This is a genomic window from Verrucosispora sp. CNZ293 (assembly GCF_002754655.1).
In genome coordinates this window covers 1,262,007-1,317,428 of record NZ_PEFR01000001.1, presented here as the reverse complement: position 1 = coordinate 1,317,428, position 55,422 = coordinate 1,262,007, and the positions used below count along the sequence as shown (strand labels likewise).

55 protein-coding genes, 1 pseudogene and 1 riboswitch (1 of these 57 cut by a window edge) are annotated in these 55,422 nt (G+C 71.2%); of the genes and pseudogenes, 22 read left to right on the top strand and 34 right to left on the bottom strand.

Features of this window, described 5'->3' with window-relative positions:
- Both CLT74_RS06040 and CLT74_RS06035 read right to left on the bottom strand, forming a co-directional pair.
- Window positions 1-502, bottom strand: partial view of a citryl-CoA lyase gene (locus CLT74_RS06040; RefSeq protein ID WP_099845664.1) — the 5' portion only. It extends 287 nt beyond the left edge of the window; 502 of the gene's 789 nt are visible here — the first part of the coding sequence; the start codon lies at window positions 500-502; its stop codon lies off the left edge, out of view.
- Complete coding sequence (locus tag CLT74_RS06035) at window positions 499-1,689, bottom strand: CoA transferase (protein ID WP_099851388.1); 1,191 nt, start codon at window positions 1,687-1,689, stop codon at window positions 499-501. Before CLT74_RS06035 ends, CLT74_RS06040 begins: the two co-directional genes overlap by 4 nt.
- A 191-nt stretch (window positions 1,690-1,880) precedes the next feature.
- Here CLT74_RS06035 and CLT74_RS06030 point away from each other — a divergent pair, with 191 nt between their 5' ends.
- Entirely contained in the window at window positions 1,881-3,338 is a 1,458-nt protein-coding gene (locus CLT74_RS06030) for an amidohydrolase family protein (RefSeq protein WP_099845663.1), read from the top strand.
- A gap of 31 nt (window positions 3,339-3,369) precedes the next feature.
- Complete coding sequence (locus CLT74_RS06025; RefSeq protein WP_099845662.1) at window positions 3,370-4,185, top strand: IclR family transcriptional regulator domain-containing protein; 816 nt, start codon at window positions 3,370-3,372, stop codon at window positions 4,183-4,185.
- 77 nt (window positions 4,186-4,262) lie between these two features.
- Here the strand turns inward: CLT74_RS06025 and CLT74_RS06020 are convergent, their stop codons facing one another.
- From CLT74_RS06020 to CLT74_RS06010, 3 genes are all read right to left on the bottom strand, one after another.
- Window positions 4,263-5,267: a MerR family transcriptional regulator gene (locus CLT74_RS06020; RefSeq protein ID WP_099845661.1), complete on the bottom strand. Its 1,005-nt coding sequence runs from the start codon at window positions 5,265-5,267 to the stop codon at window positions 4,263-4,265.
- Window positions 5,268-5,273: 6 nt separating this feature from the next.
- The gene (locus tag CLT74_RS06015; RefSeq protein ID WP_099845660.1) at window positions 5,274-5,942 is read right to left on the bottom strand and encodes a HEAT repeat domain-containing protein; all 669 of its coding nucleotides are present in this window, start codon (window positions 5,940-5,942) and stop codon (window positions 5,274-5,276) included.
- Between the two features lie 104 nt (window positions 5,943-6,046).
- Window positions 6,047-8,494 (bottom strand): M14 family metallopeptidase, encoded by a 2,448-nt coding sequence (locus tag CLT74_RS06010; RefSeq protein ID WP_099845659.1) that lies wholly within the window; start codon window positions 8,492-8,494, stop codon window positions 6,047-6,049.
- 328 nt (window positions 8,495-8,822) lie between these two features.
- Between CLT74_RS06010 and CLT74_RS30700 the strand changes: the two genes are divergently transcribed.
- The 3 genes from CLT74_RS30700 to CLT74_RS05995 all read left to right on the top strand — a co-directional run bounded on the left by CLT74_RS30700 (window position 8,823) and on the right by CLT74_RS05995 (window position 11,026).
- On the top strand, window positions 8,823-9,149 hold the full coding sequence (locus CLT74_RS30700; RefSeq protein ID WP_199172121.1) for a hypothetical protein: 327 nt from the start codon (window positions 8,823-8,825) through the stop codon (window positions 9,147-9,149).
- Between the two features lie 41 nt (window positions 9,150-9,190).
- Window positions 9,191-9,670, top strand: coding sequence for a hypothetical protein (locus tag CLT74_RS06000; RefSeq protein ID WP_099845658.1), 480 nt, complete (start codon window positions 9,191-9,193; stop codon window positions 9,668-9,670).
- 78 nt (window positions 9,671-9,748) lie between these two features.
- Entirely contained in the window at window positions 9,749-11,026 is a 1,278-nt protein-coding gene (locus CLT74_RS05995) for an MFS transporter (protein ID WP_099845657.1), read from the top strand.
- On the opposite strand, the pseudogene CLT74_RS31150 reads toward CLT74_RS05995, so the two are convergent.
- Window positions 10,963-11,766, bottom strand: a pseudogene (locus CLT74_RS31150) (NAD(P)-dependent oxidoreductase); the annotation flags it as partial. The gene CLT74_RS05995 and the pseudogene CLT74_RS31150 overlap by 64 nt on opposite strands.
- 76 nt (window positions 11,767-11,842) lie before the next feature.
- Here CLT74_RS31150 and CLT74_RS05985 point away from each other — a divergent pair.
- A complete protein-coding gene (locus CLT74_RS05985) occupies window positions 11,843-12,604 on the top strand; it encodes an arginase family protein (RefSeq protein WP_099845655.1) in 762 nt (253 codons plus the stop codon).
- Between the two features lie 44 nt (window positions 12,605-12,648).
- Here CLT74_RS05985 and CLT74_RS05980 read toward each other — a convergent pair whose 3' ends face one another.
- From CLT74_RS05980 to CLT74_RS05950, 7 genes are all read right to left on the bottom strand, one after another.
- Entirely contained in the window at window positions 12,649-13,392 is a 744-nt protein-coding gene (locus CLT74_RS05980; RefSeq protein ID WP_099845654.1) for a 3-oxoacyl-ACP reductase family protein, read from the bottom strand.
- Between the two features lie 244 nt (window positions 13,393-13,636).
- Window positions 13,637-14,599, bottom strand: coding sequence for a diacylglycerol kinase family protein (locus CLT74_RS05975; protein WP_099845653.1), 963 nt, complete (start codon window positions 14,597-14,599; stop codon window positions 13,637-13,639).
- Window positions 14,600-14,719: 120 nt separating this feature from the next.
- Window positions 14,720-16,636 carry a molecular chaperone HtpG gene (gene htpG, locus CLT74_RS05970; RefSeq protein ID WP_099845652.1) on the bottom strand — a complete coding sequence of 639 codons (1,917 nt, stop codon included), beginning with the start codon at window positions 16,634-16,636 and terminating at the stop codon, window positions 14,720-14,722.
- 201 nt (window positions 16,637-16,837) lie between these two features.
- Window positions 16,838-17,104, bottom strand: a complete 267-nt coding sequence (locus CLT74_RS05965; protein ID WP_099845651.1) for a GlsB/YeaQ/YmgE family stress response membrane protein — start codon at window positions 17,102-17,104, stop codon at window positions 16,838-16,840.
- Window positions 17,105-17,240: 136 nt separating this feature from the next.
- Window positions 17,241-17,786 (bottom strand): GerMN domain-containing protein, encoded by a 546-nt coding sequence (locus tag CLT74_RS05960; RefSeq protein WP_486582699.1) that lies wholly within the window; start codon window positions 17,784-17,786, stop codon window positions 17,241-17,243.
- 77 nt (window positions 17,787-17,863) lie between these two features.
- Window positions 17,864-19,219: a sensor histidine kinase gene (locus tag CLT74_RS05955; RefSeq protein WP_099845649.1), complete on the bottom strand. Its 1,356-nt coding sequence runs from the start codon at window positions 19,217-19,219 to the stop codon at window positions 17,864-17,866.
- Entirely contained in the window at window positions 19,216-19,905 is a 690-nt protein-coding gene (locus CLT74_RS05950; protein ID WP_099845648.1) for a response regulator transcription factor, read from the bottom strand. Before CLT74_RS05950 ends, CLT74_RS05955 begins: the two co-directional genes overlap by 4 nt.
- A 153-nt stretch (window positions 19,906-20,058) precedes the next feature.
- On the opposite strand from CLT74_RS05950, the gene CLT74_RS05945 reads away from it, so the two are divergent.
- From CLT74_RS05945 to CLT74_RS05920, 6 genes are all read left to right on the top strand, one after another.
- Window positions 20,059-20,520, top strand: coding sequence for an STAS domain-containing protein (locus CLT74_RS05945; protein ID WP_099845647.1), 462 nt, complete (start codon window positions 20,059-20,061; stop codon window positions 20,518-20,520).
- 43 nt (window positions 20,521-20,563) lie between these two features.
- Complete coding sequence (locus CLT74_RS05940) at window positions 20,564-20,833, top strand: GlsB/YeaQ/YmgE family stress response membrane protein (protein ID WP_099845646.1); 270 nt, start codon at window positions 20,564-20,566, stop codon at window positions 20,831-20,833.
- 88 nt (window positions 20,834-20,921) lie between these two features.
- The gene (locus CLT74_RS05935) at window positions 20,922-21,608 is read left to right on the top strand and encodes an STAS domain-containing protein (protein WP_099845645.1); all 687 of its coding nucleotides are present in this window, start codon (window positions 20,922-20,924) and stop codon (window positions 21,606-21,608) included.
- Window positions 21,609-21,693: 85 nt separating this feature from the next.
- Window positions 21,694-22,494 carry a hypothetical protein gene (locus tag CLT74_RS05930; RefSeq protein WP_099845644.1) on the top strand — a complete coding sequence of 267 codons (801 nt, stop codon included), beginning with the start codon at window positions 21,694-21,696 and terminating at the stop codon, window positions 22,492-22,494.
- A 68-nt stretch (window positions 22,495-22,562) separates the two neighbouring features.
- The gene (locus CLT74_RS05925) at window positions 22,563-23,126 is read left to right on the top strand and encodes a DUF6529 family protein (RefSeq protein ID WP_486582698.1); all 564 of its coding nucleotides are present in this window, start codon (window positions 22,563-22,565) and stop codon (window positions 23,124-23,126) included.
- A 26-nt stretch (window positions 23,127-23,152) separates the two neighbouring features.
- Window positions 23,153-23,665, top strand: a complete 513-nt coding sequence (locus tag CLT74_RS05920; RefSeq protein WP_099845642.1) for a Rieske (2Fe-2S) protein — start codon at window positions 23,153-23,155, stop codon at window positions 23,663-23,665.
- Window positions 23,666-23,801: 136 nt separating this feature from the next.
- Here CLT74_RS05920 and CLT74_RS05915 read toward each other — a convergent pair whose 3' ends face one another.
- From CLT74_RS05915 to CLT74_RS05885, 7 genes are all read right to left on the bottom strand, one after another.
- Window positions 23,802-25,778, bottom strand: coding sequence for a cellulase family glycosylhydrolase (locus tag CLT74_RS05915; protein WP_099845641.1), 1,977 nt, complete (start codon window positions 25,776-25,778; stop codon window positions 23,802-23,804).
- Between the two features lie 219 nt (window positions 25,779-25,997).
- Window positions 25,998-26,681, bottom strand: a complete 684-nt coding sequence (gene urtE, locus CLT74_RS05910) for an urea ABC transporter ATP-binding subunit UrtE (protein ID WP_486582028.1) — start codon at window positions 26,679-26,681, stop codon at window positions 25,998-26,000.
- Window positions 26,682-26,689: 8 nt separating this feature from the next.
- Window positions 26,690-27,463 (bottom strand): urea ABC transporter ATP-binding protein UrtD, encoded by a 774-nt coding sequence (gene urtD, locus CLT74_RS05905; protein ID WP_099845639.1) that lies wholly within the window; start codon window positions 27,461-27,463, stop codon window positions 26,690-26,692.
- Window positions 27,460-28,635 carry an urea ABC transporter permease subunit UrtC gene (urtC, locus tag CLT74_RS05900; protein WP_099845638.1) on the bottom strand — a complete coding sequence of 392 codons (1,176 nt, stop codon included), beginning with the start codon at window positions 28,633-28,635 and terminating at the stop codon, window positions 27,460-27,462. Before urtC ends, urtD begins: the two co-directional genes overlap by 4 nt.
- The gene (urtB, locus tag CLT74_RS05895; RefSeq protein WP_099851386.1) at window positions 28,632-29,519 is read right to left on the bottom strand and encodes an urea ABC transporter permease subunit UrtB; all 888 of its coding nucleotides are present in this window, start codon (window positions 29,517-29,519) and stop codon (window positions 28,632-28,634) included. The genes urtC and urtB overlap by 4 nt, the downstream gene beginning before the upstream one ends.
- Window positions 29,520-29,590: 71 nt before the next feature.
- Window positions 29,591-30,835, bottom strand: coding sequence for an urea ABC transporter substrate-binding protein (gene urtA, locus CLT74_RS05890; RefSeq protein WP_099845637.1), 1,245 nt, complete (start codon window positions 30,833-30,835; stop codon window positions 29,591-29,593).
- A gap of 455 nt (window positions 30,836-31,290) precedes the next feature.
- Window positions 31,291-32,418 carry a substrate-binding domain-containing protein gene (locus CLT74_RS05885; protein ID WP_486582027.1) on the bottom strand — a complete coding sequence of 376 codons (1,128 nt, stop codon included), beginning with the start codon at window positions 32,416-32,418 and terminating at the stop codon, window positions 31,291-31,293.
- 97 nt (window positions 32,419-32,515) lie between these two features.
- On the opposite strand from CLT74_RS05885, the gene CLT74_RS05880 reads away from it, so the two are divergent.
- A complete protein-coding gene (locus tag CLT74_RS05880) occupies window positions 32,516-32,959 on the top strand; it encodes a MarR family winged helix-turn-helix transcriptional regulator (protein ID WP_099845636.1) in 444 nt (147 codons plus the stop codon).
- Between the two features lie 73 nt (window positions 32,960-33,032).
- Here the strand turns inward: CLT74_RS05880 and CLT74_RS05875 are convergent, their stop codons facing one another.
- The 9 genes from CLT74_RS05875 to CLT74_RS05835 form a co-directional block, all read right to left on the bottom strand.
- Complete coding sequence (locus CLT74_RS05875; protein ID WP_099845635.1) at window positions 33,033-34,538, bottom strand: hypothetical protein; 1,506 nt, start codon at window positions 34,536-34,538, stop codon at window positions 33,033-33,035.
- An 88-nt stretch (window positions 34,539-34,626) separates the two neighbouring features.
- Window positions 34,627-35,649 (bottom strand): serine hydrolase, encoded by a 1,023-nt coding sequence (locus CLT74_RS05870; protein WP_099845634.1) that lies wholly within the window; start codon window positions 35,647-35,649, stop codon window positions 34,627-34,629.
- A 97-nt stretch (window positions 35,650-35,746) separates the two neighbouring features.
- Window positions 35,747-36,712, bottom strand: coding sequence for a DUF6968 family protein (locus CLT74_RS05865; protein WP_486582026.1), 966 nt, complete (start codon window positions 36,710-36,712; stop codon window positions 35,747-35,749).
- The gene (locus CLT74_RS05860; RefSeq protein ID WP_099845633.1) at window positions 36,690-37,472 is read right to left on the bottom strand and encodes an urease accessory protein UreD; all 783 of its coding nucleotides are present in this window, start codon (window positions 37,470-37,472) and stop codon (window positions 36,690-36,692) included. The genes CLT74_RS05865 and CLT74_RS05860 overlap by 23 nt, the downstream gene beginning before the upstream one ends.
- Entirely contained in the window at window positions 37,472-38,224 is a 753-nt protein-coding gene (gene ureG / locus CLT74_RS05855; RefSeq protein ID WP_099845632.1) for an urease accessory protein UreG, read from the bottom strand. The genes CLT74_RS05860 and ureG overlap by 1 nt, the downstream gene beginning before the upstream one ends.
- A complete protein-coding gene (locus tag CLT74_RS05850; RefSeq protein ID WP_099845631.1) occupies window positions 38,214-38,897 on the bottom strand; it encodes an urease accessory UreF family protein in 684 nt (227 codons plus the stop codon). The genes ureG and CLT74_RS05850 overlap by 11 nt, the downstream gene beginning before the upstream one ends.
- Window positions 38,897-40,600 (bottom strand): urease subunit alpha, encoded by a 1,704-nt coding sequence (locus CLT74_RS05845; protein ID WP_099845630.1) that lies wholly within the window; start codon window positions 40,598-40,600, stop codon window positions 38,897-38,899. The genes CLT74_RS05850 and CLT74_RS05845 overlap by 1 nt, the downstream gene beginning before the upstream one ends.
- A complete protein-coding gene (locus CLT74_RS05840) occupies window positions 40,597-40,920 on the bottom strand; it encodes an urease subunit beta (protein WP_099845629.1) in 324 nt (107 codons plus the stop codon). Before CLT74_RS05840 ends, CLT74_RS05845 begins: the two co-directional genes overlap by 4 nt.
- A complete protein-coding gene (locus CLT74_RS05835) occupies window positions 40,917-41,219 on the bottom strand; it encodes an urease subunit gamma (protein ID WP_099845628.1) in 303 nt (100 codons plus the stop codon). The genes CLT74_RS05840 and CLT74_RS05835 overlap by 4 nt, the downstream gene beginning before the upstream one ends.
- 306 nt (window positions 41,220-41,525) lie before the next feature.
- Window positions 41,526-41,638: riboswitch (SAM riboswitch) on the top strand.
- Between the two features lie 276 nt (window positions 41,639-41,914).
- On the opposite strand from CLT74_RS05835, the gene CLT74_RS05830 reads away from it, so the two are divergent.
- The 4 genes from CLT74_RS05830 (at window position 41,915) to CLT74_RS05815 (ending at window position 45,107) form a co-directional block, all read left to right on the top strand.
- Window positions 41,915-42,763, top strand: a complete 849-nt coding sequence (locus CLT74_RS05830; RefSeq protein ID WP_099845627.1) for an ABC transporter substrate-binding protein — start codon at window positions 41,915-41,917, stop codon at window positions 42,761-42,763.
- 37 nt (window positions 42,764-42,800) lie between these two features.
- Window positions 42,801-43,580: an amino acid ABC transporter permease gene (locus tag CLT74_RS05825; RefSeq protein WP_099845626.1), complete on the top strand. Its 780-nt coding sequence runs from the start codon at window positions 42,801-42,803 to the stop codon at window positions 43,578-43,580.
- Entirely contained in the window at window positions 43,577-44,308 is a 732-nt protein-coding gene (locus tag CLT74_RS05820) for an amino acid ABC transporter ATP-binding protein (protein ID WP_099845625.1), read from the top strand. The genes CLT74_RS05825 and CLT74_RS05820 overlap by 4 nt, the downstream gene beginning before the upstream one ends.
- A gap of 127 nt (window positions 44,309-44,435) precedes the next feature.
- The gene (locus tag CLT74_RS05815; protein ID WP_099845624.1) at window positions 44,436-45,107 is read left to right on the top strand and encodes a hypothetical protein; all 672 of its coding nucleotides are present in this window, start codon (window positions 44,436-44,438) and stop codon (window positions 45,105-45,107) included.
- Between the two features lie 70 nt (window positions 45,108-45,177).
- Here the strand turns inward: CLT74_RS05815 and CLT74_RS05810 are convergent, their stop codons facing one another.
- Both CLT74_RS05810 and CLT74_RS05805 read right to left on the bottom strand, forming a co-directional pair.
- The gene (locus CLT74_RS05810) at window positions 45,178-46,803 is read right to left on the bottom strand and encodes an anibiotic ABC transporter (RefSeq protein ID WP_099845623.1); all 1,626 of its coding nucleotides are present in this window, start codon (window positions 46,801-46,803) and stop codon (window positions 45,178-45,180) included.
- Entirely contained in the window at window positions 46,800-47,720 is a 921-nt protein-coding gene (locus CLT74_RS05805; RefSeq protein WP_099845622.1) for an ABC transporter ATP-binding protein, read from the bottom strand. The genes CLT74_RS05810 and CLT74_RS05805 overlap by 4 nt, the downstream gene beginning before the upstream one ends.
- Before the next feature lie 109 nt (window positions 47,721-47,829).
- On the opposite strand from CLT74_RS05805, the gene CLT74_RS05800 reads away from it, so the two are divergent.
- Together CLT74_RS05800 and CLT74_RS05795 are read left to right on the top strand one after the other, a co-directional pair.
- Window positions 47,830-48,495: a TetR/AcrR family transcriptional regulator gene (locus CLT74_RS05800; RefSeq protein WP_158240215.1), complete on the top strand. Its 666-nt coding sequence runs from the start codon at window positions 47,830-47,832 to the stop codon at window positions 48,493-48,495.
- A complete protein-coding gene (locus tag CLT74_RS05795) occupies window positions 48,492-48,641 on the top strand; it encodes a helix-turn-helix domain-containing protein (RefSeq protein WP_099845620.1) in 150 nt (49 codons plus the stop codon). Before CLT74_RS05800 ends, CLT74_RS05795 begins: the two co-directional genes overlap by 4 nt.
- A 22-nt stretch (window positions 48,642-48,663) precedes the next feature.
- Here the strand turns inward: CLT74_RS05795 and CLT74_RS05790 are convergent, their stop codons facing one another.
- Window positions 48,664-49,989 carry a metallophosphoesterase gene (locus CLT74_RS05790; RefSeq protein WP_099845619.1) on the bottom strand — a complete coding sequence of 442 codons (1,326 nt, stop codon included), beginning with the start codon at window positions 49,987-49,989 and terminating at the stop codon, window positions 48,664-48,666.
- A gap of 141 nt (window positions 49,990-50,130) precedes the next feature.
- Window positions 50,131-51,648, bottom strand: a complete 1,518-nt coding sequence (gene glpK, locus CLT74_RS05785) for a glycerol kinase GlpK (protein WP_099845618.1) — start codon at window positions 51,646-51,648, stop codon at window positions 50,131-50,133.
- Window positions 51,649-51,852: 204 nt separating this feature from the next.
- Between glpK and CLT74_RS05780 the strand changes: the two genes are divergently transcribed.
- Together CLT74_RS05780 and CLT74_RS05775 are read left to right on the top strand one after the other, a co-directional pair.
- Window positions 51,853-52,725 (top strand): SDR family oxidoreductase, encoded by an 873-nt coding sequence (locus CLT74_RS05780; RefSeq protein WP_099845617.1) that lies wholly within the window; start codon window positions 51,853-51,855, stop codon window positions 52,723-52,725.
- A gap of 63 nt (window positions 52,726-52,788) precedes the next feature.
- On the top strand, window positions 52,789-53,283 hold the full coding sequence (locus tag CLT74_RS05775; RefSeq protein ID WP_099845616.1) for an ATP-binding protein: 495 nt from the start codon (window positions 52,789-52,791) through the stop codon (window positions 53,281-53,283).
- 28 nt (window positions 53,284-53,311) lie between these two features.
- Here the strand turns inward: CLT74_RS05775 and CLT74_RS05770 are convergent, their stop codons facing one another.
- The gene (locus CLT74_RS05770) at window positions 53,312-53,632 is read right to left on the bottom strand and encodes a TraR/DksA family transcriptional regulator (protein WP_099845615.1); all 321 of its coding nucleotides are present in this window, start codon (window positions 53,630-53,632) and stop codon (window positions 53,312-53,314) included.
- Window positions 53,633-53,973: 341 nt separating this feature from the next.
- Between CLT74_RS05770 and CLT74_RS05765 the strand changes: the two genes are divergently transcribed.
- Window positions 53,974-55,314 (top strand): FAD-dependent oxidoreductase, encoded by a 1,341-nt coding sequence (locus CLT74_RS05765; RefSeq protein ID WP_099845614.1) that lies wholly within the window; start codon window positions 53,974-53,976, stop codon window positions 55,312-55,314.
- The last annotated feature ends 108 nt before the right edge of the window (window positions 55,315-55,422 follow it).

Here is a 55,422-nt window from a genome sequence, read left to right as displayed (position 1 = left end):
CGAGGCGGATCAGCACCGGCGTACGCGGGTCCTCGGTCTTGTGCACGGGGTGGCCCAGTCCCGGGACCAGCCGCCGGGCGGCCCGGGCGGCGGTGACGGCGTCGCGGGCCAGGTCGTCGAAGCCTGCGTCGTCGGTGGGCAGCGGGCCGTCGACGGCGGCGAGCGTGTCGGCGAGGAACCGGCCGCAGTCCTCGGTGACGCCGAGGAAGCGGGAGCCGCCGCCGAGCAGTCCGGCGGCGAGCGCCCCCTGAAGTGACTCGGGGGCGCTGAGGTAGGTCAGCCGGGCGGCGATGGCCGTCGGCGTGAACCCGTGGTCGGCGAGCGCGACAAGCACCGCCTCGAAGACGCGTACCTCGGACGGGGTGGGGCGGCGCTGCGCGACAAGCCAGAAGGCGAGTTCGCCGAAGCCGACGTGGCCCATCAGGTCGGCGGCGAGATCCTGGCCGAGCAGCCGGATGCTGCTCGCGTCGGAGGTGCCGATGGAGGTCGGGAAGCTGGTCACGGCTGGTCCTGCCTCTCGGTTAGCCAGGTACGGATCTCGGTGCCGTGCTCGTCGAGACCGGGCGGTGGCAGGTCGTAGCGGGCCGGGGTGGCGGAGAAGGTGATCGGGTGCCGGACGCTTGGCACCGCGCGGTCGCCGGCGCCGACCTCGACGACGGGATTGAGGTTGAGTTCGTCGGCGAGCGCCACCCCGCCGTCGATGGTGTTGATCGGGGCGCACGGCACGCCCGCGGCGATCAGGTCACGGAACCAGTCGTCCTTGCCCCGGGTACGCAGCCGCTCCAGCAGGAGTGGACGCAGTTCCTCGCGGTTGGCGGTGCGGTCCTGGTTGCGCCCGAAGCGTGGGTCGTCCACCAGCTCCGGTACGCCGAGCACCTCGCAGAGCTTGGCGAACTGACCGTCGTTGCCGGCGATGACGACAAGCTCGCCGTCGGCGGTGGGCAGCGGCTCGTACGGGAACAGGCTCGGATGCGCGTTGCCCATCCGGTAGGGCACGGTGTCCCCGGCGACGTAGGCGCTGGAGTGGTTGACAAGTCCGGACAGCGCCGAGGAGAGCAGGTTGACCTCGACGTGCTGGCCGTGTCCGTCCGCGCCCCGGTGGTGCAGGGCGGCGAGGATGCCGATGGTGGCGTGCATGCCGGTCATCACGTCGAAGACGGAAATGCCGGCCCGGTACGGCGAGCCGTCCGGGTCGCCGGTGAGGCTCATCAGGCCGGAGATGGCCTGCACCATCAGGTCGTAGCCGGGCAGGGCGGCGCCGGGGCCGGTGCCGAAGCCGCTGATCGAGGCGTAGACGACCCGGGGGTTGGCGGTGGCCACCGTGTCGTAGTCGAGGCCGAAGCGGCGCAGCCCGCCCGGCTTGAAGTTCTCGATCAGCACGTCGGCCCGGCCGGCGAGGGCGCGGGCCACCGCCAGGTCGTCGGGGTCGCGCAGGTCCAGGGCGATGGACCGCTTGTTGCGGTTGATCCCCAGGTAGTAGGTGGAGACGCCGTCGCGTACCGGCGGCATCCAGGTGCGGGTGTCGTCGCCCCCAGGGCTCTCCACCTTGACCACCTCGGCGCCCATGTCGGCCAACAGCATGGTGGCGTACGGCCCGGCCAGGATCCGGGAGAAATCGGCGACCAGCAGGCCTCGTAGCGGCCCACCACCCGCCGTCGGTTCCGGTTCGCGTCCGTGCTCGGTTGCCATCGACATCCCACTCCCGACCGCCAGGCGGACATCTGTCCGTGACTGCCGAGTATTCGAGCGGAAGTGCGCCATGTCAACCGTTGACACCTGCCGGAACCGACGCTCACACTAGCGCCCATCGCAGGTCCGCCCACAGTACGGACAGGTGTCCGCTAAGTGGCCGGACCGACCACCGCTGGGAGTTGACCGCCATGAGCGCATCCGTATCAGGCCCGAGTCCCGACCGTCCCCTGCTGTTCCGCAACGGCCTCGTCCTGACCATGGACGACACGCGCCGCGTCCTGCCCGACACCGACGTCCTTGTCGTCGGCGAGCGGATCGCCGACATCGGCGTCGGGCTGGCCGCCCCCGACGGCGCCATCGAGATCGACGCGTCCGGTGGCATCCTCATGCCCGGAATGATCGACACCCACCGGCACATGTGGCAGACCGCGATGCGCGGCTACGGTGCCGACTGGACACTGACCCAGTACTTCGTCTGGTACTACCTGGAGTCCGGCAAGCTGTTCCGCCCCGAGGACATCTACGCCGGCAACCTGCTCGCCGCCATCGAGGCGATCGACGCCGGTGTCACCACCACCGTCGACTGGTCACACGGCCTGCAGAGCACCGACCACGCCGACGCCGCAGTGGACGCCCTGCGGGAGGTGCCCGGCCGCTTCGTGCTCGCGTACGGCAACATCCAGCAGGGACCGTGGGAGTGGTCGACCAGCCCGCAGTTCCGCGACTTCGTCGAGCGGCGTTTCCACAGCCGGGACGACATGCTCGGCCTGCAACTCGCCTTCGACGTGACAGGCGACCCGGCCTTCCCCGAGCGGGCCGCGTTCGAGGTGGCCCGGGAGCTGGACCTGCCGGTCACCACGCACGCCGGGGTGTGGGGTGCGACAAACGACGACGGCATCCGGCTGATGCACGAGAACGGCTTCATGACCCCGTCCACGGTGTACGTACACGCCGCGACGCTCACAAACGATTCGTACCATCGCATCGCCGCGACCGGCGGCTCGGTGTCGGTGTCGACGGAGAGCGAGCAGAGCGCGGGGCAGGGCTACCCGCCCACCTGGGCGCTGTGCCACCACGACATCCCGGTGTCGTTGTCGATGGACACAAGCGTCTGGTGGAGCGGCGACCTGTTCTCCGCGATGCGGACCACGCTCGGCGCCGACCGTTCCCGCGAGCACCTGGAGGCGCACGCCAGGGCCGACACCGTCACCCACTGCCGGCTGCGCGCCGAGCAGGTCGTGGACTGGGCCACCCGGGGCGGCAGCCGCGCGCTCGGCCTGGACGACGTGGTGGGCAGCGTGGCGACGGGCAGGAAGGCCGACCTCGTACTGATCAAGAACGACCGTTCACCGGTGATGTTCCCGATCCTCAACCCGTACGGCCACGTCGCGTTCCAGGCCCAGCGCGGCGACGTGCACACAGTCGTGGTCAACGGTCGGTTGGTCAAGCAGGACCACAAGCTCCTCGGGGTGGACCTGGCCAAGGCCCGCCGGCACGTCGAGCAGACCATCGACCACCTGGTCGGCGAGATGGGCGCCGAGGCGTGGGCCAAGGGCATGAACCCCGACATCCCGGAGACGAAGATCCAGGAGAACCCGTACACCTACACCGAGTGGGACGCCGGCTCGGCGCAGTGGAAGCATTGACCGGCAGGTGACCCTCGGAAGGCAGGCAGTGATGGCACGCGACGCCCGACCCGACTTCATCGAAGCCCTTGCTCGTGGCCTCGACGTCCTGCGCTGCTTCCAGCCCGGTCGACAGGTGATGACGCTCAGCGAGATCGCCGGTGCGAGCGGGCTGGCCCGGCCGACCGTCCGCCGGATCCTGCTCACCCTCGAGGACCTCGGCTACGTACGCTCCGCCGAACGTGGTTACGCCCTCACCCCCCGGGTGCTCGAACTCGGCATGACGTACATCAACGCGTTGGGCGTGTGGGAGGTCGCTCGGCCACACATGCAGCGCCTCGTCACCCAGACCAACGAGTCGACGTCAATGGCCCAGCTCGACGGCAGCGACATCGTCTACGTGACCCGGGTCGCCGTACCGAAGATCATCACGCTGGCGGTGACCATCGGCACCCGCTTCCCCGCCACCGCCACCTCGATGGGCAAGGTGCTGCTCGCCGCCCTGACCGACGACGAACTCGACAGACTGCTCGCGGTACCCGGCCGCTCCGGCATCACCCCCCGCTGGCAGCCCGACCGGGCGGCTCTCGACGCGTCGCTGCGCGAGGTGCGGGCCCGGGGCTGGGCCCTCGCCGACGAGGATCTCGCCCCGGGCATCAGGTCGGTCGCCACAGGAGTCCGCGACGGCCAGGGCCGGGTGGTGGCCGCCATCAACGTCACAGTCCACGCGGCCGAAACGTCGGTACGCACCCTCACCGAGGAGCACCTGCCGCGCCTGCTCTGCACCGCCGCCGACATCAGCCAGGACTGGGCCCTGCTCGACGCCGTACCCAACGCGCTCCAGGACGCGGCTCTTCAGCCGCGCTGATGCTCCGCGAGCCGGTCGACGGGTCGGTGGTGTCGACGCTGTCGAGCTGACCGCACAGACGGATCGGCCGGGCCCCGCTACCGCCCGTCGCGCAGCGTGAGGACGTACGTCGCGGTGAGCGCGACCGCACGGTCCTCGTCGTGGGACAGTTCGGCGAGCGCGGTCGCGGCCGTGCGGCCCGGAATGTCGGCGAGCGCCTGCGTCAGCCGGCGACGTTCGGGCGGCCCGACGCTCGGGTCGGTGAGGCGCTCGACGAGTCGGGTGGCGATCTGATCCGCCACCGCGGGCTCACCGGCCAGCGCGGTCAGTGCGTCGGCCGCGTCGGCCTCGTTCGTCTCCGCGACGACCATCTCGACGAGCGTCGGGATCGCCTCGGCCACCCCGCGTGCCCCGAGCGCGATCGCGGCGTACCTGCGGACGACGAGGTCGGGGTGGGAGAGGGCGTCTAGCAGCAGCGCGGTCGCGGCACCGTCGGGGATCTCGGCGAGGGACTGGACGGCGCGTTTGCGTACCTCGGCGTCGGGTGCGTCGAGGCCCGGGGCAAGCAGCGCCGGTGCACCGTCGGCCGCCTGCGCCAGCGCCCAGCGCAGGGCACCGGCGACGTTCGGATCCGCCTCGCTCAGTACCGCCTCGACAAGTGCCTCCACCGGCACCGTCGCCTCGCCGGCCGAGGACAGGGCGGCGCGTTGGCGTCGTCCGGCGTGCTCCGAGCCGAGGGCGTGGAGCAGGGCGACGGTCTGGAGCACGTCCGCCCAGTCGGCGGGTTGCGCGGCCCCGATCCGACGCAGGCGGGTGAGCAGTTCCGTCTGCACCGCGATCCGCTCCCGGGTCTGTTGGATCAGGTCCGCCACGAGCTGTGCGGGGGTGAAGCCGGGATCGTCGAGCGCCCACCGGACCTCCCGCAGCGACAGCCCCAACGACCGCAGGCTCTCGATGTGGAAGATCCGCCGGATGTCGTCGCCGGAGTACTCCCGGTATCCGGCTCCGCTGCGTCCCGTCGGCTCCACCAGGCCGAGGGACTCGTAGTGCCGGAGCATGCGGGCGCTGACGCCGGAGCGTCGGGCCACCTCACCGATCAGCACCGCCGGTCACCGGGTCCGATCGTTGCCGCCGAGGGCCACCACGCGCTTCGCCTCCTCGATCGCGAACTCGAAGCCGGCGTCCGGGTCGTCGAGCAGACGTTCCGTGGCGATCGCGTGCTGTCGTACCCCCGGGTCGGCATCCCGTGCCGCGGCGTGCAGGATCGGCGTGCTCACCTCATCGAGCGCGATCAGTGCCCGGCTGAGGCTCAACTGTGTCTCCCGCCCGCCGCGCCCGAGCTGAGTCGCCAATACGGCGGCCAGTTCGGCCTGCTCGCCGTCGGGTACGAGGACGACCGCCGCCCGCCAGGCGCTGCGGGCCACCTCGTCGTCGGCGTCGGTGAGCAGCGCCCGGGTGATCGCCGGCCACGCCCGCCGGTCCCCGATCTTGGACAGCGTGTGCAGCGCCTGGCTTCGGGCCTGGGCGGTTCCGGAGCGCAGTTCCTCGACGAGTCTGGGGACGGTCAGTGCGGCCGGGTGGCGGGCGAGAGCCCAGGTGAGCATCTCGCGCACCGAGAACTCGGGCTCGACGGCGCATCGTGCGACGAGCGTGTCGACCGCCCCCGGGTCGGGGGTCGTGCCGACGGCCAGCGCCGCCCGCAGCCGCACCGACGGGTTGTCGCTCTCCAGCCCACGGAGAATCCGCACCGTGTCCGTGGCCGCCTTCGGCGTGTTCATCCGGACCACCTCCTCGGCACAGTGAAGACCTTGTCACTCTGTCAAGGTCAAGCCGTGGGCGCCGGCAGATTGCCCAGGCACCCACGGCTCGCCGAGGCGTCCGGTCAGCGCTTCGGTGCCTTGACCTTCTGCTTGTTGTGGTTGTTGCCCCGACCGTCGGGCTTGTAGTTCTTCTCCACGTTGCCGGCCGCGTCCACCGAGAACCAGTGCACTGTCGTGCCCACGGGGATGGTCAGCGTCTCGCCGCCCTCCCGGATGCCGGCCGAGCCGTAGAGCGTGGAGTCGTAGGTGGGTCGGCTCCGGTCGAGGGTGTAGAAGACCGCAGCCGGTTCGCTCGTGGAGAAGGTCACGTCCACCATGCCGGGGGTAGCGCTGGCCCGCACCGACAGTGAACTTGTCGGCTTCTTCTTGTCAGTGTCGAAGTCCCTGGCCACCCGCAGCATCTCCACCAGGCCGTTGGAGAACTCCATCGTCTCGGCGTGCGCCTCCTGCCAGACCGGCTGGAACGAGGTGCCGACCTCGAAGTTCCAGGCGTAGATGCCGTACTTGTACCAGAGCATGTCACCGGAGTTGCCGGCCGCCGAGTACAGCACGTCGGCGATCGGTCCGGTGCGGGCCGGGGTGACGGCGAGGTTGCGGTGCCGCTTGATGGCGGTGAGGATCCGTGACGACGCGCCCCAGAACAGCGACTCCTCGGCCAGCGTCGGTCGGGGTGCGGAGATCCGGCCGGGGGTGGCGTACGAGCCGGGCGACCACATGAAGTAGTTGCCGGACGAGTGCAGGTTCATCGAGAACTTGACGTTCGGCCGGGCGGCCAGCCAGTCGACGTTGCGGTTCTCCGGCTCCGACAGCTCGCTCGGGCCGGCGTAGGTGCCGCTTGTGCAACTGGTGGAGGCACCCGAGTAGCCGTCGAAGAGGCTGTACTCGGTGTAGTTGCGGTTGTTGTCCACGCCCCACGAGTTGCGGCCGAGGAAGTCCGCCGACCCGTCCTGCGGGCAGTGGTTGGTCATGTTCTTGCGCTGGGAGTTGAAGTCGTAGAACGAGTAGTGCCCGCCGTCCGGGTTGATCGACGGGGCGATCCAGATGTCGAGGTTGTCGACAAGCTCACGGGTCTTCCGGTCGTGCGCGTAGTTGCGCAGCAGCCGCTCGGCGGTCTCGATGGTGACAAGTGGCGGCACCCACTCCCGGGCGTGTTCCTGCGCGTACGCCAGCACTCCGAGCCGGGAGCCGTCGCGGTGCTTGCCGATGCGGATGGCGTACACCGGGTGCGGGTCGCGGGAGACCGCCGCCGGTGCGGCGAGGCCGTCGGAGAGCGCGGTCCGCGCGGCCGGCGCGACCACGCCGGTGCCCGGGCTGCCCCGATAGGTGTACGCGGTCAGCAGCGTCCCCGCCTGCGCGTTGAGCGCGGCGACGACCTGCTCGGCGGTGCTGGTGACGGTGCCGCTGCTGTCGGTGGCGAGGTCGACGCGGACCTGGGTGCCGGTGACCGTGACCGCCAGGGGTGCGTCGGCGACGCCGGGGTCGGCGAGTTCGACGGTGACGTCGTTGCCGCCCTGGTGGCCCCAGGCCAGCGAGTCGACAGCTACCCGGCTGGCGGTGGCGGTGCCGAGTACGGCCTGCGCCTTGCGCCGGTAGCCGTTGGTCCGGTACGGCAGCTCGACGATCTCCGAGATCTTCGGGTACTGCGCGGCCAGGGCTTTGATCCGGTCGTACAGCTCGGTGGGGGTCAGGTAGCTGGCCACGAAGTCCTTCATGTAGCCCGGCCCCTCGGGGTCCTTCGGCGGGATGGGCAGCCACTCGTTGACCTTGGCCACCGCCACGTCACCGCTCGGGCTGGTGATCCGCACGTACGCGGGACGGCTGGTCACCTGCGCCGCGCCCCGGTGGTACAGGTAGGCGCCGGCGTCGACGAAACGGGAGATCGTCTGGCTGCCGCCGGAGCCGATCTCGGTGCCCGGCCCGCTGTCCCGCTCGACTGTCAACGGGCTCGCGTCGGACTGCCCCTGCGCCCACTTCGCCTCGACCGAGAGCACCTGCGTGTCTCCGGAGGTGTAGTAGTCCGCCCTGATGATTCTTACGTCGGAGACAGTGGACCGGGCGGAGAACTCGGCGGCGGCGGCGTACTCCTGGTTCTCGGCCAGGTGGGCGGCGATGGTGGCCTCCCGCTCGGCCACCCGCTGCGCCGCGTCCTCCGCCGTGTGCAGGACCTTGCCGAAGGTGAAACCGGCCCGGCTCAGCGTGTCGACCTCGTTGCCGGTCACCACGGCGTGCACGACGATGCCGTCCCCGGTGTGGGTGACGTGGTGATCGAGGTCGACACCAGTGGCCACGAGCGCGTCCAGCTCGGCGCTGTCGGCGAGGATCACCTCGACCACGCTGGCCCGCTCGTCGGCGAGCCGGCCGAGGTCGGCGGGCGCGGTCACCGGCGCGGCGGCCTGCGGCACGATCGCCGCAGCCGGATTGACGAGCAGCAACACGGCCGCCGAGGCGGCCAGGACGGTGGCGGCGGGCAGCTGGGGTCGCCAGCGCAAGCCCGAACGGACCTTGGACATGAGGCGGTCGCCCCTCTTCTCGGCGCGCGGCGCGGGTGCAGCGTTTTCAGCGCGGGTACGCCGGGCTGCCAGCCTGCGGGGACAACCACGGCGACGCGCTCGGCGGTCGACGCTGCCCGCATCGCCGATCACGCAGCGTCACGCATCCGGATCGTTGGGGTGATCGAGTTGCCGACATCCTTCGCCCGCAGATAGGGGTCTGTCAATCACTGGCGGCCCCGGCCCCGGTGACCGCGCCCACCTCTGCCGGCGGTCCCGGATCTGGCGTTTGGCCTGCGTGCAGACTGGAGATCAAGAGCGTGAGGCTCGACTACGAGGGGGATCACGCATGTCCGAGAACGCCATCGATCGGCACAGTCATACGGCCGACCGTCCCGCTGACGTCACCGACCCGCTGCTGTGGCGGCTCGCCTTGGACGTCGCCGACGCGCACGCACCGGGCGAGGACGGTGGCTGCACCCATCTGCTGTGCGCCGGGCAGAACTGGCCATGTGAACCGTGGCAGCAGGCCCAGCGGGCGTTGAACCTCGCCCAGGGTGGCAACGCCGACGAGACAACGGCCCCGGCCGCCGACCCGCACGAGACGTGGGCCGCGCCGAGCGCCCAGCCGACCTGGTCGACGGACGGCTCTCGCCGCCAGTCCGCAGCAGCCTGAGCGAGCCGGCCCGGCCAGGGCTGTCAATGTAACGTTGACGCGTGCTCGACCCGCTCGATCGACTCGCCGGCATTCCGGCCACCCGGGACCAGCTCGACGACACCGAACTCGATCTCATCGACCGGGCCCGGCAGGCCGGCGCGACCTGGACCCAGGTCGGCGAGGCCCTCGGCCTGGGGAGCCGGCAGGCCGCCGAGCAGCGCCGCCAGCGCCTGGCCGCCGCCCGTACCGCCCGCCGCGCGAGATCCGACCGGCACTGGCCGGCCGAGGTCGCGGTGCTGCGGGGGCTCCTCACCGACCTGCGCCGCTGGATCGACGCCGACCGTCGCTGGGATACCCGTTTCCCCCGGGCCGCGCTGACCCGACGCACCACTGTGCTCGCCCTGGAGGCCGATCCGGGCGGCCTGTACGACCTGGCCGCCCGGATCCGCGCCGACCTGCCGGTCGCTGATCCGGGACTGCCCGCCCCGGTACGCGCCGTCGCTCGCGACCTCGCCGAGGCACTGTCAACACAACGTTGACATAGGTCTCCGGCTATTGCCCGGATGCGACTCAAGACCCGACGCTGTGAGCCACTCTGACTCAATTCCGGAGGGCTCGTGCGGCGCAACGCGATCCTGTTCGTGGCGGTGTCCCTGTTGTCCGGCCTCGGCGGCAGCGCCATGGCCCTGGTCGCCGGCATCTGGATCCTCGACCTCACCGGCTCCCCCGGCCTGGCCGCGCTCGCCGGTCTCTGCGGCTACGCACCCACCCTCGCCGGACCGTGGCTCGGCGTTGTGGTCGACCGGCTGCCCCGACGCCCGGTCGTCATCGTGGCCAACCTGACCGTCGCCGCCACCCTGCCCAGCCTGCTCGCGGTCCGTGGCCCCGACCAGGTGTGGCTGCTGTTCTGCGTGGCCACCGTCTACGGCATCGCGTACGTCCTGGTCGACGCGGGCGAGAGCGCCCTGCTGCCGGCCGCGCTGTCACCGGTGCACCTGGCCCGGGTCAACGGGTGGCGCTCCAGCGCCCAGGAAGGCATGAAGCTTGTCGCTCCGCTGGCCGGCGCCGGACTCTACGCCTGGCAGGGGGGACACCTCGTCGCACTGCTCGCCGCCCTGTTACCGGCCCTCGCCGCGGCCGGCTACGCGGCGCTGCGCCTGACCCGTCCGCCAGCCACTGTGGCGTCCCACGATCGGGGGGTTCGCGCCGGGCTCACCGTCCTGGTCGGCTCGGCGTCCATCCGACGTCCGGTGATGCTCGCCGGGGTCGCCATCGGCATGTCCGGCTTCACCACCGCCGCCGGGTACGCGGTTGTCACCGACACGCTCGGCCGGCCAGCGACGTTCCTGGGCGTCCTGCTCAGCGCCCAGGGCGCCGGCTCGGTCGCCGGTGGACTGGTGGTCGGCCGGATGATCGCCCGGTTCGGCCCGACGGCCGTGGGACTGACCGGCGCCGGACTCTTCGCGGTCAGTTGCCTGATCCGGTGCCTGCCCTGGTGGCCGGGGGTGGTCACCGCGTCGGTGCTGGCCGGACTCGGGCTGCCGTGGGCGCTCGTCGCGGCCGTCACCGCCGTGCAGACACACAGCCCCGACGCGCTGCTCGGCCGGGTCGCCGCCACCGCCAACACGCTCATGTTCGGGCCGATCGCGGCGACGACTCCGCTCGGCGCCGCCGCCGTGCTGCTCGGCCCCCGGCCACCGCTCGTCCTGGCCGCCGCCGTCTGCCTCACCGCCTGCGCGCTGACCTGGCGACGTCCGGCCGACGATCGCTACTCGACCGTCGCGGTCAAGCCCTCGCCGCCACGGCCGTCCGCGATGAGCGCCTCGACTCGCGCCGCCACCTCTGCTAATCCGCCGTCGCCGAGACGTCGGTCGGCCCGCAGCGCGATGAGATGACGGACGACTGTCAAATGTTCGGTGAGGTCTGCGGGACCTGGCGGGTAGGTGCCCCGCTGCATCTCCGAGACGGTGGCGGGAACCGTCGCCAGGACATGGTTGAGCTGGGTACTCGCTGTGCGGGAGAACTCCACCACGTCGACACCAGCCGCGCGTGCCGTTTCCAGGGCTCGAAGCAGGCCAAGTTGGGCGTCGTACCAGACGCCGAACAGGGCGAGGTCCCACACCGCAGCAGCTTCCGGCGCTTCACCGACAAAGCGTGGCGTGCTCAGCAGACCGAGGATCGCCCGGTGCTGTTCGAAGGCGTACGGAGATCCGCTGTACAGGATGGTCGCGGTACCGGTGCCGATCATCTCGGGCGAGGCTTGGATCCCCGCGTCGAGGTAATGTGCGCCTCCGCTGGTCACCCGCCGGGCCACCACCCGCGCCTCACTGGCGGTCCCCGTGTACATCCCGACAACCGTACGCCCGGACAGGTCCATGTCGATCTGGGCCAGGCACTGCTCTACCGCTGCGAAGTCCTTGAGCGTCAGGAGCACGAGGGAGCTTGCTGACACTGCCTCCCGAACGGACCGCGCTGGTAGCGCCCCGGCGGCCACCAGGTCGGTTGTGCGACCTTCGGTACGGTTCCACACCGTGACATCGTGCCCGCTTCCCAGGAGCCGAGTTGCCACCGCAGTACCGATGGCTCCGGTGCCGATGACCGCGACCGTGGCTGCCGATTTCTCGATTCCACCCATGGCACGATCATCAGACCTCAACCTCGCTTGAGGTCAAGCGGACGGCGTCATCGTTGGAACGTGGATAGGGTGAGGCGTGACCACGATCCTGGTGCCCTACCACCAAGATGAGCGACTGCTGGACGATGAGATCCCGGTGTCGGCGGACCTCACTGTTCGGTCGCAGGTGCTCGACGGTGATGCCTGGCGGCACGTGGCGGGGGTGTGTTCCGCTACTGCGGCGGCAGTGTCGCCGCTGGTGGCGGCCGGCCGCGTACCGGTGGTGCTCTCCGGCGACTGTCTGGTCGCCGGCGGCACCGTCGCCGGGGTGCAAGGAGCGGGAGTGGACCCGGCGGTTGTCTGGTTTGACGCCCATGGCGACGTGCACACCTTGCAGACGAGCACATCGGGCTATCTGGGCGGTCTTTCGCTGCGCCTGCTGAACGGTGCGCATCCCGACAGGTACGCCGAGGTGATCGGTTTGCGGCCGGTGCCGGCGGAGCGCACGGTGTTGGTCGACGCGCGGGACCTGGATCCTGCCGAGGTCGAGTATCTGGCGGTAAGCCCGACCCGCCGGATCCCGGTCTCCGAGGTTTCCGCGGACACCGTGCCATCCGGGCCGCTCGTCCTGCACATCGACGTGGATGTCATCGACTCGGGCGAAGTGCCCGGTCTCCGTTACCCGGTGCCGAACGGACCGCCGGCGGACGCTGTTCTGGCCGCCTGCGCGCGGCTGTTCGCGACCGGCCGCGTGGTGGCGTTCGATGTGGCATGCCCGTGGTTGCGGACTGATGACGAGGGCCAGCGGGACATTCGCAGGCGGCTGCTGTCCCGGCTGACGGCTCTCGCCACCCGCTGAGCCGCAGCCCAGCCAGGGTGGACACGACGGCGGTGAGCCGGGGATCAGATGGTGAAGCCGCCGTCGACGTTTATCGTCGCCCCGGTGATGTAGCGCCCGTCCCTGCTGGCCAGGAACGCCACCGTGGCAGCCACGTCGGCGGGGTCCGCGTAGTGGCCGAGGGCGGTGAATCCGGTGATCGTCTCGGCGTTGGGGCCGTCGACCGGGTTCAGCGCGGTGTCCGTGGGCCCTGGGTTCACCAGGTTGACGGTGATCGCCCTGCCGCCGAGTTCGCGTCCGAGTGCCTTGGTCAGCCCGATCAGGGCGGTCTTGCTCATGGCGTACAGCGAGAAGCCCGGGAAGACCGCACGCTCGGCGACATTGCTGCCGATGTTGATGATCCGCCCACCGGCCGACATGTGACGCACCGCAGCCTGGCAGGCCACGAACGGCGCCCTGACGTTAACCGCCACGGTCTCGTCGAACTCGTCCAGGCTCAGCTGCTCCAGCGGGCCGAGCAGGAACGCGCCGGCGTTGTTGACCAGGATGTCCAACCGACCCCATTCGCCGGCGACCCGGTCGACCGCGCCGACCACGGCCGCCGGGTCGGCGCTGTCCGCCCGTACGGCGACAGCCCGCCGTCCCGCTGTCCTGATCTGATCCACCATGTCGTCGGCGCGTTGCTGGTTCCGGTGGAACGTCAGCGCCACGTCGGCGCCCTCCTCGGCGAGGCGCAGCGCCACCGCCGCGCCGATCCCACGACTACCACCGGTGACCAGAGCCACCTTGCCGTCAAGTGCGTTGTTCATGACGCAAAGCCTGGTCGACCGAGAGTCACCTGTCCGGCGGTGATCGGACGCCGCGTTCGCCTACGACACCAGTGGCCCAATTGGCCGCGACAGCGCCCTGCGTGACAGCACAGACGGTTCAGCTCGACAGGGCCGGCACACCCTGAGGGTTCGCCGCCATCCTGCTCCGGCCCCTCGCCCACGTCTCGACAGGCAGGTCACCGGCACGAGGATGCCTGGCGTTCGGCGTCGCCCCAACCCGGACTCACTGCGGCGCGGCGGGTGTCTCCTCGGCGTCCCGGTCGGGGCAGCAGACGGTCAGGGCGGCGGGCACGGCGCGAACCTTCAGCTTCCGGGCTGTGCTGCGGGCGCCGCCGTCCAGCTCGTAGGTCTTCGGCTCGGCGAAGCGGACCTTGACCTTGCGGCCACGGGTGATCCGCACGAACTTCGAGTCGTCGGAGCGGCCGGTGGCCATCTTGCCGAGGGTGCGGGCCCAGTCGACGGCCCCGCTGGCGGTGGAGACCCCGACCTCAAGCGCGCCGCTGTCGGGGCGGGCGTCGTCGAAGGCGGGGATCCCGCCGGTGATGGTGCCGACGTTGCCGAACAGCACGCAACTGGCCTCGCCGTCGAACCAGAGGGCACCGTCGACGGTGATCCGGGTCCGGGTCAGCTCGCCACGCACGTGGCGCAGCCCGGTCCACACGTAGGCGAGCCGACCGAGGCGGCCCTTCATCTCCCGGTCGGCCTCGCGGATGAGGTCACCGTCGAAGCCGGCGCCGGCCATCACCGCGAAGTGCTCACCGTTGAGTTTGCCCAGGTCGAGCCGGCGGTGCTGCCCGTGCAGGCCGATCCGGACCGCCTCCCGCAGGTCCTCGGGAATGCCCAGGTTGGTGGCGAACAGGTTGGCGGTGCCGGCCGGCAGGATCGCCATCGGGGTCCGGGTGCCCGCCAGGGTGTCGGCGCAGCGTTGGACCATGCCGTCGCCGCCCCAGACGAAGACCAGCTCAGCGCCCTTGTCGAGGGCCTTGCGAACCTTCTTCGGCGCCTTGCGGCTCTTGGGCACCTCGTACCAGAGCAGGTGCTCGACGCCCGCGCCGACCAGCACCGCCCGCAGTTCGTCCAGGCCCCCACCGAGGGTCTTCTTCCGGTGGGCCACCACCGCGACGGTGCCCACCGCCACGGCGGGGGCCTGCGGGCTGTCCGGGTCCACCATGACACTCGCGCTCATGACTGCCGGTGTTACCCAGCCACCGCGCGCTTGACGCCTGGTCCAACGGCTGACCGCCGCGACGCGACTCGCCCCGACCGGTGCGACGAGCGGGCCGGGGCGAACGACGCGGCGGTACGGCTACAGGGTGCGGGCGAGACGGTCGGCGAGTATCCGGGCGAACCGCGACGGGTCGGCCAGGTCACCGCCCTCGGCGAGCAGCGCGGTGCCGTAGAGCAGCTCGGCGGTCTCCGCCAGGGAGTCACCGGTGCCGCCCTGTTCGTGTGCCTTGCGCAGGCCGGTGACGAGCGGGTGGGTCGGGTTGATTTCCAGGATCCGCTTGACCTTCGGCACCTCCTGGCCCATCGCGCGGTACATCTTCTCCAGCGTCGGGGTGAGGTCGTGCGCGTCGCCTACCACGCAGGCCGGCGAGGTGGTCAGGCGGGACGACAGCCGGACCTCCTTGACGCTGTCGGCCAGCACCTCGCCCATCCAGCCGAGCAGGTCGGCGTACTCGGTGCGCTGCCGCTCACGTTCGGCCTCGGCCTCGGTGCGCTCCTGCTCGGTGTCCAGGTCGACCTGCCCCTTGGCGACCGAGCGCAGCGTCTTGCCGGCGTAGCTGCCCACCCGCTCGACCCAGACCTCGTCGACCGGGTCGGTGAGCAGCAGCACCTCGTAGCCCTTGGCGCGAAACGCCTCCATGTGCGGGGAGTTCTCGATGGTGGCCCGGTTCTCGCCGGTGGCGTAGTAGATGTCGGTCTGACCCTCACGCATCCGGGCGACGTAGCCGGCCAGGTCGGTCAGCTCCGCCGGGTCATGGGTGGAGGCCGTCGACAGGATCTCCAGCAGGATGTCCTGGTTGTCGGAGTCCTCGAGCAGGCCCTCCTTGACCGCCGGTCCGAACTCGGTCCAGAAGGTGCGGTATCGCTCCGGCTGGTCGGTCTTGAGGTCCTTCACCGTGGCGAGGACCTTCTTGACCAGGCGGCGGCGTACGGCCCGGATCTGCCGGTCCTGCTGGAGGATCTCCCGGGAGATGTTCAGCGACAGGTCGTGCGCGTCCACCACGCCCTTGACGAAGCGCAGGTAGTTGGGCATCAACGCGTCGCAGTCGTCCATGATGAACACGCGCTTGACGTACAGCTGCACGCCTCGGCGTCCCTGCGGGGAGAACAGGTCAAGCGGGGCGTGGGTGGGGATGAACAGCAGCGCCTCGTACTCGAAGGTCCCCTCCCCCCGCATGTGGATGGTCTCCAGGGGGTCCGCCCAGTCGTGGCTGACGTGTTTGTAGAACTCGTGGTACTCGGCCGGCTCGACCTCGCCGCGCGGCCGGGCCCACAACGCCTTCATCGAGTTGAGGGTGACCGTCTCGGTGGTGGCCGGGGCGTCGTCCGCCCCGGGACGCTCGACGGTCATCCGGATCGGGTGGGCGATGAAGTCGGAGTAGCGCTTGACGATCTCCCGGATCGTCCACTCGGCGGTGTAGTCGTGCAGGTTGTCCTCGGCGTCGGCGGGCTTGAGATGCAGGGTCACCGCCGTGCCCTGGGGGGCGTCGTCGAGTTCGGTGATGGTGTAGGTGCCCTCGCCGGTGGACTCCCAGCGCGTACCGCCGCTCTCGCCGGCCCGCCGGGTGACCAGCTCGACCCGCTCGGCGACCATGAACGAGGCGTAGAAGCCGACGCCGAACTGGCCGATCAGCTCCTGTGACGCACCGGCGTCCTTGGCCTCCCGCAGCTGCCGCAGCAGCTCCGCAGTGCCGGACTTGGCGATCGTGCCGATGACGGAGACCACCTCGTCGCGGCTCATGCCGATGCCGTTGTCCCGCACGGTGAGGGTACGGGCGTCCCGGTCGACCTCGATGGCGATGTGCAGGTCGCCGGTGTCGACGGCGAGATCCTTGTCGACCATCGACGCCAGGCGCAGCTTGTCCAGCGCGTCGGAGGCGTTCGAGATCAGCTCGCGGAGGAAGACGTCCTTGTTCGAGTAGATCGAGTGGACCATCAGCCGAAGCAGCTGACGCGCCTCGGCCTGGAACTCTAACGTCTCAGCCCGGTCGTTCACACCAAGTCCCTTTCCGGTCGTCGCCACGACGCTTCGCGGAAAGGATACGAGCCGTCGCGCTGCGCGTGCGTCGGGTGGTCGGTCTGCGGACTCCGAGACCATGCGACACCACAGCTGTCACCTGTCGGTGCACGGCCCGACGCCGGCCCGCCCCGCCGTCAGGACAGGCCGGCGTCAGGACAGGCCGGCGTCGGGAGATGGTCAGCGTCGACGGCCGTAGACGCCGACGACCAGCGAGACACCGACGGCGGCGAAGGCGATCTGGATGAACAGCTCGATCCAGTCGATGCCGGCGGTTTCGTCGACGCCGAGGACGCCGGCGAGCAGCGTGCCGAGGATCGCGGCGACGATACCGATCAGGATGGTGAGCAGGATCGGGATGCGCTGGCGGCCCGGCACGACGAGCCGACCGAGGGCGCCGATGACCAGACCGATGAGGATGGCGGTGAAGAAGCCACTGATTTCCACGGGAGTGTCCCTCCGACGTCGAACGTGAGCGTCACAGGTGCCCCGCCGGACGCTGGTGTCAAACGCCGCGATCGGTCGTCGACGGGCTTTGTCACGCAACCGTCGTGCAACCGCGGTACACCCGTCATCCGGGTGCTCAGCGCGGATTGATCAACACGGCGTAGTCGGCCCCGCTGAGCGGGCCGGATGACAGCGAACCGTCCGCCCGTGGGACGCTCAGCGGTGCGCCGCCCTCCAGGAACAGCACCGCGTCGACGTCGGTGCGCGCGCTGAGCGTGCAGACGATCTGGCCGTACGCCAGCCGCCCGTCGCTGCGGCCGGTGTCCACCGCGGTCAACCCGACGGTGACCCGGGCCACCCCGTCGACGAGTTCCACCACCGCGCTGGTGAAGGCACCCGGCAGGGCACTTGTCAGTCCGTCGTCGGATTCGGTGGGGGTCGGCCCGGCCAGCAGGCCGCGCAGTTGCGCGTCGAGGGCGGGCACCTGGTCGACTCGGCGGATCACCGGCACCAGGCGGTCGTCGCGGGAGAAGTAGAGCGTCTCGGTCACCGCGCCGGTCTCGGCCGCCGTCGGCGCCGCCGTGGCGGTGGACGGGAACGGGACGGGTGGCGGGGTGACCGCCCGGGGCCGGTCCTCGGCGGGCACCCCGCACCCCCCGACAAGTACGAGCACGGCGGCCATCAGCACGAGCCCGGCCCGCCGCGCGTCCCGGAAGAAACGAGGCGTCCACCTGCCCCGGACGGCGGTGGCGGGCCGGGTCATGCGACGCTCCCGGGCAGGGTGACGCGGAACCGCGCGCCGCCCTCGGGGCGGTCGCTGACCGTGGCGTCGCCACCGTGCGCGGCCGCGTGCTGGGCCACCAGGGCCAGCCCCAGGCCGGTGCCGTCGCCGCCGCCCCGGTAGTTGGCGGCCCGGCCCCTGACGAAGCGGTCGAAGATCACCTCGCGGTCCTCCATCGGCACTCCGGGTCCCTCGTCGTCGACCTCGATCACGCCCGTGTCAGCGGTGTGGGACAGCCGCACCGCGACCGGCCCGGCGCCGTAACGCTCGGCGTTGTCGAGCAGGTTGGTCAGCACCTGGGTCACCCGGCGGCGGTCCACCCGCCAGCTTGCCGGCGTCCCGGCTGCCAGCTGCACCACCGACTCCGGCAGGTCCCGGTCCTGGCACGCCCGCCGGGCCAGCTCGGGCAGGTCGACCGGCTCCCGGTGCACGGGCTGATCGCCCCGGGCCAGGTCCAGCAGGTCGTTCACCAGTTGCTGGAAGCGGTCGATCTCGTCGGCGACCAGCCGGGCCGCGGTAGCGGTCCGCTCGTCCAGATTCTCCCGACGGCGGGACAGCACACTGGCCGCCGCGGCGAGCGTCTGCAACGGCGAGCGCAACTCGTGGCTGACGTCGGCGGCGAAGCGCCGGTCCCGGTCGATCCGCCCGGCCAGCTCGTCGACCATCCGGTTGAACGAGGTGGAGAGGCGGGTCAGGTCCGGGTCGGTGTCCGGGACCAGCCGGGTGGTGAAGTCGCCGGCCGCGATCCGCTCGGCGGCGTCGGCGACGGCGGTCAGCGGACGCAGTCCGTGTCGGGTGGCGTACCAACCGAGCGCCGCCCCCGATCCGGCCACCATGATCGCCACCGCGGTGAGCGCCAGCGCCAGCACCTGGAAGGTCTGCTCCAGTTCCCGCAGCGAGGCGATCTCGTAGAACGCCGTCGACTCGGACAGCGGGACGCCGACAAGCATCACCGGATGGTCGTTGACCCGGACCCGTTGCACCGCCGGTTCCCCCGCCGAGACCAATTCCTGAAGTCGGTCCGGCACGATCGTGGTGAGCCCGTTGTCGGCACTGCGGGCGTACCACTCGCCGTCGAGCAGCACCAGGGGCCGCCGTCCGGTGCCGGTGTCCAGCGCCCGCAGCGCCTCCGCGACGTCCGGGTTCTCGGTGTTCAGCCCGGCGCGGACCACCGCCGCGTCGTAGTACGCCGCCCGCAGCACCGTGCGCTCGCGCTCGTCGAGCAGGGTGCGGCGGGTCAGCTCGTACGACACCAGGGCCATCGAGGCGGACAGCAGCAGCGCACCGATCGCGAACGCTGCGGTGACCCGGGCACGCAGTCCGAGGCGTCTCATCGTTGCAGCTTGTAGCCCAGGCCGCGCAACGTCACCAGGTGCCGGGGATTTGCCGGATCGGCCTCGATCTTCTGGCGGAGCCTGCCGACGTGCACGTCGACGAGCCGTTCGTCGCCGCTGTCGTACCCCCAGACGCGGCTGAGCAGCTGTTGACGCGACAGCACCCGGCCGGCGTGCTCGGCCAACTCGCACAGCAGCCGGAACTCGGTACGGGTGACCGCGACCGGCTCACCGGACCGACGCACCTCCCCCGCCTCCGGGCTCACCTCCAGCTCGCCGAAGGAGAGCACCGGCACCGGCTCCGGCCCGTCCGGGGCGGTAACCGTACGGCCGCGCCGGCGCAGGGCGCGCAGCCGGGCGGTCAGCTCCTTGATCGCCACCGGCTTGACCACGTAGTCGTCGGCGCCGGCCTCCAGGGCGGCCACGATGTCGTGCGTGTCGTCGCGGGCACTGACCACGACGATCGGCACGTCGTCGTCGCGGCGTAGCTGGCGGATGCCCTCGAAGCCGTCGATGCCGGGCAGCATCAGGTCGACCAGGACGTAGTCGGCGGGATCCCGGCGCTGCGTCCGCAGCCCCTCCTCGGCGGTGGCCGCTCCCCGGGCCTCGTAGCCCTCGTCCTCCAGAGCGAGCAGCAACGCCAACCGGATCCGGTCGTCGTCCTCGATCACCAGTACCGCTGTCATACCGGAATCATCCCCAAGCCCTCACCGCCGGGCCAACCGCGACCGGCATCAGGGGGTTTTGTCACGCAACTGTCATCCGTCCGCGCGGTGCCCGCCAACCCCGCTGGGCAGGGTGAGAGCCACTCGGAGACAGCAGGAGAGGGGGCCTTCGACGTGACCGCACCACGACGCCCCGAGTGCTCGGTGCCGCTGGTGGAGGTGTCCATCGCCGAGTTCGACCTGGCCTGCCTGCCGGAGACCGGCGCGGTGCTCGACCAGCTGCTGGCGCTGCGCCCACAGCAGATCGTGATCGACCTGGCCGGCTGCCGGCACATCGACGCCGCCGCCATCGGCCTGCTGCTCGACGTGCACCGCCGGATGATCCGGAGCGGCGGCGTGCTGGCGGTACGCAACCCGAACCCGCGCATCACCCGCATCCTGCAGACCGCTCGGCTGGACCAGATCCTGCCCGTGCACACCGACGCCGCAGCCAACCCGGCCCCGGTCACCGAAGCGGTATCCTCCGCGCCGGCCCCCGCCGCACCGGACGGTTCACCGGCCGGCGGGACACCGCCATCGGGCGCGTCGCCGCGCGCCGCCGCGTACGGCCGCGCCGCGGTCGTCGCGCGCACCTGACCCAGCGAAGCCGACGCAGCAGACCGCGAGCACGAGGAGCAGCATGACCAGCGCCGGGATCGTCACGGCAATCGCCGTCGGCCTCGCCGTCGGCGCGCTCGGCCGACTGGTCCTGCCCGGCCGCCCGGGCGTGCCACTGTGGCTCACCATGACGATCGGCGCCGTCGCCGCCCTGCTCGGCGCCATCACCGCCTGGCTCGCCGGCGTGCAGGGGTTCAGCCTGCTGGGCCTGGTCGTGCAGGGCGGGCTCGCCGTGATCGCGGTGGTGATCGCGGTGGCCACCACCGGTAAGGAACGCTCCGACTCCCGGTGAGCAGTCCGCACGGCGACGGCACCCTCCGCCCGCCGCCCCGAGTTCCGTACCCCGGCCAACCGGCTGCGGGCACCGGAGAGGAAACCGGATGACAGTCGTACCGGACGACAACCTGATGACCCTGATCTGCGACGTCTGTGGTGACACCACCACCGGCACCGCCTGTGTGCTGCCCGACGCCGAGGTCGTCTGGACGCTGGTCTCCGACCACGGTTGGAGCGGTTCACCGTTCGCCACCGGTCCGCACCGCTGCCCCCGGTGCAGCGCCCTGCCGCCGGGCGCCCCACCACACGGCGACGACCGGGACGGTGGTGGGTCGCGTGGCATTGTCGAGATGGCGGCGGCACCCGCCGACAGCGATCTCGACCCGGACACCGGCAACGCGTTGCGGGCCGCGCTACGGGCCGCGTTCGACGTGCGTGGGACGGTGGTGGTGGACCTGACAGGTGTCCAGGTCATCGACTCGGTCGGGCTGGGCATGCTCGTCCGGGCCCACCGGGACGTACGCGAGCGGGGCGGCCGGCTCTGCCTCGCCGCACCGTCGAGGTTCATCCGCACGGTGCTGCACACGATGAAGCTCGACGGGGTCTTCCCGATCTTCGACAGCCTCGACGTCGCCCTCGACCAGCTGCGAGCGGCGGCGCTTCAGGACGCCGCGGACGCCGGCATCCACCCGGTCGACGTGACCCCGGTCGACGTGCCGCGTCCCCCCACCGAGGTGCCGTCGACGTCCAGCGCCCGCCGCCGTCGCCCGGCCCGCCGCGTCACCGTCTGAATCCGCGGGTTCCGGGGAGGTTCCCGGCGTCCCGATTGAACCGATCCACCACCTCCTCCGTACCTCTGGGCGAAGGGAGTGGCCCATGAAGCGCCTGACCCCGTTGCTCACCCTCCTGTCGGGGGCGGTGACGGCTGCCGTGCTGTTCACAATGAGTGCACAGGCATCCCCGCCGGGCACCCAACCCGTGGCCGGCGGAGCTCCACCGGCCGCCGCGCCGGCCCCACCCGCCGATGCGGAGGCCGACGCCGACGCCGAGGTGGACCCCGACGCGGCTGCGCCAGGTGAGGAGCCGGGCGACGTCGACGCCGACGCCCGACGCCCAGCCGGCACGTCGCCGCCGACAGATCCCGACGGCTCCTCGGCCGGTACCGAGGTGACATCGGTCGAGCAGAACTGGATCGGTGAACTCGAGAACGGGGCCACCATCGCGATCACCGTGAAGGACGGCAAGGCCGAGGCGTACGTCTGTGACGGCCGGGCCATGGAGCTGTGGCTGTCCGGCACGGTGCGGGACGGCAAGATCGAGCTGACCGGCAAGGACGCGAAGCTGACAGGTGTCATCCGGGGCGACCGCGCCAGCGGCGAGATGATCGTCGGCGTGCGGCGCTGGAAGTTCACCGCCCGGCCCGACGACACGTCGAGCGACGAGGCGGTGGTGAAATCCGGTTCGGGTACCGCTCCGGCGATCTACCGGGTGACCGCCGAGACCCGCAAGGCCGGCTACGACGGCGGGTGGATCATGTTGCCCGACGGCACCCAGATCGGCATCGTCACCTGGAACGGCAAGCCCATCCCCGCACCCCCGTTGGATCCGGCCTTCAACAGCACGGTGGTCAACGGGGTGACCCTCGTCGCCGAGCCGGTCGTCCCCGGGGCGCGGTGATGTCCCAGCACCGGTCCGGCGGGGCACGCACCGTGCCCCGCCGGGCGCCCGAGCCCATGGTCGAGGTGATGCGTGACTTCGGCGCGCCGCCGCCGAGCGCCCCGAGGCGGCGCCCTTCGCTGCTGGTGCCGCTTGTCGTCGGGGCCGGGGTGGCGGTGGCGCTCGGCGTCTACGGGCGCACCCACACCCCCACCGGCATCGCGGTGAACGTGGCCGGCTTCTCCTCGCCGCTGACGGTGAAGGTGTGGCTCGGCACCGGGGCGGCGTTCTTCGCGGTCATCCAGTTGCTGTCGGCGCTGTCGATGTGGGGTCGCCTCGGCGGCTTCTCCCCGTCCTGGGCCGGCGCGGCGCACCGCTGGTCCGGGCGGATCGCGTTCCTGCTCACCGTGCCGGTCGCGGTGCACTGCCTCTACGCCCTCGGGTTCGCCGACTACGACACCCGTACGCTGCTGCACTCCCTGCTGGGCTGCTTCTTCTTCGGCGCCTTCGCCACCAAGATGCTGACCCTGCCCAAGCGGGGACTCGCCGGTTGGGTGCTGCCCACCATCGGCGGGGTCGTGTTCGTCGCTCTGATCGGTGTCTTCCTGACCTCGTCGGTCTGGTACTTCACCACGTTCGGCATCCAGTTCTGATCCCCCGGAAAGGCAAGGCACCGCAGATGAACCACGAGCAGGCTGGCTGCTGCCGGTCGCGACGAGCCCTGCTGGCCGGTACCGGCGCGGTGGGCGTGGCCGCGCTCACCGGCTGCGCGACGTACGGTCAGCCGACGGCGGCACCGCCGGCCGCGCCACCCGCCGGTACCGCCAGCGGCGAACCGTCCGGCAGCTCCGGCGCGGATCCGTCCGGCACCGCCACCCCGGGCGACGACGCCGCCGACCCCGGTACCCCGGCTCTGGCCACGCTCGCCGACATTCCGGTGGGTGGCGGCGCGATCTTCGCCGATGCCGGCGTCGTGGTGACCCAGCCGACCGACGGGATCATCAAGGCGTACTCGTCGACCTGCACCCACCAGGGCTGCACGGTCACCTCCGTCTCCGACGGCACGATCGTCTGCGCCTGCCACAACAGTGTGTTCGACATCGCCGACGGCTCGGTACGCAGTGGCCCGGCGGGAGCGCCGCTGCCCGCCGCGAACGTCACGGTCGACGGTGACGCCATCCGGTTGGCCTGACCGGGCGCGGCGATGCGAACGCGGTGACGCGGCCCACCCAGGCCCGGGCCGCGCGGGGCCGTCCGAGGTGCCGTCGCGCCCCCGGACGGCCCCTGCCCCACCCACGATCCGCAGGTGGGGCAGGGGCACCTCGGCGTCAGGACGCGGCGCAGGTCAGCCCGGAGGGCGTACCCGATCCGCTGCCGGTCAGCCCGAAGGTGGTGCTGGTCCCGGCGGCGAGTTGCCCGTTGTAGGGCTCGTTGCGCACCGTCACCGTGGTGCCGGAGGTGGTGAGCCGGCCGTTCCACAGCGACGCGATCGTGGTGCCGGCGGGGGCGGTCCAGTTCACCGTCCAGCCGGTGATGGCCGCCGTGCCGGTGTTGCGGACGGTCACCTCCGCCTGATAGCCGCCCTGCCAGGAACTGACCACCCGGTACGTCGCGGAGCAGCCGGCGTCGCCGTTGCCGTTGTCGTTGCCGGCCGTGGTGGTGACTGTCGACGGCGGGGACGCCGCCGAGACGTTGCCGGCCGCGTCGCGGGCGCGCACGGTGAAGGTGTAGCTGGTCGAGGCGTTCAGCCCGGTCGCCCGGTAGGTGGTTCCGGAGACCGTGCCGACCACCGTGGCGGCTGCGGAACCGGTGGCCCGCAGCACCTCGTACGAGGTGACGCCCACGTCGTCCGTGGCCGCCGCCCAGTTCAGCGTGGCGGCGGTGGCTGTCACGTCGGTGGCGGTCGGCTGACCGGGTGCGGTCGGCGCGGTGGTGTCACCGGGGCCGGGACCACCGGCGTAACGCTCGGCGAGGCTGATGCCGGTGGTGGCGCCGGCACCGCCGAGGCGCACGTCGTGGTCGAGGCCGACGAACTTGCCGTTGTGCTGCCACAGCGCGGGCTTGAGCATCTGGTTGTACTTCGTCTCGTCCCAACTGGCCCAGTCGTCGAGCAGTAGACCCCCGGTGTCACCGGAGTTGGGGTTGAGGCACCAGAAGGTGTGGTGGATGCCGTTCTCGATCATCAGGTCGCGCAGCGCGGCCATCCAGCGGTCCTGCCGGGCGTCCTGACCCAGCCGGCCGCCCCACTCCCCGACCAGCAGCGGCGCGATGTTCTGCTCGTGGATGTAGAACCAGTTCGGCCGCCACACGTCGTTCGTCAGCGAGTCCTTGTCGAAGTCACCGGCGAACCACGGCTGCTCGTACACCAGGGGCCCGTAGTCGTGCGGTGAGTAGACCAGCTGGTCCTGCTGGGCACCGAGGTTGACCGGGTGTTCGGCGACGCCGCGCAGGTTGCCGCCCCACCAGTTGTAGTGGTAGTTGGGGCTGCGGTCGGGGTTGGTGTTCGGCGAGTTCCAGGTGGCACCGGCTCGCGGGTAGATCTCGATGCCCTCGCAGAGGATCAGCAGGTTCGGGTTGATCGCCAGGATCCGCCGGCCCGCCGTCTCGCAGGCGTACTTGAAGTTGTCCTGGTCGGTGCTGGAGTCCCACTTGGCCCGCTCGGGATCGTTCGGAGTCCCGTGCGGCTCGTTCTTGATGTCCATCGCGACGATCGTGTCGTTCGTCCGGTAGCGGGTGGTGATCCATTCCCAGCCCTGGAAGAACTGCTCCGGGGTGATGCTGCCCTTCCACCACACCGGATAGACATGGCCGGAGTTGTCCGCCTCGGCGCTGTGCACGTCGAGCATGACCTTCAGACCGTACTTCTCGCAGAGCGCGAGCCAGTGGTCGAAGACCTGGAGGTTGTTCAGGCCGTCCAGCTCCGGGTTGACGTACGTGTTGACGTTCGGCCGGATCGTCTGCCCGGACTTCCACTCCAGCAGCAGTTGCGTGGAGATGGGTACCCGGACGATGTTGATGCCCCGCTGGGCCATCTGACGGGTGATCGATTCAAGGTTGCCCGACCACAGGCCGTGGAAGACCCGTTCGCTGGCGTTGAAGCCGAACCAGTTGGCCCCGGTGAGCCAGACCTGGTTGCCGGCCTCGTCGACGATCCGGTTGCCGTCGGTGTGCAGCCAGTCGGCGGTGGCCGCGGCGGCCGGTGCCGCAGCCGTCGGGGCCGCTGTCGCGGCCGGCGCGGCGGCGGTCAGGCCGAGCAGGGCCACGGCCGCCGTCACGGCGGCCTGAAGTTTTCTACGTGCAGACATGCGACTTCCTCTGTGGTGGGTGAGGGAGCGAGCACGTCGAGGAACAGTCCTGCCCAGGGACCGTGGGAGCGCTTCCAAACCCACCCTATGCGGTCACCCCCCACAACGGAAGGCCCACCCCCAACCTCGTCGATCTTGCACTTTCCGTCGCCGCAAAGGCGGCAAAATGCGCGTATCAACGACCGAAAGTGCAAGATCGACGAGGTTGGTGGACGGGGGTTAGACCGCTAGGGCGTCGCGGACGGTGTGTTCGGCGGTGGTGCCGGCGTCGCCGGCGGAGGTGACGCGGCCGGACTCCAGGACGTGGTAGCGGTCGGCGACCCGTAGCGCGAAGCCGAGGTGCTGTTCGACCAGGAGCACGCTGAACCCGGTCTGGGCGATGAGCGCCACGATCCGGTCCTGTATCTCGGTCACCACCGACGGTTGGATGCCCTCGGTCGGTTCGTCGAGCATCAGCAGCCGGGGCCGGGTGATCAGGGCCCGGGCGATGGCCAGTTGTTGACGCTGACCGCCGGAGAGCAGCCCGGCCCGCCGGCGCAGCAACTGACGCAGCGCCGGGAACAGGTCCAGCACCTCCGAGGTGGCCGCCGCTCCGTCACGACGGCCGTCGGCGACCAGGCGTAGGTTCTCCGCCGCGGTCAGGTGCGGAAAGCACTGCTGCCCCTGCGGTACGTACGCGATCCCCCGGGCGACCCGCTGGTGCGGGGCCAGCCGGGTGATGTCCTCGCCGTCGAGTTCGACCCGCCCGGCGGTGGGGCGTAGCAGGCCGGCGGCCACCCGCAGCAGGGTGGACTTGCCGGCGCCGTTGTGGCCGAGCACCGTGGCGACCCCGTCGGCAGGTACCGCCACGTCGACGCCGTGCAGCACCCGGCTGCGCCCGTAACCGGCGTGCACGCCACGCATCGCGAGCATCATGCCTCCGTACGCGTCGGGGCCGACCCGGCGTCGACCGGGTGACCGAGGTAGACCTCCTGCACGCGCGGATCGGCCTGCACCTGGGCGACGGTGCCCTCGCTGAGCACCCGCCCGGCGTGCAGCACGGTGACGGTACGCGCGAAGCGGCGCAGGAAGTCCATGTCGTGCTCGATCACCACCACCGTGCGGTCCTGGCTGACCTTCTCCAGCAGTTGCCCGGTGGCGTCGCGTTCCTCGTGGCTCATCCCGGCGACCGGCTCGTCGAGCAGCAGCAGCCGGGTGTCCTGCACCAGCAGCATGCCGATTTCCAGCCACTGTTTCTGCCCGTGGGCGAGGGTGCCGGCGAGCTGGTCGGCGCGGCTCGCCAGGCCGATCACGTCGAGCGCCTCGGCCACCTCGTCGGGCACACCGTGTCGGCGGCGCAGCAGCGTCCCCCAGCCACGCCGGGCACCGGCGGCGATGTCGAGGTTCTGCAACACCGTCAGCTCCTCGAACACCGTCGAGGTCTGGAAGGTCCGGCCGACGCCGAGCCGACTGATCCGGTGCACCGGCCTACCGAGCAGTTCCCGGTCACCGAAGCGCACCGAGCCGGTGGCCCGGACCAGCCCGGTGACCGCGTCCACGAGGGTGGTTTTGCCGGCGCCGTTGGGTCCGATCAGGAACCGGATGTCACCGGGAGCGACGTCGAGGGACACCCCGTCGACGGCGGTGAACCCGTCGAAGCTGACCCGCAGGTCACGCACGTAGAGCCCGTGCAGCTGCCCGGTCACAGCGCCGCCTCCCGACGTCGCCGCAACCGTTGCCACAGACCAGGTCTCGGCTCGTCGGGCCGCTCACGGTCCCGACGGCGGGCCAGGCCGATCAGCGACGCCAGGCCGCCGGGCAGGAAGGCCACCACCACCACGAACAGCAGACCCTGAAGGTACGTCCAGGTGCCCGGGAATCGCTCCGACAGGGCGGTACGGGCCCAGACCACCGCGACCGCGCCGAGCACCGGACCGAGCAGCGTGGCGCGGCCGCCCACGGCGACGCCGATGACGAACTCGATGGACGGCACGATCCCGATAAGCGCCGGGGAGATGATGCCCACCGCGGGTACGAACAGCGCGCCGGCCAGCCCGGCCATGCCGGCGGCCACCACGTACGCGACGAGTTTGACGGTGGCCGGGTCGTAGCCGAGGAAACGGACCCGTTCCTCCGAGTCACGGACGGCCACCAGCAGTTCGCCGTAGCGGCACTGCATCAGGTGCCGGGCCAGGGCCAGCAACGCCAGCAGGGTGCCGGCGATGATGAAGTAGACCATCCGCTGGTTGACCGGGTCGTCCAGGTCGTAGCCGAAGAAGCCCTGGATGTCGGTGAGCCCGTTGGTGCCGCCGGTGGTGCCCTGCTGGCCGATCAGCAGGATCACCATGGCGGCGGCGAGGGCCTGGCTGAGGATGGCGAAGTAGGCGCCGCGCACCCGGCGCCGGAACACAAGCGACCCGAGCACGAAGGCGACGGCCATCGGCAGCAGCACCGTGGCGGGCAGGGCGAACCACGGGCTGGCGAAGGGTCGCCACCACAGTGGCAGTTCGTCGAGTTGCCCGTACAGCAGCATGAAGTCGGGCATGTTGCCCGGACCCGCGTCGGCCAGCTTGAGGTGCATGGCCATCGCGTAGCCACCGAGGCCGAAGAAGACACCCTGGCCGAGGGTGAGCATGCCGCCTCGGCCCCAGGCCAGGCCGATGCCGACCGCGACCATGGCCACGCAGAGGTACTTGGCCAGCAGGGACAGCCGGAAGTCCGACAGCACCAGCGGCGCGACGGCGAAGAGCAGGGCCGCGCCGAAGGCGAACCCGGCGGCGGCCCGGTAGCGGTGCCGGGACGGTCCGGCCGCCGGTCTGGTCGGTGGTGCCGGCGCGGGATCGGCGGCGGCGACGGGATCTCGGGCGACGGTGGTCATGCGAGGCTCCTGGTGCGCAGGGTGAACAGGCCCTGGGGTCGCCACTGGAGGAACGCGACGATGGCGATGAAGACCATCACCTTGGCGACACTGAGGGTGGTGAGGTATTCGCCGGTGGCCTGGAGCACGCCCAGGGCGAAGGCGACGATGACGGTGCCCTTGAGCTGGCCGATCCCGCCGACCACGACGACCAGGAAGGCGTCGATGATCAGGTTGGTGCCCATCGTGGGACCGATCGGCCCGAGCAGGGTGAGGGCCACTCCGGCGATGCCGGCCAGGCCGGAACCGATGAAGAAGGTCATCCGGTCGACCCGGGCGGTGGCGATGCCGGAGACGGCGGCCAGGTCCCGGTTCTGCACCACGGCCCGGATCCGGCGGCCCAGCGGGGTGACCCGCAGGGCGACTGTCAACGCGACGACCGCGCTGCCGGCCAGGGCGAGGATGAACAGCCGGTTGTTGGCCACGGTGATGCCGCCGGGCAACCCGATGTTGCCGGTGAGCAGTTCCGGGGCGCGGGTCTGCACGTTCGGGCTGCCGAAGATGTCCCGGGCGAGCTGTTGCAGGATCAGTGACACCCCCCAGGTGACGAGCAGGGTGTCCAGCGGGCGGGCGTAGAGGCGGCGGATCAGCAGGACCTCCAGCAGCACGCCCATCGCACCGGCCACCACGAAGGCGACCGGCAGGGCGATGAGCAGCGACCAGCCGGCGGCGGTGATGACCTGTTGCAGGACGTATGTGGTGTAGGCCCCGGCCATGATGAACTCGCCGTGGGCCATGTTGATCACGCCCATCTGGCCGAAGGTGAGCGCCAGGCCGAGTGCGATGAGCAGCAGCACCGCCCCGATGCTGACGCCGGTGAAGAGTTGGCCGATGAGAACTGTCACGGTGCGTACTCCGAACTGCTGGTGGGGCGGTTCGGGCGGGACCTCGGGTCCCGCCCGAACCGGGGTGACGGCTAGCTCAGGCCGCCGGCCCACGGGTAGCTCTTGAGGTACGGGTCAGGGGTGATCGGCTGTCCGGAGTTCCAGACCTCGGTGATCAGCCCGTCCGCACCGACCTTGCCGACGCGCGCCGTCTTGGCGATGTGCTGGGTGGCACCGTCCACGGTGACCAGGCCCTCGGGTGCCTCGAAGGTGATGCCGTCGGAGGCCTCACGGACCTTCTCCACGTCGAAGGTGCCGGCCTTCTCGACCATCGCCTTCCACAGATAGACCGAGACGTACGCGGCCTCCATCGGGTCGCTCGTCGGCTTGTCCGCTCCGTACTTGGCCTTGTACGCCGCTACGAACTTCTCGTTCGCCGCGCCCGGCGTGGTCTGGTAGTAGTTCCAGGCGGTGAGCTGGCCCTCCAGGTACTGGGTGCCGATGCTCTTGACCTCCTCCTCGGCGATCGACACCGACACCACGGGCATGCTGGCGGCGGTCAGCCCGGCGGACTTGTACTCCTTGAAGAACGCCACGTTGCTGTCGCCGTTGAGGGTGTTGAAGACCGCGTCCGCGCCGGAGGACTTCACCTTGTTCGTGATGGTGCCGAACTCGGTGGAGCCCAGCGGGGCGTAGTCCTCCCCCAGCACCTTCATCCCGTTCGCCTCGGCGTACGCCTTAATGATCTTGTTCGCGGTGCGCGGGAAGACGTAGTCGGAGCCGACCAGGTAGAGCGAGGTGGCGCCCTGGGCCTTGAGGTAGTCCAGGCCGGGGACGATCTGCTGGTTGGTCGTCGCTCCGGTGTAGAAGATGTACGGCGACTGCTCCAGGCCCTCGTACTGCACCGGGTAGAACAGCAGCGCCTTGTTCTTCTCGAACACCGGCTTGACGGCCTTGCGGCTGGCCGAGGTCCAGCAGCCGAAGACGGCCGCCACGCGGTCCTCCCGGATCAGCTTCTCGGCCTTCTCGGCGAAGGTCGGCCAGTCCGAGGCGCCGTCCTCGCCGACGGGTTCGATCTTCTTGTCGAGGACGCCCCCGGCGGCGTTGATCTCCTCGATCGCCAGCATGATCGAGTCCCGGACGGTCACCTCACTGATGGCCATGGTGCCGGAAAGGGAGTTGAGCAGGCCCACCTTGACGGTGTCGCCGGAGACATCGGCGGCGACTCCCGCAGCGGTGTTCCCGTCGGTGGTCTTGCTGCCGCACGCGGCCAGCGCAGCCGCGGCGACCAGGGTCATGGCACCCGCCAGGATGCGGCGGCCCCGGATCAGTGTCATCAATTCTCCCTGCGTCGCGTGTGACGTCAGTCAGTGCCCGGGAACGATCGTCGGTCCCGAGTCGAAGTGCGGATCTGGGTAACTGCGGTGCGGTCCGTCGGTACTTTGCGCGCTACCGGGTGCGGCGGGTGGACACCGAACCTGGCGGCGATTGGAATATCGGGCAGGGAAAGCTTCGATCCGTTTCGTTGCGCGGATGTTTCCCAATCCTCAATAGACTGTTTCCGCTGGCCCGGAGCATCCTGACGAGGGGCACAAAAAATGCCGGCACCTCGCCCGGGAGAATCGGCGAAATGGCACCGGCACACAATTGCCAGCCGCAGTCGGCTGCACTTTCCGTCCATCACCGGACGGTGGTCATATCCGGCGCGACGGCCGGATGCTTCACGTAGGAAGTATCTTTGCCGCCGGCCGACGGGCCTGTCAAGGCACGGTCCGGTCACGCCCTACGGAGATCACAGTTCAGCCAGGACGGTGAAGTCCAGGCCGTCGGCCTCGGCCAGGTAGATCCGCTGGCGGACGTGCCGACGACGCAACCGCAACTCGCCACGCGGCCCGTCGTACGACACCACGTCCGCGGATGCCTCCACCGCCCGTACGTCGAGCGTGCCGGCCTTGGCGATCAGGGCGGCCAGCAACATCACACCCTCGTAACAGGACTCACCGAGGCTGCCCAGCGGAGGTGCCTCCAGCCCGAAGCGGCGGCCGAAGCTGCCGTGGAAGTCGAGATTCGCCTGCGTCACCAGGCCGGCGAAGAAACCCGCCGCGCTGAACAGCCCCCGGGTGTTGGCGGCACCGCTGGCCAGCAGCATGTTCTCGTCCATCAGGGTGCTCAGCCGCAGGCACCGCTGATCCAGACCGGCCCGCGCGAACGCCCGGTTGAACCGGACCGCGTCGGCACCCACCAGCAGCATGAGCACTCCGTCGGCGTCGCTGTGCTCGATGCGGCGCAGCACCTCGGCGTAGTCGTGCGTCTCCAGCGGCAGGAACTGCTGGCCGACCACGCGCCCGCCGCTGCGCAGCGCGTACCGGTGGGCCGCCCGGGCGGTTCGGCGCGGCCAGACGTAGTCGTTGCCGACCACGAACCAGCGCCGCACCCCGAGATCCCCGGCGAGCACCCGCATCGCCGGCCACAGCTGCGCGTCCGGCGTCTCGCTTGTCAGAAAGACGCCCTCGGTACGCTCACCACCCTCGTACAGCGCGGTGTAGACGTACGGCACCCGGTGCGCGATGCGCGGCGCCACCGCCTGGCGTACCGAGGAGATGTGCCAGCCGGTGACGCCCTGTACCGCGCCCACCGACACCAGCGCCTCCACCTCGGCGGCCACTTCGGCCGGTGGCGCCCCGCCGTCGACCGGCACCAGCCGCAACTCCCGCCCGAGCACGCCGCCGCGCCGGTTCAGTTCCTCGACCGCGAGTTGCGCGCAGAGTTCACAGCTCGGGCCGAACATGCCCGCCGGGCCACGCATCGGGTAGACGAGCGCGATACTGACCACGCCGCTGTCGACGGTCAGCCAGGACGCCCCGGCGGTGATGCTCTCCCCCGCCTGCGGGCGCCCGGACCCCGGTGCCGGCGCGGACATGAACACATGGTGGCCGCCGCCGCTTGTGGAAGACCAGCCCTCCCAGCCAGCGGGACATCTCGGTACGATGACACCGCATCCGCGAGGCGGGAGTGCCATGTCAGACCTTCCCGGTTCCGCAGCCGACCTGCTACCCCTGCTCACCCGCGCCGAGCGGCTGCTCTCGCGCCGGGTCGGCGGGGTGCTCGCCGCCGAGTCACTGAGCATCGAGGCGTGGCGGGTCCTCTGCCTGCTCGCCGACGGCCTCGGTCACCCGATGAGCGCGGTCGCGGCCGAGGCGTCGCTACCGCCAGGCACGCTGACCAAGCTGGTCGACCAGCTCGTCGACCGCAACCTCGTCTTCCGCCGAGTGGATCCGGTCGACCGCCGTCGCATCCGGGCTTACCTCACCGCCCGGGGCCGCCTCGAACACGAACGCCTCTCCGCACGGATCCGCGACCAAGTGGCCGAACTACCCGGTGACACCGACCTGGCCGCACGCCTCGACGAGCTGATCCGGCACCTCGATCGGGAGCGCCGACACAGCCCGGTCGGCTCCTGACCGCAGTCGACCTCGGATCGCGCCCACGGTCCGGGCATCCACGGCGGCGGGGCCGCCACCCGCACGAGCGGGCTCAGAAGTGGCCGAAGCTGCTCGGCCAGGTGGTGGCGTGCCGGGTCGACGACCGGTCATCCGACGTCCGTGGTGCCGGCGGAGGCCACGGGTCGGGGCGACCCGTGCGTCGTGCGACGGTCCGGAAGTGTTCGTGCTGGTAGGGATAGGGCTGCGTGGCCAGGATGGCGCGGAGCCGGGTGCCGTCCGGGTCTTCACGGTCGTACCGCTCGAACTGCTCGGTGAGGAAGAGCATCGGCAGCGCTGACTGGTCGTGCTCCTCGGGTAGGTAGCCTGCGTGGACCACGGCCGCCACCGCCTCGGGCACCAGCGTGGCCGCGTGCGCCAGGATCGCCCTTCGCATCGCCGAGCGTCCGCTGTCTTCGGTCGGAGGAGAGGAGCCCGAGGGGCCGAGGTCGCGCAGGGACCGCCGCACGGATGCGGCCACGTCGTCCGGCAGCCCCGTGTCCAGGATGTTCAGAATGCGCTCGATGATGTCGTCCGCTTCGACCTGCAACTCGTCGATGACGTCCTCGTCTGCGCTCGCCCACTCGGCGGCGAAGCACGCCAATTGAAGCACCCGTCCCTCCGGATCGGCCTCGCGGTAGGCCGCGAACTGCCGGGTGAGGAGCAGGAAAAGGGGTCGCCAGGCGGGGTGAGCCGGCTGATACCCGGCGGCACAAGCTGCGGCGGCCGCCTCAGTGTCACCGAGCATGGCCTGCTTACAGACCACGGCGACGCCATCTCGGGCCGACAGCTCCCGCAGTGCGCGGCGGCACCGGTCGTGGACCTCCTCCGGCAGCCAGGTGCCGAGACACTTCAGCAGCCGCCGGACCAGGGCACCCTGGTCGAACGTCGGCAGCAGATCGAGCCGGTCCTTGACAAGCGGGAGCAGAGCCAGGTCGATGTCCTCGGGCTCGGCGGGCGGGCGGGGCAGGTGAGGGTTGGCGCAGACGATCCGCAGCAACTCTTTCGGCTCGCCCTTGCGCCAAAGGTTGCACAGGGTTTCGTGGCCGGGCGGTGCCGCGCCGATGTAGGTCGAGTCCAGCCGCGCATGCAAACGGAACTCGATTTCCAGGGCGTCCAGCAGGCCCGGCTGGTTGGTGACCGACATCAGGTCGGCCAGCCGTCGACGCAGTTCGTGATCGGGGAACGCGAGCGCGGCACCAACCAGCCGCCGTACGTACGGGTCGCCCTCGTAAACGCCTAGCGGCGGGTCGGCGGCGGTCTGCGGAAGGCAGCTGGTCAACCGCACCTGCGGAAGGTACGCGGATGTGGGGTCGCGTTCGAGCAGGAGTTCCAGCACCGGAGCGACCTGCTCTGGCCGCTCGTGATTGCCGAACCCGAAATACGCGTCGCTCAGTAGGAACCACGCACCACGCCAGACCCGGTCGCGATCGGCGCCGCCGGCCGCCCACCACCTGTCGATTCGCGCCCGAGCGCGGACGTTGCCCGCAAGAGCGGCGGCCAGCACGTACTGGCCGCGCCTGACGTCGTGAAGCGGACTGCGCCAGCGACCGAACAGCATCACTCCATTATGCGCGGCCGGTGACTCCTCGTGACCAGGCAGGAATTGCAGGATTGACGGAGCCCAGGGTTGGTGGGGGTCGGCCCGGTCAGCCGCCGTTGACGGGGTGGAAGTGGGGGACGGTGTGGCGGGCGCCGGGGGTGGGGTTGGTGGTTGGGGCGACGGCGTCGAACATGGTCCGGCCCAGGGCCGCGTGGGCGCGTACGGCCGGGTGGGTGCCGCCGTAGTTGTCCAGGTCGCCGAGGGAGTCGGCGAAGAAGGCGTACGTCAGGGTTGGCGCGCCTGTCGCGTCGAAGATGATGCCGGCCTCGTGCCGGGCGGCACCCGAGGCATCGAAGTCGGCGCCGTACTTGGTGGCGACCCGGCTCCGTTCCGCCGAGGACATGTCCCGGCGGATCCCGTCGTGGTAGCCGTTGATCCACCGCAGGATGCCGAGCAGGAAGTCACTCGACCGGGCCGACAGCAGGGTCTTGTTGGCCAGCCGCCACAGCAGGTCGTGGGTCTCGCGCGGGGTGGTCACACCGAGGAAGAACCGGTTCGGGTTGGCCACCGGCTCGACCCGGGTGTGCGTGAAGCCCTTGGCCGCCAGGATCTCGTTGATCTCCAGTGCCGGCACCACCCGGCCGCACATCCGTACCGCCGTGTTGTCGCTGACGAGCAGCATCGCGGTGAGGAAGTTCGCCACCGTGACCTCGTCGCCCCAGACCGTCTGGAGGAAGTAGATCCCGCTGCCGCCGAGGATGATGTCGGCGGTCAGGTCGAGCCGCTGGTCAAGCCGCAGCTCACCCCGGTCGATCTTGTCCATGACCGCCACCGCGACCGCCAGCTTCTGCACGCTGTACCCGTGCGTCACCCGGTCCGCGTCGTCGGCGATCACGGTCCGGAGGGTCCCGGTGGCGTCGAGCATCGCGACGTGCGAGCGCCACACCCCGCCCGCGCGGGCCTTCTGCTGCCGGTACGTCCGGCGAATCACCTCTCGCGGCGGCACCCTGTCGATGCCCGCCGTGGTGCCGTCAGCCGGCGCGGCCACCGCACCGGACGGCGTCGCCGCCAACGTCACAGCTGCCGCACCGAATCCGATCGCCGCCCGACGACTGACCCGCTTGGTCATTGCCTCTCCCCAGGGTTTCCCGCTGTCACCGGCGACCACCGGCACCTGGCCCACCCTGCCACATGTCTACATGGGACAGTTGACCGTGGCCCGGCCGTCAGAGCGCGCTGATCGTCTCCGGCGCCCGTTCCCGACGGGACAGTGCCCGCACCACCGCGAGCGGACCGTGCCGCCAGGCGGCGATCCGGGTGAGCAGGTCACTCGTCAGTTCGGTGGCGGCGGCCGGCATCTCGGGCGTCGGCAGGCCCAGGCTGACCGCCAGGTCGTCGGTGTGCACCACCAGCTCCAGCAGCCGGGTCAGCAGGAAGTCGTCGACGGCCAGTCCCCAGTCCCCGAGGTCGACGATCCGGTGTGACGGCTGTGCCGGCACCGTGCGGCGTAGCCGGCCCAGGAACCCGTCGACCTCGGCGGCGAGTCGGCCGGCGGTGGTCTCGGCGGCGGCCCGCTCCCCCCGCTCGCGGATGTCGGTGTTGTCTTCATCCTCGGCACCGGTGGTCACCCACGAGCTGCCGGTGAAGTGCGTCAGGACGTCGATCGCGGTCCGTCCCGGCGGCGCGTCGAGCAGTTCGGCGGTCCGGGTGATCTGGTTGGCCAGGTGCCGGGCCAGCCCGCCGGTGGAGTAGTACGGCAGGGCGCTCGGCGTGGTCCAGCGCTCGGCCAGCACCGGCGTACGCAGCAGCGCGGCGGCGATGTCGGCGGTGGCGAGGTAGGCGCTCCGGGTGGTGATGTCCTGGGGCACCAGCCCCGGGTCGACGCGCAGGCCCAGGTCCGGCTGGTCCAGCCAGTCCAGTCGGGCCGAGGTCCGCTCGGCGTGTTCGGTCAGCAGCAGCCGCACGCTGTACACGGCCAGCAGCAGCGCCTGTAGGGAGTCCACCCCGTACGCGGCGTCTACCGCACCGTCGGCAAGCCCTTCGATCTGGAACGGGCAGCGCCAGTCACCGCCCGGCAACGGGTCGGGGTGCGGCTTGCCGAAGCGGACGACCACCTCCGACGGATCACCGGTTGCGCTGACCACAGCGATCCGCCGCTCGGCGACCACCTCACCCAACTCGTACAACCCCACGCTCCCCTCGCCCGCCCGAAGCTGCGATGGTATCCATCGCGGTCTCCGGTTCGAGGTACTCCCGCAGGGTGTGAGCGTCCGGCGCGGTGGCGCTCCACAGTGTCGCCGAACCACCGGCCAGCGGTAGCCGGGCCCAGGTAGCGCCCACGGCGGGTGGTTCCGCCGGGCGGGCCGGGTCCACGATCAGCAGCGAGCCGGTGGCGGACGCGCCGGCCAGCACCGCGGGTCCGGCCCAGCCGGCGGCGTTCGGCCCGACCGCCAGGGACTGCCGCAGCAGCGGCCGGCCGTCCAGGTCCACCCACGTGTTGACCTCGACGTTGCCGGGCTGCTCGCCGTGCCGGCCGCAGATCAGCTCGTCCCGCCAGTGCAGGGTGCCGTCGGCCGCGACGTCCACCCGCGAGTCGGCGACGTGCGCGCAGCCGGCCGCCGCGACCAGTTGCTCGGGCAGCCAGTGCAGGGTCGCCCGCTCGGCGACGGTGGCCCGGACCAGCATCCGGGACACCGCGCCGGGGCGGCCGGGCAGGGCCACCGAGGCGGCCACGGTGTGCACGCGTACCGCCGCACCGGGGCCGACCTCGACGTCCAGCCGCAGGTCGTCGCCGGCGAGCGGACCTGCCGCGCCGCCGACGACGTACACCGTGAGGCCACCGCCGGGAGCCGGCACCTGGCGCAGCAGCAGCGGGCTCTCGCCGCGCAGCTCGACCAGGGTGGTACGGCCGTGCCTGTCGACGCGGGCCGCCAGCCGGGCGGCGGCCCGCATCAGGCCTGCCCGGCGGGGGCCGCCACGACCGGCGCGGGCCGGTCCGCACCTGCCGACGCGGCCCGGTGGTGGGCCAGTTCGTGACGGATCCACGCGGCGACCCGGGTCGCCAGCGGATCCTCGGTGATGGACTGGAACACCGTGGGCAGGTCGCCCCGACGGGCGCGGGCATCGCGGTCCATCACGGACAGGTCGGCACCGACCATCGGTGCCAGGTCGGTCTTGTTGATGACCAGCAGGTCGGCGGCGGTCACCCCCGGGCCGCCCTTGCGGGGGACCTTGTCGCCGCCGGCCACGTCCACCACGAAGATCTGCCGGTCGACCAGGCCCCGGCTGAACGTCGCGGTCAGGTTGTCACCGCCGCTCTCCACAAGCACCAGATCCAGCGGACCCAACGCGTCGGTCAGCTCGTCGACCGCGTCGAGGTTCGCGCCGATGTCGTCGCGGATGGCGGTGTGCGGGCAGCAGCCGGTCTCCACCGCCCGGATCCGGGCCGGGTCGAGCACCCCGGCGCGCTTGAGGAAGTCGGCGTCCTCGGTGGTGTAGATGTCGTTCGTCACCACCCCGAGGCGCAGCTCGTCGGCGAACGCCCGGCACAGCGCCGCGACCAGTGCGGTCTTGCCGGAGCCGACCGGGCCGCCGATGCCGACCCGCAGCGCCCGCGACGCGGCGGGCAGCGGGGCGTGCGGGTCGACCCCGGGCTCGGGGTGGGTGTGGGGAACAGACTCGTCGTGGTCGAATTCAGGACGCAAAGAGACGCACCTCCCAGGTGGCGTGAGCTTCGGCATGGATGTCGGCGAGCGGAGCGGCGGCGGCGGGCAGCCGCTCCGGTGGTTCCTCGGCGGCCCGCGCCGCCCGCGCCGCGACGGCGTCGCAGGCACCGGCGAGCCGCACCAGCAGGGCCTGCACCTGGTACGGGTCGAGGCCCAGCAGACGTACGGCGGCGCTTGCCGAGCCGGTCACCGTCGCGTGGGCGGCGACCGTGGCCACCTGCCCCGGGTCGAGACCGGCGGCGGCGCCGACCAGCCCCAGCACGAGCGGCTGGTGCGGCCCGTCCGGCACGGTGGGCAGGTCGTCGAAGGTGACCGCCGGCCAGATCCGGCGACCGGCCCGCAGCAATGCGCGCCCCTGCCGGCGGGACACCGACCGCTGGGCCGGCGAAGCGGTGCGGGCGTCCAGTTCGGCGTCGAGTCGGGCCAGCACGCCGGCCCGCCCCGGCGACCACGCCGCGCCACGGGCCGCCGCCGCGAACGCCGCCGCGACCAGTCCGGCGGTGGCCAGCCGGCCCCGCAGGTACGCCGCAAGGGTGTCCAGGTCGGTGACCCGGCCGGCGGCGACAGCCGCCTCCAGCCCGGCCGAGTGGGCGTGCGCACCGGCCGGGAACCGACCGTCGGCCAGGAGCAGCAGCATCGTCGGGGTGGCCATCAGAACAGGAAGTACCGCTGGGCCATGGGCAGTTCGGTCACCGGATCCGGCTCGACCACCACGCCGTCGATCCGGACCGTGAAGGTGTCCGGATCGACCTCGATGCGCGGCAGGGCGTCGTTGCCCGGCAGGTCGGCCTTGCCGCGTGACCGCACGTCGGCCACCGGCACCACCCGACGCCGCACGTCCAACCGCAGTCCGGCCTCCAACGCGGCGGGGGCCACGAAGGCCAGGCTGGTGGCGGCGGCCGCGCCGCCGTACGCGCCGAACATCGGCCGGGGCAGCATCGGCTGCGGGGTGGGGATCGAGGCGTTCGCGTCACCCATCTGGGCGTACGCGATCATGCCGCCCTTGATGACAAGGTGCGGGCGTACGCCGAAGAACGCCGGCTCCCACAGCACCAGATCGGCGAGCTTACCCGGCTCCACCGACCCGATCTCGTGGTCGAGGCCGTTGGCCATGGCCGCGCAGATCGTGTACTTCGCGACGTACCGGCGGGCCCGGTGGTTGTCGGCCGCGCCGTCGCCCGGCAGGGCACCCACCCGGGCCTTCATCACGTGCGCGCTCTGCCAGGTCCGCAGCACGATCTCCCCGATCCGGCCCATCGCCTGCGAGTCGGAGCCGATGATGGAGATCGCCCCCAGGTCGTGCAGCAGATCCTCGGCGGCCATCGTGGACGGCCGGATCCGACTCTCGGCGAAGGCCAGGTCCTCCGGCACCGCCGGGTTGAGGTGGTGGCAGACCATCAGCATGTCGAGGTGCTCGGCGAGCGTGTTGCGGGTGTACGGGCGGGTCGGGTTCGTCGACGAGGGCAGCACGTTCGGCTCACCGGCGACGGTGATGATGTCCGGCGCGTGCCCGCCGCCGGCCCCCTCGGTGTGGTACGAGTGGATCGCCCGGCCGCCGATGGCGCGCAGCGTGTCCGCGACGAACCCGGCCTCGTTCAGCGTGTCGGTGTGGATGGAGACCTGCACGCCGGAGGCGTCGGCGACGCGCAGGCAGGCGTCGATCGCCGCCGGGGTGGTACCCCAGTCCTCGTGCAGCTTGAACCCGCCGGCGCCGGCCCGCAACTGCTCCCACAGCGCCTCCTCCGAGACGGTGTTGCCCTTGCCGAGCAGCAGCACGTTCACCGGGAACGTGTCGAGGGCCTCGTGCATCCGGGCCAGGTGCCAGGCGTTCGGGGTGACGGTGGTGGCCCGGGTGCCCTCGGCCGGTCCGGTGCCGCCGCCGACCAGGGTGGTGACCCCGCTGGCGAGGGCCTCGGCGACAAGTTGCGGGCAGATGAAGTGCACGTGGGTGTCGACCGCCCCGGCGGTCAGGATCCGGCCGTTGCCGGCGATCACCTCGGTGGCCGGCCCGATGACCAGGTCCGGATGGACACCGTCCATGGTGTCCGGGTTGCCGGCCCGACCGAGCGCGACGATCCGTCCGTCCCGCAGCCCGACGTCGGCCTTGACCACCCCCCAGTGGTCGAGGACGACCGCCCCGGTGATGACGGTGTCCAGGGCGCCCTCGGCGCGGGTGGCGCGGGACTGGCCCATCGACTCCCGGATCACCTTTCCGCCACCGAAGACCGCCTCGTCTCCGCCGGCACAGTGGTCCTGCTCGATCTCGATGAGCAGGTTCGTGTCGGCCAGCCGGATCCGGTCGCCGGTGGTCGGCCCGTACAGGGCGATGTAGCGGTCCCGTTCGACGCTGCTCATGCCGTCCGCCCTTCGTCGAGCGCTCCGGCGCACTCGCCGCGCAGGCCGGGCACGATCCGCGCGCCGCCCAGCGGCACCAGGTCCACCCGACGGCTCACGCCCGGCTCGAAACGCACCGAGGTGCCGGCCGGTACGGCGAGCCGCTGCCCCCAGGCGGCGTCCCGGTCGAAGTCCAGCGCCGGGTTGGCCTCGGCGAAGTGGTAGTGCGACCCGACCTGCACCGGTCGGTCAGCCGTGTTCACCACCAGCAGCGTGGTGACCGGACGACCGGCGTTGATCTCCACCGGGCCGGCTGCCGGCAGGATCTCCCCGGGGATCACGGGATCGGGTGGTGCACAGTCACCAACTTGGTGCCGTCCGGGAACGTCGCCTCCACCTGCACCTCCCCCAGCAGCTCGGGGATGCCGTCCTGCACGTCGTCCCGGGTCAGGACGGTGCGGCCGGCGGCCATCAGGTCGACCACGGACTGCCCGTCGCGGGCCCCTTCGAGCAGGAAGGCGGTGATCACCGCTACGGCTTCCGGATAGTTGAGACGCAGGCCGCGCTCGCGGCGCCGCCGGGCGACGTCGGCCGCCACATGGACGAGCAGGCGGTCCTGCTCGTGGGGGGTGAGATACACGGGTGCTCCCGGTGGATGTCCGCGCTCCCGACGCCGCCGGCCCGGCGCATCGACGCGCCGCCCGCAGGTCGGGGCTCGCCCGCCGGGTCGTCCGCCACGCCGTCGCGGGCGACGGGATTCCACCATCCCGGCCCGACGTCGCGGAGCACCGGCGGTGGCTTCTCGGGTGCGGACCGCACCGCCCACCGCTGAGCAGACCGTAAGGGATCACGCGGTTCGCGGGCAACCTCGCCTGCGTTGGCTCGGGGTGAGGGTGGTCATAACGGGTGGACGCTGGCCGGTCACCGGCTGCTAGCCTCGGCGGCAGGTCATGAGTGCCAGCGTCAAGCCCCGGCTCGCTGGCCGGCAACCCTCCACCGCGCAGGGGTGCCCCGGGTGAGGACCAGGCATCGGTGCAACCACCGGTGCAAGCGTGGCCTGGGTTCCCAGGTCATCACGACCTTGAGGAGAACCATGTCGTACCGCGATCGACCTGTGGCCCGCCCGGGCCTGACCCGGCGGCGGCACGTCGACATGATGCGGGTCTGTAGCGCCGCGTGTAGCTGACCGCGTCGCCGCCGGTCACCGGAACCCCTGCCGGTTCGGTTGACCGCCCCTTCCCCGCTCTGCCATCGATCCCATCCCAGCGGTCCGCCCTGCGGCGGACCGTCGGTGCGGCACGTCCGTGCCCGCCGCAGCTCAACCAGGAGACACCTGTGCGATTCCTTCCTGCCCTGACCCGGGCCGCCGCCGTCGGCGTCGCCGCGATCCTCGGCGCGACCACCCTGACCGCCTGCGGCTCGGATTCCGCCGGCAGTGCTGCCGACAACCCGTACAACCTGGTGCAGCCGGGGGTGCTGCGGGCCGGCACGCTCACCGACGCACCGCCGAACGTGTACCTCAAGGACGGCACGTTCACCGGCTTCGACAACGACCTGCTGGTCGCCGCCGCCGACAAGCTCGGTCTCAAGGTCGAGTTCGTCGGCACCGACTTCTCGGCCCTGCTCGCCCAGGTCGGCAACCGCAAGTTCGACATCGGCAGCTCCTCGATCACCATCACCGAGGCGCGCAAGAAGACAGTGGACTTCGGCAACGGGTACGACTTCGGCTACTTCGGGCTCGACGTGCCCGCCGGGTCACCGCTGACCAGCTTCGACCAGTTGCCCGGCAAGCGGGTGGTGGTCGTGCAGGGCACCGTCCAGGACGACTACGCCACGAACAAGGGTCTGGACCCGGTGCGGGTGCCCGACTACAACGGCGCGATCAACCAGCTCAAGGCCGGTACCGCGGACGCGTGGATCGCTCCCGCCGAGATCGGTGAGAAGACCGCCGCGGACAGCGGCGGCAAGATCACGGTGGCGGCGAAGGAACTCAGCCCGGCACCCACCGCGTACGCCTTCGCCAAGGGCAACGACGCGCTGCGCGAGGCGCTGAACAAGGCCCTCGACGAGGTGATCGCCGACGGCACCTGGACCCGCCTGCAGGAGCAGTACTACCCGGGCCGGCCCATCCCGGCCGACTTCACCCCGGGCAGCGGTGACGTGTCGGCCCCGGCCGCCTCCTGACCGTAGGACGACGAGCGAGCAGGGCGGAGGTTGACCTGTGGATCCGTTGCGCACCCTGTGGGAGACGTTCTTCGACGGGGAGTCGATGCGTGAGGCGCTACCCGAGATGCTCACCGTCGGGTTGCCCAACACGCTGATCCTGGCGGTCACCGCCGCCCTGCTCGGCTCGGCGATGGGCATCGTGCTGGCGGTGGCGGGCATCTCGCGTACCCGCTGGCTGCGGTGGCCGGCGCGGGTCTACACCGACATCTTCCGGGGACTGCCGGCAGCGGCGACGATCCTGCTGATCGGGGTCGGGCTGGCCCCGCTGGGCATGCAGGTGTGGGGTCCCAACCCGTACCCGCTGGGGATCCTGGCGCTGTCCCTGATCGCCTCGGCGTACCTCGGGGAGATCTTCCGATCGGGCATCCAGTCGGTGGAGGCCACCCAGTTGGAGGCGGCCCGTGCGCTGGGCTTCTCCTGGCGTGAGGCGATGCGGCGGGTGATCATCCCGCAGGGCATCCGGCGGATCCTGCCGGCCTGGGTGAACCAGCTGATCGCCCTGATCAAGGATTCCAGCCTGGTCTACTTCCTCGGCCTGCTCGCCAGCCAGCGCGAGCTGTTCCGGATCGGGCAGGACTACGCGGCGAACACCGGAAACCAGTCGGCGCTGCTGCTGGCCGGGCTGTTCTACCTGGCGCTGACGGTGCCACTGACCCACGTCGTCAACTGGATCGACAAGCGGCTGCGACACGGCCGGCCGGCGACCGGACCGGCCGACGACCCCGACGACCTGGACCTGGCGCTGCCCGGCGCCGCCGGAGGCAACCAACGATGAACACCTCGGTCAGCCTGAGCCTGCGCGACGTGCACCTGGCCTTCGGGCGTCACCAGGTGCTGCGCGGAGTGGACCTGGACGTGACGAGCGGCGGCACCACGTGCGTGATCGGCCCGTCCGGGTCGGGCAAGTCCACCCTGCTGCGCACCGTCAACCGGCTCCTCGAACCGGACCGGGGTGACGTGCTGCTGGACGGCCGCAGCGTGCTGCGCGACGACCCGGATGCCCTGCGGCAGCGCATCGGCATGGTGTTCCAGCAGTTCAACCTCTTCCCGCACATGAGCGTGCTGCGCAACATCACCCTGCCGCTGCGCCGGATCCGCAAACTCGGCGAGGACGAGGCGGTGGACCAGGCCCGGGCCGAACTCGACCGGGTCGGCCTGGCCGCCAAGGCCGACGCCCGGCCGGCGCACCTGTCCGGCGGGCAGCAGCAGCGGGTGGCCATCGCCCGGGCGCTGGCCATGCAGCCGCAGGTGATGCTCTTCGACGAGGCCACCTCGGCACTGGACCCCGAACTGGTCAAGGGGGTGCTGGCGCTGATGGCGGAGTTGTCCACCCAGGGCATGACGATGGTGGTGGTGACCCACGAGATGGGCTTCGCCCGTCAGGTCGCCGACACCGTCGCCTTCATGGACGCCGGTGTGGTGCTGGAGGCCGGCGAGCCGGCCGCCGTCTTCGAGTCACCACAGCATCCCCGACTACGCCGTTTCCTCTCGCAGGTGCTGTAGCTGGACCATCCCACGCCCGTCGGTTACCCGACGTGACCGCGTCGTATGCAGGACGCAACACTGCCGACGTCCCGAGTCGCGCTCCTACCATCAGGACCTCTCCCATCACTGTCCAAAGGAGACGGTCATGCAGCCGAACCAGACGCCCCGGCACACGGTCATCGACGGCGAGAAGTGGAGCTACGAACAACCCGGGGTGAAGGGCGGCGGCCAGGCGACCTGGGCGATCGGCAACTCGCTCGACGTCCTGATCCGGGACAATCACGTCGACTACATCGTCCGGGCGCCCGACATGTACGCGCTGACCCTGCCCAACCCGAAGGCCGGGGTGAAGGGCAACGTGATGATCAGTGGTCTCACCGTGGTCCGTCGGCAACCCGGAGGGGGTATCGAGCAGGAGACAGCGACCTGGCAGGAGCCCCGGGAGAACACCATCGAGCCGATGACGATGGAGGGCCTGTCCGGCACCGCCCACTCGGAGTTCCAGTTCTTTCTCGGCTGGACCGAGGCGGCCCTGGCCAACCTCGTCCTGGACAGCACCCTCACCGTCATCTTCGAGGCGCACCAGACAAACACGCCGTGCGCCTCCTGCCAGAAACTGATCGGCATGCACCTGCTCAACATCGAGGAGCGGACCGGCAAGTCCGCGCTGTTCCGGGGACGCGCCCGGCAGCTCTACGAATCCGCGCCCGGCTGTCTCGGCACCGCCCTGCACCAGGTCACACTCGGCACCAGGCAGCTCGACGGGCAGGGGCCGGCACACGTCAAGGACATCATCGGCCTGCATCTGACCCTGTGATCAGCGGCGTACGGGCAGCTGACCGCATGGGCCCTCGCGTTCATCGAGGATGAGCGAGGGCCCGACCAACTCAGGTGGGGGTGTCGCGGCGGCGGAAGGTGGTGAGGCCGAGCGCGAGCAGCGCGGCAGCGACCGCGGTGAGCAGCACCAGGGGCAGGACCGTGACGTCGACGGCGGGCACCGACGGCACATGGGTGTACGGCGAGAGGTTCAGTGCCGCCTGTGGCAGGTCCAGCGCGGCGCCCAACTGGCCGAGCAGCAGGAACACGATGAGCACCGCCCAGCTCAACGCGACCGACAGACGCGGCAGCGCCCCGAACAGGGCGGTCACCACCCCGGCGACGACAAGCAGGGCCGGCAGCCGCAGCAGCGCCGCCCCGGTCAGCTCGACGGTCCAACCGGCCGGGTCGCCGGCGGCCAGCCCGTAACCGAGACCGGTGGTGGCCCCGGCCAGCAGCATCAACGCCAACGCGCCGAGCACGGCACCGGCCACCTGCGTGCTCAACCACCGGGTGCGGCTGACCGCGGTGGCGAGCAACGGTTCGAGGATGCCGTCGGACTCGTCGCCGCGTACCCGCAGCAGGGCCTGCACCACGTACGCCCCGATGGTCAGGGCGAACAGGCCGAGCATCGCGGCCAGGAAGGCGTCGAGCAGTTCGTCTCCGCCACCGAGTTGGGCGATCGCCTCGGCGGCTGCCGGGTTGTCGGCGATCATGTCGTCCACCTCGTTGCCGGCCAGTCCCATGGCGAGGCCGAGCACCGCCACCGCGACCGCCCAGCCGGCCAGCGCGCCCCGGTGCAGCCGCCAGGTCAGTCCGGCCGGGCTGAGCAGGCCGGCGGCGGCCCGGGCCGGCCCGCGTCGCGCGGCGAGCAGGCCGGCACCGACGTCGCGGCGTTCGGCGAGCGCGTACGCCCCGGCGACCCCGACGACGAGCAGCGCGACCGGCAGCCCGAGCACCCACCACCGTTCGTCGCCGAAGGCACGGACCTGGGTGCCCCAGCCCATCGGCGACAGCCAGGTGGGCCAGGCGCTCTCCAGGCGTACCCCGTCGGCGGCGCGTTCACCGAGCACGTCACCCGCGGCCCGGAGCAGGAACGCCACGCCGACGGCGGCGGCGGCGAGCGCGTTGGCGCCCCGGGAGGTCACCGAGAGCTGGGCGGTGACGGCGGCCACGCCGGTGAAGGCGAGACCGACTCCGGTGATCGCGGCGGCGGCGGCCACCGAGCCGGCGGCCGGTAGCCCGGCACCGACGAGGACGAGCGCGAGCAGCGCCCCGGCCAGCACGTTGGCACCGACCACGACGACCAGGGCAGCGGTGAGCAGCGCGTACCTGCCGATGGCGGCGGCACCGAGCAGTTCGGCCCGGCCGGTCTCCTCGTTCTGCCGGGTGTGCCGGACCACGGCGAAGGTGCTGAGCAGCGCGGCGAGCACGGCCAGGGTGAGGTATGTCTCGGTGACCACCACGGCACCGAGATCGGTGCTGGCGACCGGGCCGTTGAAGGCGCGGGCCACGACACTTGTGTTGGCCACCTCGGCGTACCCGATGCGGTTCTGCTCCTCCGGGTAGAGGCTGGCCACGCTCTCGGCGAGGGCGTAGCCGATGAGCGGGCTGCCGAGCGTCCAGATGGCCAGCCGGACCCGGTCGCGACGCAGGGCGAGCCGGGCGAGCCGGGTGGTGCCGGTGAAGGCGCTCATCGGGTGCCTCCGATCGCCGTTGGCTGGTCGGCGTCGATGGCGTCGCCGTAGTGCCGCAGGAACAGTTCCTCCAGGGTGGGCGGTGTGCTGGTCAGCGCGCGGACCTCGAAGCGGACCAGGTGGGCCAGGAGCGTGTCGAGGTGTTCGGGTTCGACCTCCAGCCGGACGCGACCGTCGACGGGGCGGACCTCGTGCACCCCGGGCAGCTCCGTCAGTCCGGTCACCGGGCGTCCGGTCTCGACGGTGACCGTGGTGCGGGCCAGGTGGCGCAGCTCGGACAGGGTGCCGGATTCGACGATCCGGCCCTCCCGGATGATGCTGACCCGGTCGCAGAGCGCCTCGACCTCGGCCAGCACGTGGCTGGAGAGCAGGACACTCGCGCCGGCCTCGGTGAGCTGGCGGACCTCCTCCTGGAACACCGCCTCCATCAGCGGGTCGAGCCCGGAGGTGGGCTCGTCGAGCACGTACAGCTCGACGTCGGAGGCGAAGGCGGCGACGATGGCGACCTTCTGCCGGTTGCCCTTCGAGTAGGTGCGGCACTTCTTCGTCGGATCCAGGTCGAAACGTCGCAGCAGCTCGTCGCGACGACGCCGGTCCAGCCCGCCGCGCAGCGCACCGAACAGGTCGATCGCCTCTCCGCCGGAGAGGTTGGGCCAGAGGTTGACGTCGCCCGGCACGTACGCCAGTCGCCGGTGCAACGCGACCGCGTCGCGCCACGGGTCGCCGTCGAGGATGCGAACCTGCCCGGAGTCACGGCGCAGCAGGCCGAGCAGGATCCGGATGGTTGTCGACTTGCCCGAGCCGTTGGGTCCGAGGAAGCCGTGCACCTCCCCCGGCTCCACCCTCAGGTCGAGCCCGTCCAGCGCGCGTACGCCGCCGAAGGTCTTGACGAGGTTCTCGATGGCGATCACGGACATGTTTGCCTCCCGCCGTACCGGTGTCTACCGAACCAACTGCACTGACCGATGGTAAGGGATGGAGGCGAGCCGTACCGTCCGGCGGTCAGGACCGCTTACGCTGGGGTCCATGACCTGGGAGAAGTCGGACGACACCCGCAGCCGGATCCTGCGCGCCGCGTTGGACCTCTTCTCCGAACAGGGCTACCAACGCACCTCGTTACGGCAGATCGCCGAACGGTTGCGGCTGACCAAGGCCGCCATCCTCTACCACTTCCCCAGCAAGTCGCACCTGCTCACCGCACTTGCCGAACCCCTGGTCCGCGACCTGGAGACACTGCTGGACGAGGCCGGGGCACTGCCCGGCCGGCAGGCGAGATGGGCGCTGCTGGAGGGTTGGGTGGACACCATGCTGGCGCACCGTGGCCCGCTCGGCATGCTCTTCCACGACCTCGCCCTCGTCGACCGGGGCAGCACCTACTACCGGCTGGTGCAGATCGCCATGCGGGCCAACGAGATCGTCGCCGGGCCGGACGCCGGACGCCGGGACCGGGTCCGGGCGGTCCAGGCCATCGCCATGTGCAGCGACCCGGTGGTGTTCATGCTCGAGGTGCCCGCGTCGGTACTGCGGGAAGACATGCTCGACGGCGCCTGCCGACTACTGGGCGAGACGCCACCCGGCGATCAGCAGACGGCCCCCGGGGCGCCGCCGGCGACGCAGCGGCCGACGCGCCCTCCGGCGCCGCCGGACGCGACCGGGTGGGCCGGCGACGCCCGGGACGACCCCGGTCGATGAGTCCGGACCAGGTGCGGGCCGCCCGGCGGATGCATCTGGCGGGCACCCACTCAGCCGATGAGATCGCCGCCGAGTTCGGCGTCTCGCGCGCCACCGTCTACCGCCACCTCGATCCGGACGACGATAATGAGACGGTTTTGAGGTAGTTTCGAGACAGCTACCGGTTGGTCAGCGCACCAGACCGATCCCGGCGTACGTGCGTTCGTGGGCCGGGAACTCCTCGTCGGTGTGTGGCGCGTAGATCCAGGTACGCAGCGAGTTGGCCGCCGTGTCGATCTCCACCAGCCGCACCGGGTTGGTCCGGCGGGAGTGGAACGTCTGCAGGAACGAGTAGATCCGGTTGCCGTGCACGCCGGTGTCCACCCGGGACGCGGCCGTGCCGGTGTGGCCGGAGAAGACGAACCTGACGTTCGGGTACCGCGCCACCAGGTTGTCGAAGACGTACTGCGGGCTCGTGGAACCGTAGCTGGACACCTGACCGATCGTGGCGTCGCTCTCCAGGTAGTGGTGGGTCACGATCACCACGTTGTGCCGGGGATGGGCGGCCACGACGGACTGCGCCCAGGCGACGGCGGCCCGGCGCGGCCACAGCTCCAGGCTGAGCACCAGCCACCGCACCCCTCCGGCGGTGTAGGTGGCGTAGGCGTTGTCCACCTTGCCAGCCTCGAACTGGCCACGCACCGCCCCGAACCGCCCGGCGGTGAAGTACCTGTTGAACACCGTCGTGTCGCGCAGCAACCGCCCGGCGGGGCTGCGTAGTTCCCCGTCCGGTCCGGCGGCCTGGGTGTCATGGTTGCCGACGGCGAGGGTGTACGGGATGCCCGCCGTCTCCAGTGGCCGCAGGGCGGTTCGGGCACGCTCGTACTGCACGTGGTCGGGGGTGTCGTAGTTGACCACGTCACCGGAGTGCGTGACGAAACGCAGGTCGAGACCGGCACGGTGGGCGACCAGCCAGTCGACGCGCTGCCGCAGCCGGGCGTCGCCGGCCGTCAGCACCTCCTCCTGGGTGTCCGGGACCACCGCGAAGGTGAAGCTCGGGTCCGCGGCCGGGGGCGGCTGGGTGCGTACGTACGCCAGGTGCGCGTTGCGGTCGCACGCCTCCGTGTACCTGTCGTTGACCAGCTCGATCCGCACGTCGTACCGGCCCTGCGGCAGGTGCGCGCCGACCGGGTAACTCCCGTAGTTGGTGGCGCTGGTCACGGTGACCTCACCGGCCAGGTCCCCGTCCACAGTGACCCGCAGGGTCGGCCAGCCGTCACAGTGGTCGCCTATCGCGCCGACGACCAGCTGGCCGGCGCCCTGCACGGGAATGGTGGCGTAACTGGCGTTGTGCCACAGCGTGGCATGGGTGCCCGACGACGGCCGCGGCGTGCCCGTCGCCGGCTGGATCGATCCGTTGACCACTGTGAACGGTGACGCCGCGTGGGCCGTGCCGGCCAGTACACCGGCCGACAACACGACCACGACCACCATGAGTGCGCGCGCGACCCGCATGGTTGCCCTCCCTGTGCACACCGCCGGCGGCTGCCGGACATCGGGATGCTAAGGCCTACCGACCGGACATTCCGGCACCAGGACATGGACACGCAGTGACGTTAACCTCGACGAAACGTGATCGGCGGGTCGGTGGTGCCGTCAACCGACGTCGACCCAGTCCAGCGTGCGCTGCACCGCCTTCTGCCACCCGGCGTAACCGGCCGCCCGCTGCTCCGGTGACCAGGACGGCTGCCAACGCCTGCTCTCGTTCCAGTTGTCCCGCAGTTCCTCGGTGTCCTGCCAGAACCCGACCGCCAGGCCGGCGGCGTAGGCCGCGCCGAGCGCTGTGGTCTCGGCGACCACCGGCCGACTGACCGGTACGCCGAGGATGTCCGCCTGCAACTGCATGCAGAGGTCGTTGACGGTGACCCCGCCGTCGACCTTGAGGCACTCCAGCGCGACGCCCGAGTCCTGCGCCATCGCCTCGGCCACGTCGCGGCTCTGGTAGCAGATGGCCTCCAGGGTCGCCCGGGCGATGTGTCCGTCGGTGTTGTAGCGGGACAGGCCGACGATCGCGCCCCGGGCGTCGGATCGCCAGTACGGGGCGAACAGGCCGGAGAAGGCGGGTACGAAGTAGACCCCGCCGTTGTCGTCGACCTGACGGGCGAGGTCCTCGCTCTGGGCGGCGCTGCTGATGATCTTCAACTGGTCACGGAGCCACTGCACCGCCGAGCCGGTGACGGCGATGGAGCCTTCGAGCGCGTAGACCGGCGGCTGCCCGGCGAACTGGTAGCACACGGTGGTGAGCAGCCCTGCCTCGGAGCGGACGATCTCCGCTCCGGTGTTCAGCAGCATGAAGTTGCCCGTACCGTAGGTGTTCTTCGCCTCGCCCGGGGCGAAGCAGACCTGACCGACGGTGGCCGCCTGCTGATCGCCCAGGTCCCCGGTGATCGGGACCGAGCCGGCGAACGGGCCGTTGGGCAGCGTGACGCCGTAGGCGTCCGGGTCGGAGGACGGGACGATCCGCGGCAGCATGGCTCGGGGGATGGCGAAGAAGGACAGCAACTCGTCGTCCCAGTCCAGGGTCTCCAGGTTCATCAGCATGGTCCGGCTGGCGTTCGTCGGGTCGGTGACGTGCGCGCCGCCGTCGGTGCCGCCGGTGAGGTGCCACAGCAGCCAGGTGTCGGTGGTGCCGAAGATCGCCTCACCGCGTTCGGCGGCTGCCCGCACCCCGTCGACGTTCTCCAGGATCCACTGGATCTTGCCGCCGGAGAAGTAGGTCGCCGGCGGCAGGCCGGCCTTGCGTCGGATGACCTCACCGCGCCCGTCACGCTCCAGCGCCGAGGCGATCCGATCGGTCCGGGTGTCCTGCCAGACGATGGCGTTGTAGTACGGCCGGCCGGTGCGCCGGTTCCACACCACAGTCGTCTCCCGCTGGTTGGTGATGCCGAGCGCGGCCAGGTCACCGGCGGCCAGGCTGTGCGTGTTCAGCGCCGTCCGGACGACCGTCTGGGTGCGTTCCCAGATCTCCAGCGGGTTGTGCTCGACCCAGCCGGCGCGCGGCAGGATCTGCTGGTGTTCGAGCTGGTGGCGGCCGACCTCGTTGCCACCGTGGTCGAAGATCATGAACCGGGTGCTGGTGGTGCCCTGGTCCACCGCGCCGACGAAGTCAGCCATGCGGTTCTCCTTGTCGTGGTCCTCGCTGCCTACGGCCTCGGGGTGGATCCTTCCCGATGTCCGCGCCGCTGACCACGGACGCCTGCGGCGCCGACCAGGTGGGCCTGCGCACCAGGCGGCCCCGGGTCGACCGGCGGATGCCCGGTACCGTCGGGCAGACCACCACTGGGTCGCCGCTGACGGCGACCGGGACCAGGAGCACAGATGCGGTTTGAGCTACGCGACCGGACCGTCCTGATCACCGGAGCGGCGCGGGGTATCGGCGCCCAACTGGCCCGGGCCGCCGCCGCCCGGGGCGCCCGAGTCGCCCTGGCCGGCCTGGAACCGACACTGTTGCGGCAGCTCGCGGCCGAGTTGGGCGGGCACTGGTACGAGTGCGACGTCACCGACCAGGCGGGGGTCGACGACGCCGTCGCCTCCACCGTGCAACGGTACGGCGGCATCGACGTGGTGGTGGCCAACGCCGGCATCGCCAACCTCGGCACCGTCTCGTCCGGCCCGGTCGACGCCCTGGCCCGCACCATCGAGGTGAACCTGACAGGCGTGGTCCGCACGGTCAGCGCGGCGTTGCCGCACCTGCTCGCCGCCCGGGGCCACGTCCTGATCGTGTCGTCGGCGGCGGCCTTCGCCGCCATGCCCGGGATGGCCGCGTACTGCGCGTCGAAGGCGGGTGTCGAACAGTTCGGCAACGTGCTGCGGCTGGAGAACCGCCGGCGCGGACTGACCGTGGGCACCGCACACCCCATCTGGATCGACACCGACATGGTGCGCGACATCCGCGACGACCTCGCCTCCTTCCACGCCGCGCAGCGCCGGCTGCCCTGGCCGCTGAACAGCGTGGTGAGCGTCGAGCGGTGCGCCGAGGCGATGCTGCGCGGCATCGAAGGTCGCCGTCGCAAGGTGTACGTGCCACGGTCCATCGCCCTGGTCCAGGCCCTGCGACCGGTGGTGCTCAGTGGGTTCGCCGACCGGCTGATCGACAGGTTCGGCGGCGGGGAGCTGGTCGAGCAGATGGAGGCGGAGGTACGCCGCCTGGGCCGGTCCTTCGGGCGGACCTCGGTGGAAGCGGGCGAATAGCGCCCCGGATGGTTGCTCTTCGGCAAAGGTCGCGGATGTCCGTGGACGACGTACTCTGCCTGCATGAACAACCTCGGCCCGCCGGACGCCCGGGATCCCGGCGATCCGTCCCTCCGCGGCGGCGAGACGATAGCGCTACTGTCCGAGTCGTTCACCGCACAGACAGTGACGGCGCTGCGACACCTGCTCACCGCGCGGGTGGCCGCCACCGGTCTCACCGGCGACGTCGCCGAGGATCTCGTGCTGGCCGTGCACGAACTGGTCACCAACGCCGTGCTGCACGGCGGGGGACGCGGCCGACTCGACCTGTTCCGGCAGGCTGACCTGCTCATCTGCGAGGTCACCGACCACGGTCAGGAACGCGGCGGTGACCTGCCGGTGCACCTGCCGGCCACCACCACCCCGGGTGGCCGGGGACTCTGGCTCGCCCATCACCTGACCGGGGCGTTGACGCTGACCCGCCGGCCCGACGGGCTGACCGCGACCGTCACCGCCAGCCTGCCTCCCGAACCGTCCGGGGCACCCGAGGTGACCACGGACCGGCCGCCATCTCCGTAAGGCCGGCGGCCGGTACCGCGGTCAGCGGTCAGCGGTTCTGCTTCTGCTGGCAGGGCACGCAGAAGCGAGCGTGCGGCAGGATCTCCAGGCGCTCCCGGGGGATCTCCGTTCCGCACTTCTCGCAGCTGCCGTAGCCGCCAGCGGTGAGGCGGCGCAGCGCCCCGGAGATCTGGTCGAGGCTCTGCCGGGTGGCGGCGATCAACGCGGCGTTCGTGTGCGCCTGCGCCGGATCGCCGGTGTCGGCCGTCAGCTGGGTCAGCCGAGCCGTCTGCGCCTGGAACTCGTGGTTCAACGTCAGCTCCAGGTTGGTGAGCCACTGCTTGTCGTGGGTGTCTGTCCGGTCGCTCATGTCGGTTCCTTCCGGGAAAAAGAAAAAGGGCCGAAGCTGTGCGCTTCGCCCTTGGCCGTCACCTTGTCTGTGAACGGTCTCCGGAGGGCTCCGACCGGCGGGACGCGGCTGGCCGTGGCCGGACCGCGCCGGGATACGACGCGCCGCGCCCTGCGCACGCAGCACGGCCGGCGCCGCCGCCCTGACGGCGGCGACGCGGTCGAGCAGCACGGCGGGTCGCATCGAACCACCATAGGCGGCGGCTGGCCGGAAACCAATGCTGATCTCCGCCGCACGGGCGGCACGGGTCGGGTGTCGGCGGCGAGGACTTTGACGCCGGCCCGGAACGGGTAGACCGGGGCATGACCGACGTTCTCGTGGTCGGGGCCGGGTTCTCCGGCCTCGCCGCCGCACTCCGCCTCGCCCGGGCCGGCGTACGGGTGCGGGTGCTGGAGGCCCGTGACCGGGTCGGTGGCCGGGCGTTGACCCGGTGGCTCGACGACGGTACGCAGCTCGATCTGGGCGCGCAGTGGATCGGCCCCGGCCAGGACCGGGTGCACGCCCTGGTGCGCAGGTACGCGCTGGAGACGTTCCCGTCCGCCTCGGTCGGCGCACCGGCGGTGATGTGGGACGGGGTACGGCGGGACGCGGCGCCGGACGTCGCGTCCCGCGTCGTCGACCTGCTCGACGGGTACGCCGAGCGGCTGGACCCGGCCGCACCCTGGACGGCCCCCGACGCGGCCCGATGGGACGCCACCACCCTGGGCGACTGGCTGGCGGGCACCGCCCCGGATGCGGTGACGGCCCGTTACCTCGACCGGTTGCTCGCCGGTGGTCTGCTCGCCACCTCCGCGAACCAGGTGTCAGTGCTCCAGATGGCCTGCTATCTGCGTAGCGGCGGTGGGGCCAGGTCGTTGCTGGGCATGGCCGGTGGTGCGCAGCAGGACCGGATCGTCGGCGGACCGGCGGCGGTGGCCGAGGCGATGGCCGCCGGGCTCGGCCCGGGTGTGGTGCGGTTGTCCACCCCGGTGGACGCGATCGGGCAGAAGGACGGATCGGTGGTGGTCCGGGCCGAGGCGGAGCGCTTCGAGGCCGCCGCGGTGGTGGTCGCGGTGCCACCGGCCCTGGCCGGCCGTATCCGGTACGCCCCCGCGCTGCCCGCGCTGCGGGACGGGCTGACCCAGCGGATGCCGATGGGGTCGGCGATCAAGACGCACGCCATCTACCCGGCACCGTTCTGGCGGGCCGACGGCTGGTCGGGGGTCGCCACCTGCTCCGACGGACCGATCACGGAGACCGTCGACAACGGCACGCCGACCTCCGCACGCGGGGTGCTGACCATGTTCTGCTACGGGCCGGCGGCCAACGCGCTGCGGGGCATGGCACCACCGGCACGCACGGCGACGCTGCTCGACGCCCTGGCCGCGATCGCCGGGCCGGCCGCTCGGCAGGTCGAGGAGGTCGTCGACCACGACTGGTCGGCCGACCCGTGGACCCGTGGCTGCTTCGGCGGCGCGCTGGCCCCCGGCGCCTGGCAGGAGTACGGGCCGTCGTTGCGCACGCCGGTGGGCCGGATCCACTGGGCGGGCACGGAGACCGCGACCCGATGGACCGGCTATCTCGACGGGGCGATCGAGGCGGGCGAGCGCGCCGCCGCCGAGGTGTTGTCCCGGCTACCCGCCACGTCGCCCGCGTACCGGTGAACCAACCATGACAGACGACCTCCAGAACGGACCAAAGCCGCTAAAGTGACATTGGCGGAGGAGTTCGACCGGCGCTCCGCCGCCGGCTCGGGCCAGCCCGGTGCCTGC

Excerpts from the sequence above, each read along its gene's own strand:
- CLT74_RS06035 (WP_099851388.1), bottom strand. The coding sequence starts at position 1,689 with ATGGCAACCGAGCACGGACGCGAACCGGAACCGACGGCGGGTGGTGGG.
- CLT74_RS06030 (WP_099845663.1), top strand. The coding sequence starts at position 1,881 with ATGAGCGCATCCGTATCAGGCCCGAGTCCCGACCGTCCCCTGCTGTTC.
- CLT74_RS06025 (WP_099845662.1), top strand. The coding sequence starts at position 3,370 with ATGGCACGCGACGCCCGACCCGACTTCATCGAAGCCCTTGCTCGTGGC.
- CLT74_RS06015 (WP_099845660.1), bottom strand. The coding sequence starts at position 5,942 with ATGAACACGCCGAAGGCGGCCACGGACACGGTGCGGATTCTCCGTGGG.
- CLT74_RS06010 (WP_099845659.1), bottom strand. The coding sequence starts at position 8,494 with ATGTCCAAGGTCCGTTCGGGCTTGCGCTGGCGACCCCAGCTGCCCGCC.
- CLT74_RS30700 (WP_199172121.1), top strand. The coding sequence starts at position 8,823 with ATGTCCGAGAACGCCATCGATCGGCACAGTCATACGGCCGACCGTCCC.
- CLT74_RS05980 (WP_099845654.1), bottom strand. The coding sequence starts at position 13,392 with ATGAACAACGCACTTGACGGCAAGGTGGCTCTGGTCACCGGTGGTAGT.
- CLT74_RS05975 (WP_099845653.1), bottom strand. The coding sequence starts at position 14,599 with ATGAGCGCGAGTGTCATGGTGGACCCGGACAGCCCGCAGGCCCCCGCC.
- CLT74_RS05960 (WP_486582699.1), bottom strand. The coding sequence starts at position 17,786 with ATGGCCGCCGTGCTCGTACTTGTCGGGGGGTGCGGGGTGCCCGCCGAG.
- CLT74_RS05955 (WP_099845649.1), bottom strand. The coding sequence starts at position 19,219 with ATGAGACGCCTCGGACTGCGTGCCCGGGTCACCGCAGCGTTCGCGATC.
- CLT74_RS05950 (WP_099845648.1), bottom strand. The coding sequence starts at position 19,905 with ATGACAGCGGTACTGGTGATCGAGGACGACGACCGGATCCGGTTGGCG.
- CLT74_RS05940 (WP_099845646.1), top strand. The coding sequence starts at position 20,564 with ATGACCAGCGCCGGGATCGTCACGGCAATCGCCGTCGGCCTCGCCGTC.
- CLT74_RS05935 (WP_099845645.1), top strand. The coding sequence starts at position 20,922 with ATGACAGTCGTACCGGACGACAACCTGATGACCCTGATCTGCGACGTC.
- CLT74_RS05930 (WP_099845644.1), top strand. The coding sequence starts at position 21,694 with ATGAAGCGCCTGACCCCGTTGCTCACCCTCCTGTCGGGGGCGGTGACG.
- CLT74_RS05925 (WP_486582698.1), top strand. The coding sequence starts at position 22,563 with ATGCGTGACTTCGGCGCGCCGCCGCCGAGCGCCCCGAGGCGGCGCCCT.
- CLT74_RS05920 (WP_099845642.1), top strand. The coding sequence starts at position 23,153 with ATGAACCACGAGCAGGCTGGCTGCTGCCGGTCGCGACGAGCCCTGCTG.
- CLT74_RS05915 (WP_099845641.1), bottom strand. The coding sequence starts at position 25,778 with ATGTCTGCACGTAGAAAACTTCAGGCCGCCGTGACGGCGGCCGTGGCC.
- urtE (WP_486582028.1), bottom strand. The coding sequence starts at position 26,681 with ATGCGTGGCGTGCACGCCGGTTACGGGCGCAGCCGGGTGCTGCACGGC.
- urtC (WP_099845638.1), bottom strand. The coding sequence starts at position 28,635 with ATGACCACCGTCGCCCGAGATCCCGTCGCCGCCGCCGATCCCGCGCCG.
- urtA (WP_099845637.1), bottom strand. The coding sequence starts at position 30,835 with ATGACACTGATCCGGGGCCGCCGCATCCTGGCGGGTGCCATGACCCTG.
- CLT74_RS05885 (WP_486582027.1), bottom strand. The coding sequence starts at position 32,418 with ATGTCCGCGCCGGCACCGGGGTCCGGGCGCCCGCAGGCGGGGGAGAGC.
- CLT74_RS05880 (WP_099845636.1), top strand. The coding sequence starts at position 32,516 with ATGTCAGACCTTCCCGGTTCCGCAGCCGACCTGCTACCCCTGCTCACC.
- CLT74_RS05875 (WP_099845635.1), bottom strand. The coding sequence starts at position 34,538 with ATGCTGTTCGGTCGCTGGCGCAGTCCGCTTCACGACGTCAGGCGCGGC.
- CLT74_RS05870 (WP_099845634.1), bottom strand. The coding sequence starts at position 35,649 with ATGACCAAGCGGGTCAGTCGTCGGGCGGCGATCGGATTCGGTGCGGCA.
- CLT74_RS05860 (WP_099845633.1), bottom strand. The coding sequence starts at position 37,472 with ATGCGGGCCGCCGCCCGGCTGGCGGCCCGCGTCGACAGGCACGGCCGT.
- CLT74_RS05850 (WP_099845631.1), bottom strand. The coding sequence starts at position 38,897 with ATGGCCACCCCGACGATGCTGCTGCTCCTGGCCGACGGTCGGTTCCCG.
- CLT74_RS05845 (WP_099845630.1), bottom strand. The coding sequence starts at position 40,600 with ATGAGCAGCGTCGAACGGGACCGCTACATCGCCCTGTACGGGCCGACC.
- CLT74_RS05820 (WP_099845625.1), top strand. The coding sequence starts at position 43,577 with ATGAACACCTCGGTCAGCCTGAGCCTGCGCGACGTGCACCTGGCCTTC.
- CLT74_RS05815 (WP_099845624.1), top strand. The coding sequence starts at position 44,436 with ATGCAGCCGAACCAGACGCCCCGGCACACGGTCATCGACGGCGAGAAG.
- CLT74_RS05810 (WP_099845623.1), bottom strand. The coding sequence starts at position 46,803 with ATGAGCGCCTTCACCGGCACCACCCGGCTCGCCCGGCTCGCCCTGCGT.
- CLT74_RS05805 (WP_099845622.1), bottom strand. The coding sequence starts at position 47,720 with ATGTCCGTGATCGCCATCGAGAACCTCGTCAAGACCTTCGGCGGCGTA.
- CLT74_RS05800 (WP_158240215.1), top strand. The coding sequence starts at position 47,830 with ATGACCTGGGAGAAGTCGGACGACACCCGCAGCCGGATCCTGCGCGCC.
- CLT74_RS05795 (WP_099845620.1), top strand. The coding sequence starts at position 48,492 with ATGAGTCCGGACCAGGTGCGGGCCGCCCGGCGGATGCATCTGGCGGGC.
- CLT74_RS05790 (WP_099845619.1), bottom strand. The coding sequence starts at position 49,989 with ATGCGGGTCGCGCGCGCACTCATGGTGGTCGTGGTCGTGTTGTCGGCC.
- glpK (WP_099845618.1), bottom strand. The coding sequence starts at position 51,648 with ATGGCTGACTTCGTCGGCGCGGTGGACCAGGGCACCACCAGCACCCGG.
- CLT74_RS05780 (WP_099845617.1), top strand. The coding sequence starts at position 51,853 with ATGCGGTTTGAGCTACGCGACCGGACCGTCCTGATCACCGGAGCGGCG.
- CLT74_RS05775 (WP_099845616.1), top strand. The coding sequence starts at position 52,789 with ATGAACAACCTCGGCCCGCCGGACGCCCGGGATCCCGGCGATCCGTCC.
- CLT74_RS05770 (WP_099845615.1), bottom strand. The coding sequence starts at position 53,632 with ATGAGCGACCGGACAGACACCCACGACAAGCAGTGGCTCACCAACCTG.
- CLT74_RS05765 (WP_099845614.1), top strand. The coding sequence starts at position 53,974 with ATGACCGACGTTCTCGTGGTCGGGGCCGGGTTCTCCGGCCTCGCCGCC.